General features: G+C 50.4%; 55 protein-coding genes and 1 tRNA gene (2 of these 56 only partly in view). 26 read left to right on the top strand and 30 right to left on the bottom strand.

Annotated elements, in window-relative coordinates; all coding sequences use genetic code 11:
• A protein-coding gene (ligB, locus tag GFB57_RS05095) for an NAD-dependent DNA ligase LigB (protein WP_003024046.1) crosses the window boundary here: on the bottom strand, positions 1–861 show its 5' portion. 819 nt of this gene lie to the left of the window's left edge; 861 of the gene's 1680 nt are visible here — the first part of the coding sequence; the start codon lies at positions 859–861; its stop codon lies off the left edge, out of view.
• A 261-nt stretch (positions 862–1122) separates the two neighbouring features.
• Here ligB and gmk point away from each other — a divergent pair, with 261 nt between their 5' ends.
• From gmk to recG, 5 genes are read left to right on the top strand one after another with little or no spacing between them, the layout of a single operon-like run.
• Positions 1123–1746, top strand: coding sequence for a guanylate kinase (gene gmk, locus GFB57_RS05090; RefSeq protein ID WP_003024042.1), 624 nt, complete (start codon positions 1123–1125; stop codon positions 1744–1746).
• Between the two features lie 54 nt (positions 1747–1800).
• The gene (gene rpoZ / locus GFB57_RS05085; protein WP_000135058.1) at positions 1801–2076 is read left to right on the top strand and encodes a DNA-directed RNA polymerase subunit omega; all 276 of its coding nucleotides are present in this window, start codon (positions 1801–1803) and stop codon (positions 2074–2076) included.
• 18 nt (positions 2077–2094) lie between these two features.
• A complete protein-coding gene (gene spoT, locus GFB57_RS05080) occupies positions 2095–4209 on the top strand; it encodes a bifunctional GTP diphosphokinase/guanosine-3',5'-bis pyrophosphate 3'-pyrophosphohydrolase (protein ID WP_003024038.1) in 2115 nt (704 codons plus the stop codon).
• Positions 4210–4213: 4 nt separating this feature from the next.
• Positions 4214–4903 (top strand): tRNA (guanosine(18)-2'-O)-methyltransferase TrmH, encoded by a 690-nt coding sequence (trmH, locus tag GFB57_RS05075; protein WP_003024036.1) that lies wholly within the window; start codon positions 4214–4216, stop codon positions 4901–4903.
• Positions 4904–4908: 5 nt separating this feature from the next.
• Complete coding sequence (gene recG, locus GFB57_RS05070) at positions 4909–6990, top strand: ATP-dependent DNA helicase RecG (protein WP_003024032.1); 2082 nt, start codon at positions 4909–4911, stop codon at positions 6988–6990.
• A 42-nt stretch (positions 6991–7032) separates the two neighbouring features.
• On the opposite strand, the gene gltS is transcribed toward recG, so the two are convergent.
• Complete coding sequence (gltS, locus tag GFB57_RS05065; protein WP_003024029.1) at positions 7033–8238, bottom strand: sodium/glutamate symporter; 1206 nt, start codon at positions 8236–8238, stop codon at positions 7033–7035.
• A gap of 225 nt (positions 8239–8463) precedes the next feature.
• On the opposite strand from gltS, the gene xanP reads away from it, so the two are divergent.
• Positions 8464–9855, top strand: coding sequence for a xanthine/proton symporter XanP (gene xanP / locus GFB57_RS05060; RefSeq protein ID WP_003024026.1), 1392 nt, complete (start codon positions 8464–8466; stop codon positions 9853–9855).
• A 121-nt stretch (positions 9856–9976) separates the two neighbouring features.
• Entirely contained in the window at positions 9977–11686 is a 1710-nt protein-coding gene (locus tag GFB57_RS05055; protein ID WP_003024023.1) for an AsmA family protein, read from the top strand.
• A gap of 42 nt (positions 11687–11728) precedes the next feature.
• Here the strand turns inward: GFB57_RS05055 and GFB57_RS05050 are convergent, their stop codons facing one another.
• The 9 genes from GFB57_RS05050 to GFB57_RS05010 form a co-directional block, all read right to left on the bottom strand.
• Positions 11729–12406 carry a D-lyxose/D-mannose family sugar isomerase gene (locus GFB57_RS05050; protein ID WP_003024020.1) on the bottom strand — a complete coding sequence of 226 codons (678 nt, stop codon included), beginning with the start codon at positions 12404–12406 and terminating at the stop codon, positions 11729–11731.
• Between the two features lie 49 nt (positions 12407–12455).
• On the bottom strand, positions 12456–13316 hold the full coding sequence (locus GFB57_RS05045; RefSeq protein WP_003024018.1) for a ketose-bisphosphate aldolase: 861 nt from the start codon (positions 13314–13316) through the stop codon (positions 12456–12458).
• A gap of 80 nt (positions 13317–13396) precedes the next feature.
• Complete coding sequence (locus GFB57_RS05040; RefSeq protein WP_290366940.1) at positions 13397–14248, bottom strand: class II fructose-bisphosphate aldolase; 852 nt, start codon at positions 14246–14248, stop codon at positions 13397–13399.
• Positions 14249–14259: 11 nt separating this feature from the next.
• Positions 14260–15351, bottom strand: coding sequence for a PTS fructose transporter subunit IIC (locus GFB57_RS05035; protein WP_003837581.1), 1092 nt, complete (start codon positions 15349–15351; stop codon positions 14260–14262).
• A gap of 26 nt (positions 15352–15377) precedes the next feature.
• Positions 15378–15698, bottom strand: a complete 321-nt coding sequence (locus GFB57_RS05030) for a PTS fructose transporter subunit IIB (RefSeq protein ID WP_003024011.1) — start codon at positions 15696–15698, stop codon at positions 15378–15380.
• A 19-nt stretch (positions 15699–15717) separates the two neighbouring features.
• Positions 15718–16188 (bottom strand): fructose PTS transporter subunit IIA, encoded by a 471-nt coding sequence (locus GFB57_RS05025; RefSeq protein ID WP_003024008.1) that lies wholly within the window; start codon positions 16186–16188, stop codon positions 15718–15720.
• Between the two features lie 26 nt (positions 16189–16214).
• Entirely contained in the window at positions 16215–17768 is a 1554-nt protein-coding gene (locus tag GFB57_RS05020) for a PRD domain-containing protein (protein WP_003024005.1), read from the bottom strand.
• A gap of 322 nt (positions 17769–18090) precedes the next feature.
• Complete coding sequence (gene yicI, locus GFB57_RS05015) at positions 18091–20409, bottom strand: alpha-xylosidase (protein WP_003024003.1); 2319 nt, start codon at positions 20407–20409, stop codon at positions 18091–18093.
• A gap of 10 nt (positions 20410–20419) precedes the next feature.
• The gene (locus GFB57_RS05010) at positions 20420–21802 is read right to left on the bottom strand and encodes a glycoside-pentoside-hexuronide family transporter (protein ID WP_003024001.1); all 1383 of its coding nucleotides are present in this window, start codon (positions 21800–21802) and stop codon (positions 20420–20422) included.
• A 291-nt stretch (positions 21803–22093) separates the two neighbouring features.
• Here GFB57_RS05010 and GFB57_RS05005 point away from each other — a divergent pair.
• Positions 22094–22188 (top strand) — tRNA-Sec (locus GFB57_RS05005).
• A gap of 162 nt (positions 22189–22350) precedes the next feature.
• Entirely contained in the window at positions 22351–23550 is a 1200-nt protein-coding gene (locus GFB57_RS05000; protein ID WP_055317506.1) for an integrase arm-type DNA-binding domain-containing protein, read from the top strand.
• Between the two features lie 36 nt (positions 23551–23586).
• Here GFB57_RS05000 and GFB57_RS04995 read toward each other — a convergent pair whose 3' ends face one another.
• From GFB57_RS04995 to nirA, 6 genes are all read right to left on the bottom strand, one after another.
• Positions 23587–24675 carry an XRE family transcriptional regulator gene (locus tag GFB57_RS04995; protein ID WP_055317507.1) on the bottom strand — a complete coding sequence of 363 codons (1089 nt, stop codon included), beginning with the start codon at positions 24673–24675 and terminating at the stop codon, positions 23587–23589.
• Positions 24659–25285 (bottom strand): hypothetical protein, encoded by a 627-nt coding sequence (locus tag GFB57_RS04990; protein WP_055317508.1) that lies wholly within the window; start codon positions 25283–25285, stop codon positions 24659–24661. The genes GFB57_RS04995 and GFB57_RS04990 overlap by 17 nt, the downstream gene beginning before the upstream one ends.
• Before the next feature lie 135 nt (positions 25286–25420).
• Complete coding sequence (locus GFB57_RS04985; protein WP_139108051.1) at positions 25421–25861, bottom strand: NirD/YgiW/YdeI family stress tolerance protein; 441 nt, start codon at positions 25859–25861, stop codon at positions 25421–25423.
• Positions 25862–26020: 159 nt separating this feature from the next.
• On the bottom strand, positions 26021–27163 hold the full coding sequence (locus tag GFB57_RS04980) for a nickel/cobalt efflux protein RcnA (RefSeq protein ID WP_061549926.1): 1143 nt from the start codon (positions 27161–27163) through the stop codon (positions 26021–26023).
• Between the two features lie 12 nt (positions 27164–27175).
• On the bottom strand, positions 27176–27445 hold the full coding sequence (locus GFB57_RS04975) for a metal-sensing transcriptional repressor (protein ID WP_055317731.1): 270 nt from the start codon (positions 27443–27445) through the stop codon (positions 27176–27178).
• A gap of 105 nt (positions 27446–27550) precedes the next feature.
• Positions 27551–28849: an MFS transporter gene (gene nirA, locus GFB57_RS04970; protein WP_055317732.1), complete on the bottom strand. Its 1299-nt coding sequence runs from the start codon at positions 28847–28849 to the stop codon at positions 27551–27553.
• Between the two features lie 274 nt (positions 28850–29123).
• On the opposite strand from nirA, the gene GFB57_RS04965 reads away from it, so the two are divergent.
• Positions 29124–30077: a chromate resistance protein ChrB domain-containing protein gene (locus tag GFB57_RS04965; RefSeq protein WP_055317733.1), complete on the top strand. Its 954-nt coding sequence runs from the start codon at positions 29124–29126 to the stop codon at positions 30075–30077.
• 39 nt (positions 30078–30116) lie between these two features.
• Complete coding sequence (chrA, locus tag GFB57_RS04960; RefSeq protein ID WP_080479044.1) at positions 30117–31550, top strand: chromate efflux transporter; 1434 nt, start codon at positions 30117–30119, stop codon at positions 31548–31550.
• A gap of 223 nt (positions 31551–31773) precedes the next feature.
• On the opposite strand, the gene GFB57_RS04955 is transcribed toward chrA, so the two are convergent.
• From GFB57_RS04955 to GFB57_RS04910, 10 genes are all read right to left on the bottom strand, one after another.
• Positions 31774–32532, bottom strand: coding sequence for a hypothetical protein (locus GFB57_RS04955; protein WP_055317735.1), 759 nt, complete (start codon positions 32530–32532; stop codon positions 31774–31776).
• A 53-nt stretch (positions 32533–32585) separates the two neighbouring features.
• Positions 32586–33506 carry a hypothetical protein gene (locus tag GFB57_RS04950; RefSeq protein ID WP_055317736.1) on the bottom strand — a complete coding sequence of 307 codons (921 nt, stop codon included), beginning with the start codon at positions 33504–33506 and terminating at the stop codon, positions 32586–32588.
• A 63-nt stretch (positions 33507–33569) separates the two neighbouring features.
• On the bottom strand, positions 33570–33932 hold the full coding sequence (locus GFB57_RS04945; RefSeq protein ID WP_231865355.1) for a hypothetical protein: 363 nt from the start codon (positions 33930–33932) through the stop codon (positions 33570–33572).
• Positions 33933–34082: 150 nt separating this feature from the next.
• Positions 34083–34769, bottom strand: coding sequence for a hypothetical protein (locus GFB57_RS04940; protein WP_055317436.1), 687 nt, complete (start codon positions 34767–34769; stop codon positions 34083–34085).
• Positions 34770–34782: 13 nt separating this feature from the next.
• Positions 34783–35520: a HupE/UreJ family protein gene (locus GFB57_RS04935; RefSeq protein ID WP_055317437.1), complete on the bottom strand. Its 738-nt coding sequence runs from the start codon at positions 35518–35520 to the stop codon at positions 34783–34785.
• Between the two features lie 43 nt (positions 35521–35563).
• Positions 35564–35929 (bottom strand): hypothetical protein, encoded by a 366-nt coding sequence (locus tag GFB57_RS04930; protein ID WP_055317446.1) that lies wholly within the window; start codon positions 35927–35929, stop codon positions 35564–35566.
• Between the two features lie 267 nt (positions 35930–36196).
• A complete protein-coding gene (locus tag GFB57_RS04925; protein WP_061549928.1) occupies positions 36197–37978 on the bottom strand; it encodes an ATP-dependent helicase in 1782 nt (593 codons plus the stop codon).
• On the bottom strand, positions 37971–39755 hold the full coding sequence (locus tag GFB57_RS04920; RefSeq protein WP_055317439.1) for an AAA family ATPase: 1785 nt from the start codon (positions 39753–39755) through the stop codon (positions 37971–37973). The genes GFB57_RS04925 and GFB57_RS04920 overlap by 8 nt, the downstream gene beginning before the upstream one ends.
• Positions 39756–40468: 713 nt before the next feature.
• Positions 40469–41113: an inovirus Gp2 family protein gene (locus GFB57_RS04915; protein ID WP_061549966.1), complete on the bottom strand. Its 645-nt coding sequence runs from the start codon at positions 41111–41113 to the stop codon at positions 40469–40471.
• 356 nt (positions 41114–41469) lie between these two features.
• A complete protein-coding gene (locus GFB57_RS04910) occupies positions 41470–41706 on the bottom strand; it encodes an AlpA family transcriptional regulator (protein ID WP_055317440.1) in 237 nt (78 codons plus the stop codon).
• A gap of 383 nt (positions 41707–42089) precedes the next feature.
• On the opposite strand from GFB57_RS04910, the gene GFB57_RS04905 reads away from it, so the two are divergent.
• From GFB57_RS04905 to GFB57_RS04865, 9 genes are all read left to right on the top strand, one after another.
• A complete protein-coding gene (locus GFB57_RS04905) occupies positions 42090–43394 on the top strand; it encodes a hypothetical protein (protein WP_290366939.1) in 1305 nt (434 codons plus the stop codon).
• A 315-nt stretch (positions 43395–43709) separates the two neighbouring features.
• Entirely contained in the window at positions 43710–44144 is a 435-nt protein-coding gene (locus tag GFB57_RS04900; RefSeq protein ID WP_061549930.1) for a hypothetical protein, read from the top strand.
• Positions 44145–44203: 59 nt separating this feature from the next.
• Positions 44204–45043: a hypothetical protein gene (locus GFB57_RS04895; protein ID WP_061549931.1), complete on the top strand. Its 840-nt coding sequence runs from the start codon at positions 44204–44206 to the stop codon at positions 45041–45043.
• Positions 45044–45101: 58 nt separating this feature from the next.
• Positions 45102–45293: a hypothetical protein gene (locus GFB57_RS04890; protein ID WP_061549932.1), complete on the top strand. Its 192-nt coding sequence runs from the start codon at positions 45102–45104 to the stop codon at positions 45291–45293.
• Between the two features lie 442 nt (positions 45294–45735).
• Positions 45736–46557 carry a DUF932 domain-containing protein gene (locus tag GFB57_RS04885; protein WP_023315136.1) on the top strand — a complete coding sequence of 274 codons (822 nt, stop codon included), beginning with the start codon at positions 45736–45738 and terminating at the stop codon, positions 46555–46557.
• A gap of 69 nt (positions 46558–46626) precedes the next feature.
• A complete protein-coding gene (radC, locus tag GFB57_RS04880; RefSeq protein WP_061549933.1) occupies positions 46627–47097 on the top strand; it encodes a DNA repair protein RadC in 471 nt (156 codons plus the stop codon).
• A 12-nt stretch (positions 47098–47109) separates the two neighbouring features.
• Positions 47110–47427 (top strand): type IV toxin-antitoxin system YeeU family antitoxin, encoded by a 318-nt coding sequence (locus tag GFB57_RS04875; RefSeq protein WP_061549934.1) that lies wholly within the window; start codon positions 47110–47112, stop codon positions 47425–47427.
• Positions 47428–47476: 49 nt separating this feature from the next.
• Entirely contained in the window at positions 47477–47797 is a 321-nt protein-coding gene (locus GFB57_RS04870; RefSeq protein WP_072324101.1) for a TA system toxin CbtA family protein, read from the top strand.
• Positions 47798–47914: 117 nt separating this feature from the next.
• Entirely contained in the window at positions 47915–49036 is a 1122-nt protein-coding gene (locus GFB57_RS04865; RefSeq protein ID WP_275368263.1) for an AAA family ATPase, read from the top strand.
• On the opposite strand, the gene GFB57_RS04860 is transcribed toward GFB57_RS04865, so the two are convergent.
• The gene (locus GFB57_RS04860; RefSeq protein ID WP_003023997.1) at positions 49037–49228 is read right to left on the bottom strand and encodes a toxin-antitoxin system HicB family antitoxin; all 192 of its coding nucleotides are present in this window, start codon (positions 49226–49228) and stop codon (positions 49037–49039) included. It abuts the gene before it with no gap.
• A 125-nt stretch (positions 49229–49353) separates the two neighbouring features.
• Between GFB57_RS04860 and GFB57_RS04855 the strand changes: the two genes are divergently transcribed.
• The 3 genes from GFB57_RS04855 to GFB57_RS04845 all read left to right on the top strand — a co-directional run bounded on the left by GFB57_RS04855 (position 49354) and on the right by GFB57_RS04845 (position 50718).
• Positions 49354–49644, top strand: coding sequence for a SymE family type I addiction module toxin (locus GFB57_RS04855; protein ID WP_003023996.1), 291 nt, complete (start codon positions 49354–49356; stop codon positions 49642–49644).
• Positions 49645–49761: 117 nt separating this feature from the next.
• Positions 49762–49938: a hypothetical protein gene (locus GFB57_RS04850; protein WP_003023994.1), complete on the top strand. Its 177-nt coding sequence runs from the start codon at positions 49762–49764 to the stop codon at positions 49936–49938.
• A gap of 405 nt (positions 49939–50343) precedes the next feature.
• Entirely contained in the window at positions 50344–50718 is a 375-nt protein-coding gene (locus GFB57_RS04845) for a Rap1a/Tai family immunity protein (RefSeq protein WP_003023992.1), read from the top strand.
• Between the two features lie 116 nt (positions 50719–50834).
• Here GFB57_RS04845 and misL read toward each other — a convergent pair whose 3' ends face one another.
• The gene (misL, locus tag GFB57_RS04840) at positions 50835–53639 is read right to left on the bottom strand and encodes an intestinal colonization autotransporter adhesin MisL (RefSeq protein WP_003023990.1); all 2805 of its coding nucleotides are present in this window, start codon (positions 53637–53639) and stop codon (positions 50835–50837) included.
• Positions 53640–53713: 74 nt separating this feature from the next.
• Positions 53714–54331, bottom strand: coding sequence for a helix-turn-helix transcriptional regulator (locus GFB57_RS04835; RefSeq protein ID WP_003023988.1), 618 nt, complete (start codon positions 54329–54331; stop codon positions 53714–53716).
• A gap of 576 nt (positions 54332–54907) precedes the next feature.
• Between GFB57_RS04835 and GFB57_RS04830 the strand changes: the two genes are divergently transcribed.
• From GFB57_RS04830 to GFB57_RS04820, 3 genes are all read left to right on the top strand, one after another.
• Entirely contained in the window at positions 54908–55678 is a 771-nt protein-coding gene (locus GFB57_RS04830) for a winged helix-turn-helix domain-containing protein (RefSeq protein ID WP_032932761.1), read from the top strand.
• The gene (locus tag GFB57_RS04825) at positions 55678–56142 is read left to right on the top strand and encodes a hypothetical protein (RefSeq protein WP_003023985.1); all 465 of its coding nucleotides are present in this window, start codon (positions 55678–55680) and stop codon (positions 56140–56142) included. Before GFB57_RS04830 ends, GFB57_RS04825 begins: the two co-directional genes overlap by 1 nt.
• A 342-nt stretch (positions 56143–56484) precedes the next feature.
• Positions 56485–57671, top strand: partial view of a C69 family dipeptidase gene (locus GFB57_RS04820; RefSeq protein ID WP_005121531.1) — the 5' portion only. Its footprint extends 310 nt past the window's final position; 1187 of the gene's 1497 nt are visible here — the first part of the coding sequence; the start codon lies at positions 56485–56487; its stop codon lies beyond the right edge, outside the window.

Genomic DNA, 57671 nt, shown 5'->3' with positions numbered 1-57671 from the left:
CTCTTTTCCTGTTCGCACGACCACGCCATCAGTGACAAAAGGTAATGCTGAAGTCCACCAATTTGCTCGCACTTGCTCTACGTCATCCGCACTCTTCACGGCCTTGGTAAAATGTTGCGTGAAACTGAACCCGGCAGCAGTGAGCTGCTCCAGTCTTTCAGACATGACCGCAGGACCATCGGGCCAGGCCCAGATAAAAATAGCCAGCGAGCCTAATAATTCCGGATTGCTCTGGCGCATCATCAATCCAGCAACCTTCGAGCGGGCGTTCATTCCCCCTCTCTGCTTCTGAATATGCCCCTCTTGCTGCAAAAAAATCTCACCCTGCAACGTACTGTTAGCGAGATTCCCCTTGGTGGAATGTGGTACGGAAGGGATCTGAAGAACCTTTTGCGTCCAGTCTTCGCCTTTCAGGCCATTACCACGGCTAATCGCCCGTACCAGATTGCCATTTCGATAGACTAACGTCACTGCCACGCCATCCACCTTCGGTTGCACCCAGAGATCGCTGCGCGCGTGCATCCATTGCTGTAGCGCTTGCTTATCGGCAAGTTTTCGAACTCCCGTGTGGGGAACGGGGTGCGATACTGTACCACCCATTGGTGGCGCAGACAGATCTGGTGGAACTTCATCACCAAAACAGCGCTGCCATTGAATTAGTTGCGCATTGAGCTGGTCATAAACGCCGTCATCTACGGCACTTTCACCCTGTTTCCAGTAACTGTCATTCCACTGTGTTATCTGCTGCTGTAGTCGTGAAATTTCCTCGTTTGCCCTGGCAGGCGACCAGACGGGGCATACCGCCCATGCGGGTAGATACCCCATTAGCAAAACCAGCCCTATGCCTTTCCATAATCCCATGTTACCTCCACTGAGCACTGCATTTCCTGGCAGGTATAGCGCGAAATAATAGGGAAACAGAGCGGCAAAAAAGCATCCTGCGAGCACCGTTCCTGACATTTGCACGTATTGCTGCAAATCATCGATAAAACAGGAAACTGATACGCAAAACGCAATAAACATGCGCAAAAAGTGTGACAAGGGCTACGTCACATAGCGGCTACGTGTATAATAAGCCCGTATGTAGGCTCTCTTTCGACAATCACATACATTAAGATACTCATGGCTCAAGGCACGCTTTATATTGTTTCAGCCCCCAGTGGCGCGGGTAAATCCAGCCTGATTCAGGCTTTATTAAAGACCCAACCGTTGTATGACACCCAGGTTTCTGTTTCGCACACCACGCGCGCACCGCGCCCGGGGGAAGTGCACGGTGAACACTATTTTTTTGTGAACCATGATGAATTCAGAACCATGATTGGCAGAGACGCGTTCCTGGAACACGCGGAGGTTTTCGGTAATTACTACGGCACCTCACGTGAAACCATTGAGCAAGTATTAGCATCCGGCGTAGACGTCTTTTTAGATATCGACTGGCAAGGTGCGCAGCAAATTCGTGAAAAAATGCCGCATGCGCGCAGTATTTTTATTTTGCCGCCATCTAAGATTGAGTTGGATCGCCGTCTGCGTGGCCGCGGTCAGGATAGCGAAGACGTGATCGCAAAACGTATGGCGCAAGCTGTTGCAGAAATGAGCCATTACGCCGAATATGATTATCTTATTGTGAACGATGATTTCGATACCGCCCTGGGCGATTTGAAAACCATCATTCGCGCCGAACGTCTGCGCATGAGCCGCCAAAAGCAGCGTCATGACGCTTTAATCAGCAAACTGTTGGCAGACTGAACCCACATTCAGTATCATGCCCAGTCATTTCTTCACCTGTGGAGCATTTTAAGTATGGCACGCGTAACTGTTCAGGACGCTGTAGAGAAAATTGGTAACCGTTTTGACCTGGTACTGGTCGCCGCGCGTCGCGCTCGTCAGATGCAGGTAGGCGGAAAGGATCCGCTCGTACCGGAAGAAAACGATAAAACTACCGTTATCGCGCTGCGCGAAATCGAAGAAGGTCTGATCAACAACCAGATCCTCGACGTGCGTGAGCGCCAGGAACAGCAAGAGCAGGAAGCCGCTGAATTACAAGCCGTTACCGCTATTGCTGAAGGTCGTCGTTAATCACAAAGCGGGTCGCCCTTGTATCTGTTTGAAAGCCTGAATCAACTGATTCAAAACTACCTGCCGGAAGACCAGATTAAGCGTCTTCGGCAGGCGTATCTCGTTGCACGTGACGCTCACGAGGGCCAGACACGTTCAAGCGGTGAACCCTATATCACGCACCCGGTAGCGGTAGCCTGTATTCTGGCCGAGATGAAACTCGACTACGAAACGCTGATGGCTGCACTGCTGCATGACGTGATTGAAGATACCCCAGCCACCTATCAGGACATGGAACAGCTTTTTGGTAAAAGCGTTGCAGAGCTGGTAGAAGGGGTATCGAAGCTTGATAAGCTTAAGTTTCGCGATAAGAAAGAGGCGCAAGCCGAAAACTTTCGCAAGATGATTATGGCGATGGTGCAGGATATCCGCGTCATTCTCATCAAACTTGCCGACCGTACCCACAATATGCGCACGCTGGGCTCATTACGCCCGGACAAGCGTCGCCGCATCGCCCGTGAAACCCTCGAAATCTATAGTCCGCTGGCACACCGTTTAGGTATTCATCACATTAAAACCGAGCTGGAAGAGCTGGGTTTTGAAGCGCTGTACCCGAACCGCTATCGCGTGATTAAAGAAGTGGTTAAAGCCGCTCGCGGCAACCGCAAAGAGATGATCCAAAAAATCCTCTCGGAAATCGAAGGACGTTTGCAGGAGGCAGGTATTCCGTGTCGCGTAAGCGGGCGTGAGAAGCACCTGTACTCTATTTACTGCAAAATGGTGCTCAAAGAGCAGCGTTTTCACTCCATCATGGATATCTACGCATTTCGCGTCATCGTTCATGATTCCGATACCTGCTATCGCGTACTCGGCCAGATGCACAGCCTGTACAAACCACGTCCTGGCCGCGTGAAAGACTATATTGCCATCCCAAAAGCGAACGGATATCAGTCTTTGCACACCTCAATGATCGGCCCTCATGGCGTCCCGGTTGAAGTACAGATTCGCACTGAAGACATGGACCAGATGGCAGAGATGGGTGTCGCAGCGCACTGGGCTTACAAAGAGCACGGCGGCGAAAGCAGCACCACTGCGCAAATCCGCGCTCAGCGCTGGATGCAAAGCCTGCTGGAACTGCAGCAGAGCGCCGGTAGCTCGTTTGAATTTATTGAAAGCGTTAAATCTGATCTCTTCCCGGATGAGATTTATGTTTTCACACCGGAAGGGCGCATTGTCGAACTGCCCGCCGGTGCAACGCCTGTCGACTTCGCCTACGCCGTGCATACCGATATCGGTCACGCTTGCGTCGGCGCGCGCGTCGACAGACAGCCTTACCCGCTTTCACAACCGCTCTTTAGCGGTCAGACAGTTGAGATTATTACCGCCCCGGGTGCGCGCCCGAATGCCGCGTGGCTCAACTTCGTCGTCAGTTCGAAAGCGCGCGCCAAGATTCGCCAACTGCTGAAAAACCTCAAGCGCGATGATTCCGTCAGTCTGGGCCGTCGACTGCTCAACCATGCCCTGGGCGGTAGCCGTAAACTGGCTGAGATCCCGCCAGAGAGCATCCAGCGTGAGCTTGAGCGCATGAAGCTCGCCACTCTTGACGATCTGCTCGCAGAAATCGGTCTGGGTAATGCCATGAGCGTGGTGGTAGCGAAAAACCTCCAGCAGGGCGAAGCAACAGCGAACGTACCGGCACAATCTGGCCATGGTCATCTGCCGATCAAAGGTGCAGACGGCGTGCTGATCACCTTCGCGAAATGCTGCCGTCCAATTCCAGGCGATCCCATCATTGCCCACGTCAGTCCGGGTAAAGGTCTGGTGATTCACCATGAGTCCTGCCGTAATATTCGTGGCTACCAGAAAGAGCCAGAGAAATTTATGGCGGTGGAATGGGATAAAGAAACAGAGCAGGAATTCATCACTGAGATTAAGGTGGATATGTTTAACCACCAGGGTGCTTTGGCGAACCTGACGGCGGCAATCAACACGACCACCTCCAATATTCAAAGCCTGAATACGGAAGAGAAAGATGGTCGCGTCTATAGCGCCTTTATTCGCTTGACCGCTCGCGATCGCGTGCACCTGGCGAATATCATGCGCAAAATTCGCGTCATGCCGGACGTAATAAAAGTCACCCGTAACCGAAACTAGTCTTATGAATGAACAGCGCTATGCACGTATCCGCGAGATGCTCGCACGTCGTCAGCCCGATCTGACCGTCTGCATGGAAGAGGTCCACAAACCTCATAACGTTTCCGCTATCATTCGTACTGCAGATGCGGTCGGCGTGCATGAAGTCCACGCCGTCTGGCCGGGTAGTCGTATGCGCACCATGGCCTCTTCTGCCGCAGGCAGCAACAGTTGGGTGCAGGTGAAAACTCACCTTACTATTGGCGATGCGGTCTCACATTTAAAAAACCGCGGCATGCAGGTTCTGGCAACTCATCTGTCAGATAAAGCCGTGGATTTTCGCGATATTGATTACACGCGCCCCACCTGCATCCTGATGGGCCAGGAGAAAACCGGCATCACTCAGGAAGCGTTGGATCTGGCTGATCAGGACATCATCATTCCCATGACTGGCATGGTGCAGTCGTTGAACGTTTCGGTCGCCTCCGCGCTGATTCTGTACGAAGCACAACGCCAGCGGCAAAACGCTGGGATGTACCGACGAGAAAACAGCATGCTGCCACAAGACGAGCAGCAGCGCTTACTGTTTGAAGGCGGTTATCCGGTGCTGGCGAATGTCGCTAAGCGCAAAGGTCTTCCCTACCCTCACGTAAACACGCAGGGCAAAATTGAAGCCGATGCAACGTGGTGGGCCACTATGCAGTCTGCGAGATAAACGCGATGAAAGGCCGTTTACTGGATGCCATCCCACTCAACTCTCTGACCGGCGTTGGCGCAGCGCAAAGCAGTAAACTGGCGAAAATTGGCCTGCACACCGTACAGGACCTCCTGCTACACCTCCCCCTGCGTTACGAAGACCGTACCCATCTGTACCCAATTGGCGAACTGCTGCCGGGCGTCTATGCCACCGTTGAAGGCGAAGTGCTGAACTGCAATATCACCTTCGGTGGCCGCCGGATGATGACCTGTCAGATCAGCGATGGCTCCGGCATTCTCACCATGCGCTTTTTCAACTTCAGCGCAGCAATGAAAAACAGCCTCGCCACCGGTCGCCGGGTGCTGGCCTACGGTGAAGCCAAACGCGGGAAATACGGCGCAGAGATGATCCACCCGGAATACCGTGTGCAGGGCGATCTCAGCACGCCGGAATTACAGGAAACGCTTACCCCTGTTTATCCGACTACCGAAGGCGTGAAGCAGGCCACGCTGCGCAAGCTGACCGATCAGGCACTGGATCTGCTCGATACTTGCGCCATTGCCGAACTGCTGCCGCCAGAGCTGTTACAGGGCATGATGAGCCTGCCCGAAGCACTGCGCACGTTGCACCGCCCCCCACCGTCGCTGCAACTCAGCGATCTGGAAACAGGACAACATCCGGCGCAACGACGCCTGATTCTCGAAGAACTGCTGGCGCATAATCTCAGCATGCTGGCATTACGCGCCGGGGCGCAGCGTTTTCATGCCCAGCCGCTGAGCGCAAACAATGCGCTGAAAGATAAGCTGTTGGCGGCGCTACCATTTAAACCGACTAGCGCACAGGCTCGCGTTACCGCTGAGATCGAACGTGATATGGCACTGGATGTCCCAATGATGCGCCTGGTACAGGGTGATGTCGGCTCCGGTAAAACGCTGGTTGCGGCGTTAGCCGCCCTGCGCGCTATCGCACATGGGAAGCAGGTTGCGCTGATGGCCCCCACCGAATTATTGGCTGAACAACATGCGAATAACTTCCGCAGCTGGTTCGCGCCGCTGGGCGTTGAAGTGGGCTGGCTGGCGGGCAAGCAGAAAGGCAAAGCGCGTCTGGCGCAACAGGAAGCCATCGCCAGCGGTCAGGTGCAGATGATTGTCGGTACTCATGCAATTTTCCAGGAACAGGTTCAGTTCAACGGTCTGGCACTGGTTATCATCGACGAACAGCACCGCTTCGGGGTGCATCAGCGTCTGGCGCTGTGGGAAAAAGGTCAGCAGCAGGGTTTCCACCCGCACCAGCTCATCATGACTGCCACGCCAATCCCGCGCACGCTGGCGATGACCGCCTATGCCGATCTCGACACCTCAGTAATTGATGAACTCCCACCGGGACGTACCCCGGTCACCACGGTCGCCATTCCGGATACCCGCCGCAGCGACATCATTGATCGCGTGCGCAACGCCTGTACCCACGAAGCGCGCCAGGCATACTGGGTCTGTACGCTGATTGAAGAGTCTGATCTGTTAGAAGCTCAGGCGGCAGAAGCGACGTGGGAAGAGCTTAAACTGGCGCTACCAGAACTCAATATTGGCCTGGTACACGGGCGCATGAAGCCCGCCGAGAAGCAGTCAGTAATGGCGGCCTTTAAGCAGGGTGAACTGCATCTGTTGGTTGCCACCACGGTGATTGAAGTGGGCGTGGACGTGCCAAACGCCAGCCTGATGATTATTGAAAACCCGGAGCGCCTGGGCCTGGCCCAGCTGCATCAGCTACGTGGCCGCGTAGGTCGTGGCGCGGTGGCCTCCCACTGCGTCCTGCTGTACAAATCACCGCTGTCTAAAACCGCGCAGAAACGCTTGCAGGTTCTGCGAGACAGCAACGACGGGTTCGTGATTGCGCAAAAAGATTTAGAGATTCGCGGCCCCGGCGAGCTGTTAGGTACTCGCCAGACCGGAACGGCAGAATTCAAGGTCGCAGATCTACTGCGTGATCAGGCGATTATCCCGGAAGTTCAGCGCATTGCTCGCCATATTCACGAACGCTATCCGCAACAGGCCGTGGCGCTAATAGAGCGCTGGATGCCGGAAACCGAACGCTACTCCAACGCATAGTCGATTCATAGCGGCGGCGGATGTTACCCCGCCGCACAGCCGTTATTGCGCAAAAATCGGTAACAGCAGATACAGCTTAATCACCAGCGCGTTGACGATATCGATAAAGAATGCCCCCACCATCGGCACCACCAGAAACGCCATATGGGATGGCCCAAAGCGTTCGGTAATCGCCTGCATGTTGGCAATCGCCGTCGGCGTCGCGCCGAGGCCAAAACCGCAGTGTCCGGCAGCCAGCACAGCGGCATCGTAGTTCTTACCCATCATGCGCCAGGTAACGAATATCGCATACAGAGCCATGAAAATGGTCTGCACAACCAGGATTGCCAGCATCGGCAAGGCCAGAGAAGCCAGTTCCCATAGCTTCAGGCTCATCAGCGCCATCGCCAGGAACAGTGACAGACTAACGTTACCCAGCACAGAAACCGCACGTTCGAACACCCGGTAAAAGCCCAGTAGCGCCAGACCATTGCTGAGGATCACCCCAACAAACAGCACGCAAACGAAGGTCGGCAGTTCCAGCACCGTCCCAACCAGCATTTGCGCAACGATTTTACCCACCGTCAGACAGATAGCGATCAGCGCGATGGTTTCAATCAGCACCAGTGAGGTGATCATGCGTCCGACGTCCGGCTTTTCAAATGCGGTCGGCACAGCCTGATCGTCCGGCATACCGTCTGGCGTGGTGGAGTGTTTGACCAGATAGCGTGCCACCGGGCCGCCAATCAGCCCACCCAATACCAGACCAAACGTTGCGCAAGCCATCGCCACTTCAGTCGCATTGGTGAAGCCATAACGTTCAATAAACAGCTTGCTCCATGCGGCCCCGGTTCCGTGTCCACCAGAGAGGGTGATCGAGCCAGCGATCAGACCCATCAGCGGGTCCAGACCCAGCAGGGTCGCCATACCAATACCGATGGCGTTTTGCATCAGCAACAGGCCAACAACCACAATCAGAAAAATACCCACCACGCGGCCGCCAGCACGCAAACTTGCGATATTGGCGTTCAGACCGATAGTGGCGAAGAAGGCCAGCATCAACGGATCGCGCAGGGTCATATCGAAGTTAACTTCCCAACCCATGCTTTTTTTCAGCACCAGCAGCGCAATCGCCACCAGCAGGCCGCCCGCTACGGGTTCGGGAATGGTGTATTTTTTCAGGAAGGAAACAGACTGGACGAGCTTACGTCCCAGCAGCAACACAAGGGTTGCCGCAACCAGCGTTGATAACGTATCGAGATAAAACATTTACAGCTCCATTAGTGCGTTTAGCACAATCACGCACGATGCATTCCAGACCGATTTTTAGCTCTTATTGAGTTTTCGGGGTGGATTTTAAGCAGAAAATGATGAAAAGTTATATAAAAATGTTTGTTTATCCGTTTTAAATATTAAGAATACCTGCTAGCAAACGTTTGCTTTTCCGCCCTGGTCAGATAAAATCACCGCTTTTCCACCATGGGATTGCCTCTGATGTCCGTTAACGCCGTAGAGTCAACAAATGCGCAACCGGTTGCGCAGACTCACAACAGTGAACTGATTTACCGTCTTGAAGATCGCCCCCCGTTAGCCCAGACCTTATTTGCCGCCTGTCAGCATCTGCTGGCCATGTTCGTCGCGGTAATTACTCCCGCTCTGTTAATTTGCCAGGCGCTTGGTTTACCGGCTCAGGATACTCAACACATTATCAGTATGTCGCTGTTCGCCTCCGGCGTAGCTTCTATCATTCAGATCAAAGCTTGGGGGCCGGTAGGCTCAGGGCTGCTATCCATTCAGGGCACCAGCTTTAATTTTGTTGCGCCACTGATTATGGGCGGTACGGCGCTAAAAACCGGTGGCGCAGATGTCCCAACCATGATGGCGGCGCTGTTCGGTACGTTGATGCTGGCAAGCTGCACCGAGATGGTTATCTCACGCGTACTGCATTTGGCGCGGCGGATCATTACCCCATTGGTCTCAGGCGTGGTGGTGATGATTATCGGCCTGTCGCTGATTCAGGTGGGTCTGACATCGATTGGTGGTGGCTATGCCGCAATGAGCGACAACACCTTTGGTGCACCGAAGAATTTACTGTTGGCAGGCGTGGTACTGGCACTAATCATCCTGCTTAACCGTCAACGCAACCCTTACCTGCGTGTTGCGTCATTGGTGATTGCGATGGCGGCAGGCTATCTGCTGGCCTGGTTTATGGACATGCTGCCGCAAAATACCGCACCGGTAAGCCAGGACCTGCTAATGGTGCCAACGCCGCTGTATTATGGCCTGGGTATCGACTGGAGTTTACTGCTGCCGCTGATGCTGGTCTTTATGATCACCTCGCTGGAAACCATCGGCGATATTACGGCCACCTCTGATGTCTCCGAGCAGCCGGTTTCTGGTCCGCTGTATATGAAACGCCTGAAAGGCGGCGTGCTGGCGAACGGTCTGAACTCGTTTGTTTCCGCTGTGTTCAACACCTTCCCGAATTCCTGTTTTGGACAGAACAACGGGGTTATTCAGTTAACTGGCGTTGCCAGCCGCTACGTCGGTTTTGTGGTGGCGTTGATGTTGATCGCGCTGGGCCTGTTCCCGGCGGTCAGCGGTTTTGTACAGCATATTCCTGAGCCAGTACTGGGCGGGGCAACGCTGGTAATGTTCGGTACTATCGCCGCATCCGGCGTGCGTATTGTGTCCCGCGAGCCACTGAACCGCCGCGCGATTCTGATTATCGCGCTGTCGCTGGCCGTCGGCCTGGGCGTCTCCCAGCAGCCGTTGATCCTGCAGTTCGCCCCGGACTGGGTGAAAAACCTACTCTCTTCCGGCATTGCCGCAGGCGGCATTACCGCTATCGTTCTGAACCTGGTGTTCCCACCAGAAAAGCAATAAGCAAAATGCGGCGTTGATTCTGAATCAACGCCGCTGTAACGCTCTTTCACCATTCCCGCCTTGAGCATTGCGTCTAAATCGTGCATAACTTGACTATGTGCACTTCGCGGGATGGAAGACCATGAAATTTATTGGAAAGCTGCTTCTTTACGTGCTGATCGCCCTTGCAGTGGCGATCCTCGGCCTTTATTTTCTACTGCAAACCCGCTGGGGCGCAGAGCACGTCAGCGCCTGGGTTTCACAGAACAGCAGCTACCATCTGGCCTTTGATGCCATCGATCACCGGTTTTCTTCCCCTTCCCATATTCTGCTGGAAAACGTCACCTTTGGCCGGGATGGTCAGCCCGCCACGCTGGTCGCCAAAACGGTCGATATTGGACTCAGTAGCCGACAAATCACCGACCCGCTGCACGTAGACACCATTTTGTTGCAAAACGGCACGCTGAATCTTTCCCAGCAAACCGCGCCGTTGCCGTTTCAGGCCGATCGCCTGCAATTGCAGGATATGGCGCTTAACAGCCCCGGTAGCGAGTGGAACCTCAGCGCCCAGCGCGTTAACGGCGGTGTCATCCCCTGGAGCCCTGAGGCAGGTAAAATTCTCGGCAGCAAAGCGCAAATTCAGCTCAGCGCCAGTTCGTTGACGCTCAACGATGTCCCGACCACCAACGTCTTGATTGAAGGCAGCATTGACCATGACCGGGTGACGCTTAGCAATATTGGCGCAGACGTGGCGCGTGGAGCATTAACCGGCGTAGCGCAACGCAATGCCGACGGGAGCTGGGTAGTGGAGAATCTGCGCCTGAACGATATCCGGCTGCAAAGCGACAAATCGCTGGCCGACTTTTTTGCCCCGTTAAGCACCATTCCTTCCCTGCAAATTGGTCGTCTGGAAGTAACGGATGCCCGTCTGCAAGGCCCTGACTGGGCGGTGACGGATCTCGATCTGAGCTTGCGCAACATGACCTTCAGCAAGGACGACTGGCAAACTCAGGAAGGAAAATTGTCGATGAACGCCAGCGAGTTTATCTACGGCTCTCTGCACTTCTTCGATCCGATTCTGAACGCCGAGTTCTCACCACAGGGTATTGCGCTGCGCCAGTTCACCACCCGCTGGGAAGGCGGTATGGTCAGAACATCCGGAAACTGGCTACGCAGCAACAAAGCGCTGGTCCTCGATGATGCCGCGATTGCCGGTCTGGAATACACGCTGCCGGAAAACTGGAAGCAGCAGTGGATGAAACCTCTGCCAACATGGCTAAACAGCCTGACGCTGAAGAAATTCAGCGCCAGCCGCAATCTGGTAATTGATATCGACCCGAGTTTCCCGTGGCAGCTCACCGCGCTTGACGGTTACGGCGCTAACCTCGGGCTGGTACAGAACAATCAGTGGGGGATCTGGAGCGGGAGCGCCACCCTCAACGCCGCTGCTGCTACCTTTAACCGCACGGATGTACGTCGTCCTTCGCTGGCGCTGACGGCGAACAACAGCACCATCAATATCAGTGAACTGAGCGCCTATGCGGAAAAAGGGCTGCTGGAGGCCACTGCCAGTATTTCGCAGTTGCCTCAGCGCCAGGCTCAGATCAGCCTGAACGGACGCGGCGTGCCAATGACGATCCTGCAGCAGTGGGGCTGGCCCGCACTGCCGCTTTCCGGCGATGGTAATATTCAGCTTACCGCCAGCGGCAATATTCAGGCCGATGCGCCGCTCAAGCCAACGGTCAGCGGGCAACTGCATGCGGTGAACGTGGAGAAACAGCAGGTCACGCAGACTATGCAGGCGGGTGTGGTTTCAGGGAGTGAAGTCACAGCACCACCACCTGCGCAATAATTTATTGCCCGGTGGCGCTTCGCTTACCGGGCTTACTCACGCTCATAAACGAATATATTCACTGCACAACAGCCACTTCACCGGCTCATCCTCTTCAATCGCCGGGAAGCGACCGCCAGGTTCCAGAAAGTGGTTGTCATGCTGGTCGTCATTGACCATCGAGATTTCCCAGCCCAGCACGAACGCCTTCTCCGCCCAAAAGCGATGATACAAGCGCGGCGGCAGGCACACCCCCTGTCCCGGTTTCAATACCAGCGTCTCGCCAGCGTCAACGGTACGCCGCTGACCATCGACGCTAACTTCAACAATACGCCGTGCGTCATACCCGTCATCAGGCGCGGCCCATGCCAGCTGCATACATAAGTCACCGCCGCCGCGATTCACGATATCTTCCATTTTATGGCGATGAAAATGCCATGGCGTTTGCTGATCCTGCTGAATTTGCAGCATCTTTTCAGCATACGGTTTGGGATAACCCGCTGACCCTAGCTGGCCATTGCGCAACGTCAGTAACGTCAGTCCCGTTTGCGCAAAATCTCCACGCCCAAAGTCGGTAATATCCCAGCCCAGCTGGAGATCGCGCACTTCACGCCACAGAGATTGATCCTGTTGCCGCCAGGCATCGATCGTAAAATACGCAAAATCAGGCAGACAGACCCGAAAAGTCTCGGCGATGGCATGCGCTTTATCGACGGCATAATTAATATGTGAACGCTTCATTCCACTTTTCCTTGTTGCGAAAGAGGCGGGTCGCCCCGCCAGCATGCCGTTAGTAAAGTGATGCTTTGCCGGTTGAACCGAACAATTTCATTTTGTGGCGGATCACGTCCCGCGCGGCGCTAATGGCTTCTGGGTAGATTACGTTCGGGTCCCACCAGGTTTCTTTTGCCAGGATTTCGCGGACTTTCTGGAAGTAGGCATATTTCATATCGCTGGAAATGTTGATTTTGCCAACACCCAGCGTGACGGATTCGGCAATTTCCGCATCCGGGTTCGCGGAACCACCGTGCAGCACCAGCGGAATATCCACACGCCCGGCGATGTCGCGCAGGATATTCATTTGCAGCTCTGGCTGCATCCCTTTCGGGTAGATCCCGTGCGCGGTTCCAATCGCCACCGCCAGCGTGTCTGCACCGGTTCGGGCGATAAAATCCTCTGCCTGAGCAGGATCGGTATAAGTAACCTTCGACACGCCGCCTTCCACTGACGTCCCGGTCTGACCAATCGTACCCAACTCCCCTTCCACAGAAACACCTACCGCATGCGCCAGCTTGACCACTTCGCGGGTCAGCGCCACGTTCTCTTCATACGGCAGCAGCGAGCCATCAATCATCACCGAGGTAAACCCACACTGAATCGCCCGCAGCACATGCTCAACCGAAGCGCCGTGGTCCAGATGCAGAGTAAAGGGAACCGGGCTACGCAGAGTGATATCGCGGACATAGCTAAAAAACGCATCGCCGACAAAATCATGTTCACTGGGGTGAATAGAGATAATCGCCGGGGTATTGGTCGCTTCCGCTTCCTCCACTACTGCACGTACAAAGCAGCTGTCCGCCACGTTGAATGCGCCGATAGCAAAACCGTGCTGACGAGTAGGTTGCAGTAATTCTTTCATCGAAACTAACATGTTAATTCTCCAGTTTCAGGGTGTAGAAAGCCCTGCCAGTGCGTCATCGCAGAGGCATAGAAGGCGTTACAGAAAATGAATCAGGCTTTGCCGATAGCGCCGCTGGCCTGCAGGTACGGAATAATGGCTTCCTCGCAGGCCTGCTCCATCAGGGCCAGGGCATCAACGAGCTCACCGGATGTGTCACGACACAGGGTATGCAGTAGCGCAGCCTTTCCGGCTTCGAAAACCGCCGCACCAACGTTTATCTTGGCGACGCCAAACGTCGGGCAACGCTGTAGCTGATCAAACGGCGTCCCGCTGCCGCCATGCAGCGCCAGAGGTACAGTTGATAACCGGGCTATTTCCTCCAGCCGCAGGAAATCAATAGCAGGTGTGATACCCGGCGCGTACATGCCGTGTGCCGTACCCACCGACACCAACAGCAAATCGATCCCGGTCTGTTGGATAAAGGGTTCCACGTCGGCGGCCTGAGTCATCAAATCAGCGTTAGCGGCATGGTCATAGCGCGGAGCATCGGCCAGATGGCCCAGCTCGCCTTCCACGCACAGAGAAACGCTGGCTGCGAGCTCGACCACTGCCCGGGTCTGGCGAATGTTCTCCTCCAGCGCAAAGGCGGAGGCATCGATCATTAACCCGCTGAATCCGGCGCGAAAAGCCTGACGAATGCGTACAGGATCCTTTCCATGATCCAGCGCCAGCGCGACCGGTACTGAGGCTTCCTCTGCCAGCGTTTTGACAACCGCAGCCGCTATCGGGGCCGGAAAATGCTCCAGATGCCCCTGATACAGATTCAGAATGATGGGCGCACGGTGTTTCTCTGCCACCCGAACCGCCGCGCGGGCGCTTTCCAGGTTCATGCAGTTAATGGCCAGCAGCGCGTACTGCTCGCGCCAGGCTTTCGTCACCATGCTTTTCATATCGGCAAACATACGGCCTCCGGTTATTCCAGGGTGAAGGTGATCTCTTCGTCTTTCAGTTTTTGATCGCTGAGTTCATCAAACTCTTCGTCACGCTCGGTCACCGGTTTCTTCCACAGCGACAACATGACACCGCAAATCACTGTGCCGATCCCCAGCGCCAGGCAAAACAGCAGCGGATGCGTAAAGAGCGGAACCACAAACATGCCGCCGTGCGGTACCGGGCTTTCGACACCCCACACCATAATCAGGCCGCCCGCAATCGCCGAGGCCACCACGCAGGAGCCCACCACACGCAACAGGTCGCGCGCCGCAATCGGAATGACCCCTTCGGTAATCATGCAGATCCCCATCGGGAATGCGGCCTTCAGCGCCTCACGTTCCGCACGGGTGTACTTGTGACGCGTCAGCAGGAAAGAGAGCGTAATGCCGAACGGAGGGATCATCGAGCCAACAAACTTCACCGCTTCCGGACCGTACACACCGCTGACCAGCATGCCGTCAGCAAACAGCGACATGGTTTTATTCACCGGTCCGCCGAAGTCGAATGTCGCCATCGCACCGAGGATAGCGCCCATCAGAAAGCGGGATCCGCCCTGCATGGACTCCAGCAGATGAATCAACGCGTCCTGCAGCCAGGCTATCGGCTTGCCAATCAGCGTCATCATCAACAGGCCGCCAATGACGGTACTCAGTACCGGCAACACCATGATGGGCATCAGCCCCTGCATCGACTGTGGCAAACGGATATAGCGCTTAAGTAGCAGTACGGTATAACCGACCAGGAACCCGCCCAGCATCCCGCCGATAAAACCGGTATGAATTTCGCCGCAAACAAAGCCGACAATCAGGCCCGGCGCAAATCCGGGACGATCGGCAATGGAGTACGCAATCGCCGCACTGATCAGCGGTACGATTAACCCCATCCCCCAGCCGCCAATCTGGTTGAGCATCCAGGGTATGGTTCCTGTTTTTTCACCCACGTTAGTGCCGCCAAGTATTTGCCCGAGAGCAATACAGATCCCGGCGGCGACAATTAACGGGATCATCCACGAAATCCCCGTTAATAAATGTCTTTTTATTTCCTGAGATAGCGGAATTTTATTTTCACTCATGTGAAATCCCTCCAGAATGAGGATCGCTACTGGTTATTATTAACTAATGATTTTTCGACCTTTTCAAGAAACTGAATGGGCGATTTTATGACGATTTCGGTTTTCACTCGTACGATGCGTTTATTTGAAAATCGTTCCTCCCCTTTTATTTTGACATCAACAGCAAGAATTACGACATCAGCTGCAGAAATATCCTCTGTCAGCAGTTCGTTCTCCGTGCCGATAGTTCCCTGGGTTTCAACTCTTATATTATGACCAAGCGTTTTAGCACCTTTAATTAGCTTCTCACGGGCAATATAGGTGTGCGCAATACCCGCCGTACAGGCGGCAACACAAACAATATTCATAACATGCTCCACTTTTTATTTAGCAGACATTGGATTCAGCATATTGGCTAAAAAGCTCAATAATTTTCTGTGGACTGCTTTCGACTAACAGTTGTTCAATAATGTCGTCATCCGCCAACGCGCCGGCAACCTGCGAAAGTAGACGAATATGTGTAGTATTTTGATCCTCAAGGCGTACGGCAAACAGAATGATGCAGCGCACGTTGCTGCCATCCAGGGTTTCCCAGGGAATATCCTGGCGGGTACGCCCAATTGCCAGCGTGGTATTGACCACTGCCGAGGATTTCCCGTGCGGGATCGCAATATGATTTTCGAAGCCGGTCGAGCCTTCTGATTCACGCTGCCAGACATCCTGAATAAACGTTTCCCGACAGCTAATTGCCCCATCTTTCTGCAGAATATCCGTCAGTTCCTCAATAGCCTCCGTTTTGTTTGTGGCCTTCATGTCCAAAATAACGCGATTTGTATTGAGTATTTTCGTGATGTCCATCAATCATACCTCATGGAGTTCAGACATTAATTTTCGACGACCAGCGACGTCGCCCGATGTAATTTTTCCGTAATAACCGTTTCTGTTACCCGCTTAATATCTGCATCATTGAAAAAGGCGGTGACATACACGACCGGCATAGCAACGGCAGGTAAATTTATCGTCGATACCACCAGTTCAATATCGTCAGTCAGTACGGAGGGCAGGCTGCCTGCCGATACCACGCCGACGATAGTCCAGTCCGGAAAGGCGCGCAGAATACGGCTTTTGAGTAAGTGAGAGGTGCCAATACCGGTTGAGCAGACCAGCAGCACACGCTTACGCGCTATCTGCCGCTCCATTGCGGCTTGAAAATGCACGGTTAAATATCCCACCTCATCTTCCGACACGGGCCGCTCGCCCCAACCGCTAAACACCCGATTCACCGCGCACTGGGTCAGACGCCACACGTCCTGCAACTCGCCTTTAATATCCTCCAGCAGCGGATTACGAATGCGGATCTGGTAGTTCAGGCGGTTAATCAGCGGCTTAATGTGGATCAGCAATCCGTCATACAGCGCCGTGTCCTGGCTAAGATCGCTGTCGACCATCTCGGCAAAGGAGGCAATCAACCGATGGGTAATCAAACGCGCTTCGTCGCTAGAGTGCATATGGCCAATCACGCTCACGTCGTTATGCTCTTCAATTACCACGCCGGAAGAGATAATGTATTGATAAATAAACCAGACTTCGTCTTCCGGTAGCGGGTGGGCAATGCGTTTTTCAATATGTTGAATCATCCGGCTGGCAATGGAAAAAATATTCTCGTCACATGAGGTGATATTTTCATCTTTTCTCGGCAGCGCATTGCCCCGCGTGATGCGGTACATCATGATCAAAATATGGGTAAAGATATTGACGTAATAAGGCTCGCCCAAAGACCAGCACAGGTCGTTCTCCATTTCCTGCAATAACGTCTGGACAAATAAAACATCTTCTTCGCCAAAGTAATGCACTAAGGCTTTATAACTGCCCGGGTCAAGGCGTGAATAAACCACGTTACCGGGTTCATTATGGTTAATCACGCCGTTAATCAGCGACGCCATCGCCTGGCGTACACCGCTCTCGCTGCCTTCGATATGCGTGCCGCTCTGACTGCGAATCAACGACAGGCCCAGTGGGGTAATCCAGGATTCAATTACTTTTAGATCGTTAACAATCGATGCGCTACTAATGAAATAACGTTCGGATAATTTACTGATCGACGTTTCATGCGGCGTTTCGCTTAATAATTGCGAGGCTATCTTGACTCGCCGTGAATTATTCATCATGCCGTCAGTATCATCACCCTCCGATCCTAATAACTGGTCCATATATAAAAGGTCGGTAATATTATCGGAACTTAATATCACCCCAGCACCAGCACGTTTATCGATGGTTATTTTCCATTCTGATAACCATGGTTCCAGTAAGCGCAGATCGCGCTGCACAGTTTTCTCTGAAACAGATAAATACTCGGCAATTTTCAGCAGCGTGACATATTCCTTCTTAGACAGAAGAAACTTTAATAATCTGTTTTGTCGCGAGGTAATCATTTGCATTATTTACCCTTATTACATACCAGATTAAATATCTAAAGAAGCGCTTATGCTCCACGTGTAATCCGTGATGATAAATATAAGAGGACTACGATGCGCCAACAATACTAAATCGTGTCCAGTAATCCGGACAGAAATAAGACAAAAAGAGGAAATAGTGAGATATTTACGGCGCAGATCACATTTTTCGCGGGAATCAGAGTGATACCGCTCGCAAATATGCAGAGATAAAAATTTAATTCAGGATGTTTGGGATTTTCAGATCTGGAATGCTGCTCGCAGCGTGGGCCGGATAAAACGCATCCGGCACCACATCGACACATGCTTACAAGGTAATCGTCAGCTCACTGCCCTGTGGAGTAATAACTACACCCAGCTCGCTGCCCATATGCGACCCGCATTTAATGCCGCCAATTTTCTGAATATTACGCAGGCACAGCGTCCAGTTACGTGCCTCACCATTCCCTTTCACAGTGATGGTATTACCTACACGCGTCGCCTTCAGCGTGAAGATAACCGAGCCGTCCATCGCAGGTACTTCACACACCGCTTCCCGGCCATCTTGCAGATGGAACAGCTGGAACGCGGTTCCTTCGTGCCAGGCGTAGTCCGGCTTCTGGTCATTGCTGCCCAGCGCCAGCAGGGTGTTCTCACGCACGTAGACTGGCAGGCTCAGGAAGTCATGCTGCTGCTTATGCCAGCGGCTGCCAGACACCTCGTCGTTACGCCACAGATGCGTCCAGCGTCCTTCCGGCAGGTAGAACTGCACATCACCCGCCTCGCTAAACACCGGCGCAACCATCACGCTATCGCCCAGCATGTACTGGCGGTCGAGGTAATCACACGCCGGATCGTCCGGGAACTCCAGCATCATCGCGCGCATCATCGGTGTGCCTTGCTCATGGGCACGGGCCGCTTCGCGATACAGATACGGCATCATGCGGCATTTCTGCTCGGTGAAGTAGCGCACCACATCGCAGGATTCATTATCGTACGCCCACGGCACACGGTAGGATTTGCTCCCGTGCAGACGACTATGGCTGGAGAGCAGCCCGAACGCACACCAGCGCTTGTAGACGTGCGCCGGGGCGGTATTCTCAAAGCCGCCAATATCGTGACTCCAGAAGCCAAAGCCGGACAGACCAATGGACAACCCGCCGCGCAGGCTTTCCGCCATCGATTCATAGTTGGCATAGCAATCGCCGCCCCAATGCACCGGAAACTTCTGCGCGCCCACTGAAGCTGAACGGGCAAACAGGACAGCGTCTTCTTCACCGACGGTTTCTTTCAGCACGTTCCACACCAGTTTGTTGTAGATGTACGCATAATGGTTGTGCATTTTCTGTGGATCGGAACCGTCAAACCACTGCACATCCGTGGGAATGCGTTCGCCAAAGTCGGTTTTGAAGCAATCAACGCCGATATCCACCAGACCTTTCAGCTTGTTGGCATACCACTCACAGGCTTGCGGATTAGTGAAGTCATAAATCGCCAGGCCCGGCTGCCATTTATCCCATTGCCACAGGGAACCATCCGGTCGCTTGAGCAGATAGCCCTTCTCTTTCAGCTCGTTGAAAATCGGTGATTTTTGCCCGATGTACGGGTTGATCCACACGCACACCTTCAGCCCTTTCTCTTTCAGGCGGCGGATCATGCCTTCCGGGTCCGGGAAGGTCAGCGGGTCCCACTCAAAGTCGCACCACTGGAAGGCTTTCATCCAGAAGCAGTCGAAGTGAAAAACGTGCAGCGGCAGATTGCGCTCGGCCATGCCGTCGATAAAGCTGTTAACCGTCGCTTCATCGTAATTGGTGGTGAATGACGTGGTCAGCCACAGGCCGAACGACCAGGCGGGCGGCAGCGCGGGACGGCCAGTGAATTGGGTATAACGGTTCAACACGTCCTTCGGCGTTGGGCCGTCAATAACGAAGTATTCCAGATACTCGCTTTCCACGCTGAACTGCACTTTCGACACTTTCTCAGAGCCGATTTCAAACGACACGCACTGCGGATGATTCACCAGCACGCCGTAGCCGCGGTTGGTGAGATAAAACGGGATGTTCTTGTAAGATTGCTCGGTACTGGTGCCGCCGTCACGGTTCCAGGTTTCTACCGTTTGCCCGTTACGCACCAGCGCGGTAAAGCGTTCGCCCAGGCCGTATACCGTTTCCCCGACGCCGAGATCCAGGCGCTCAAACATATAGTTACGCCCGCTGTGAGTATCCTGCGCGTAGCCGTTGTTTTTCAGCTGACTGCCGGTAATACGCTCGCCATTACGCAGGAAATCCAGCGACCAGAATTCCCCTTTGGTTACGCGCACGCTCAGATTGCCGCTCTTCAGTTCGGCAAATTCGGCGGTGTTGTGCATCTCGACCTTCACATCCTGCAGCACATTTAGCGGGTAATGCGGACCGTTATCCAGCGCCCCCTGGAAATGCTCCATACGCACGCCCACCACGTCTTCCTGCGGCGAGAAGAGGCGCAGGGTAAACAATGGGGTATCCAGTTGCCAGGTACGTTCACGCACGTCTCGCGGCGCAACGTAGACAATCATCTCATTGCCCTGCTGTTCAACCTCGAACACCTGAAGCGGGTTAATCACGTTCAGACCGGGCTGAATCAGCCAGTTTCCATCGCTTATTTTCATCATCGGTTCCTTAGTTCTGTAATTCTTTCGTCGTAAAATCTTGCTGATTGCGACGCGCGCCCTGCGCCAGTTGGCTCATGATTTCAGTCAGATACGGCGTTTTCAGGGTATAGAAGCGTTTGGCAATCACGGCGCTCAGCAGGTAGCAAATAGCCGGGACAATGGTGAACAGCCCGATGATGATGCTAATGGTGGCGCCGTTCTGGGTTTTCGCTGCGGCGTCGTAGCCCCCACCTGCCAGCATCCAGCCAATCAGCGCCCCACCGAGCGCCAGACCCAGCTTGAGCACAAACAACGTGCCCGCAAAGCTGATCCCCGTCAGACGTTTACCGTTGCACCACTCGCCGTAATCAACGGTGTCGGACATCATCACCCACTGAATTGGCGTCACGAGCTGGTGCAGTACGCCAATCACGAAGATAAAGCCGAACATGGTGATGCTGGCGTGCATCGGTACAAAGAACATCGCCAGGCTCGCTACCGCCAGCGCGGCGTTGGTCCACCAAAAGATGCTGACTTTGCATTTCCAGTCGGTCAGCGGTTTTGCCAGCGCAGAGCCGATCAGGTTGCCGACGCAATAGGTGGTAAGGAAGGCGACAAACACCTCCGGTGTACCCAAAATCCAGGTGACGTAATACATCATCGCCCCGCCGCGAACGCAGACGGCCAGGATATTGAGGATGGTCAGCAAGCCGACAATGCGCCATTGGTCGTTTTGCCAGATGTCGCGCAGGTCTTCACGCATCGAGGTGGTGCTCGGCGGCGCTTCCACGCGTTCTTTGGTGGTGAAAAAGCAAAACGCCAGCATCAGGAACGCCACCACCGAGAGCACGGCAATCCCGCCCTGAAAGCCGAACGCTTTATCCTCGCCGCCAATCAGATCCACCAGCGGCATCATCAGCACGGTGGAGAGCATGCCGCCCGCCGTCGCCAGCACAAAGCGCCATGATTGCAGAGAGATACGCTGCGTGGGGTCATTGGTGATAACACCGCCCAGTGCGCAGTAGGGAATATTCACCACGGTGTAGAGCAGGGTCAGCAGCGTGTAGGTGATTGCGGCATAAATCATTTTGCCGTTCAGACTGAGATCTGGCGTACTGTAGGCCAGCACACACACCAGACCAAACGGTAGCGCGCCAAACAGCACCCACGGGCGGAATTTCCCCCAGCGCGAGCGGGTGCGGTCGGCCAGCAGCCCCATACAAGGGTCTGAGATGGCATCCAGCGCACGCGCCAGTAAGAACATGGTGCCGACAAATCCGGCCGGAATACCAAAAATATCGGTATAAAAGAACATCATATATAACATAACGTTATCGAAGATAATGTGGCTGGCAGCATCGCCCATTCCGTAGCCAATCTTCTCTTTAACAGACAGAATCTCACTTTTCATTACGCATCCTTGTTAGCACTTTCACACGCACTGATACCGGTTACAGTTCTTGTAAACCATCCCTGTGAGCGCGGGTATTCCGATATCTCGTTATCAAATTACGATTCTTGTTTTCTGTGATCGGGGTAGCGTCGAAAAAATGTGATGAAATGTAACTAACGGATTTATTGAGGATTTATATGAAACTGGTCATGGTATAGATAAACGGAAGTTAAAAAAGTGAGTGAGGGGGTGTGGAAACGTTTGGAAGTAGCTATAATGCGCCCCGCCTCCATGTAGCAATCGAGGCGCGGAAGATCGTCATCTCCGGTGAGGTGGCTGGACTTCAAATCCAGTTGGGGACGCCAGCGTTCCCGGGCAGGTTCGACTCCTGTGATCTTCCGCCAATTTGCCTCTCCTGAACTCCACTGTCTCAAGTAAATCCCCTATAATACCCGCAATTAATGCTGATTATGTTCTCCCGAGGTCAACTGTCTCTATCAGAATCAAGTGCATTCTGGGGGCATAATGGGGGGCATGATTTATAGCCCCATTTTGAGATGCCCCCAATGAAGCTAACAGTCCGACAAATCGACACAGCCAAGCCCAAAGAGAAGCCGTACAAGCTATCTGATGGGGGAGGCCTCTATCTTGAAGTAACCACCAACGGCTCTCGCTACTGGCGTTTAAAGTATCGCTATGCGGGCAAAGAAAAGCGCCTTGCCTTCGGCGTTTATCCTGAGGTTTCTCTCGCTCAAGCACGTGAAAAGCGTGAAGCGGCGAAGAAGCTACTATCTGCTGGAAGTGATCCAGGGGAGGTAAAGAAAGCTGAGAAAATCGCTCAGAAACTTAACTATGAAAATACCTTCGAAGCTATTGCCCGTGAATGGCACCAGCTGAGAGCGGATCGTTGGTCATTACGTTATCGCGATGAAATTATTGATACCTTTGAAAAGGATATTTTCCCCTACATCGGTAAGCGTCCCATAGCTGAAATTAAGCCCATGGAATTGCTTGAAACCCTTCGTCGTATGGAAAAGCGTGGTGCATTAGAAAAGATGCGCAAAGTCAGACAGCGCTGCGGTGAAGTATTCCGCCATGCAATCGTGACCGGGCGCGCTGAATACAATCCAGCACCCGATCTCGCTACAGCCCTTGCAACACCAAAGAAAACACATTTTCCTTTCCTGACTGCCGAAGAACTCCCTCACTTTCTTAAGGATCTTGCCGGGTACACTGGCAGCGTTATTACTAAGACTGCGACTCAAATCATTATGCTAACTGGGGTGCGAACTCAGGAATTACGTTTTGCCCGTTGGGAGGATATCAATTTTGAAAAGCGGCTCTGGGAAATCCCTGCTGAAGTGATGAAGATGAAACGGCCTCACATCGTTCCGATGTCGGATCAGGTTGTTGAACTCTTTGAGTCCCTGAAGCCTTTGACGGGGCTATATCCGCTTGTATTCGTCGGACGCAATGATCGTACGAAGCCGATCTCAAAGGAAAGCGTTAATCAGGTGATTGAGTTGTTGGGATACAAAGGAAGGCTGACAGGGCATGGTTTCCGCCACACGATGAGTACCATCTTGCATGAAGAAGGCTTTAACTCAGCGTGGATTGAAACACAGCTTGCGCATGTGGATAAGAACGCGATACGTGGGACATATAACCATGCGCAGTATTTGGAGGGGCGGAGAGAGATGATGCAGTGGTATGGTGATTACATTTTCAACACCCGTAACAAGGCTGATGTTGATTTAGCTAGCTGAATCAACAGCCTGAGAATAAATCCTCAGGCTTTTTTTTTAATTTACGAGACGTAAATGTAAGCCTTCAATGTTGAACCCATAAAGCTGTTTAACCTCAGAAGGATGAAGGCCAAAGACAGCAGATAACTCATTGTTATCGTAACCTAATTCGTCTTTTGCATGATCAATAATGGCTGTCAGTAGAGTAGGTTTTTCATCATTGATTGCTAATTTTACAGGTTCATCAATTTTGTATCTTTTTAATGACATTTGACGCCATATCCATTCGCTTTGGCCAGCAGTAATAGCGTTAAGGTGCTTGGCACGGAAGAAAAGGGCTGCCATAGATACACGCCAGAATGGTTTTAAAGCTGCAGCTTTCTCAATGTTGATATCTTTGAGATGCCCTAAAATTTCACCAGCGGGCATTAGTAGCTCTGCTGCAAAAGTATTAGCTTCATCTTCCATATTTGGGCTTGGTGCATTATGCATAACCAAGTGCCCAAGCTCATGAGCCAGAGTGAACCGGTAGCGATCCATCGGTTGATTTTTGTTAATGAATATCAAACGTGGAAGACCGGCAAGGCTGTAGCTCAAACCAGACAACCCCGTATCCTCCATGTCACAGTCCACTATGATAATTCCAGCTCTTTCAAGTACTTCAACCAGATTTCTTATAGGTCCTCGAGGTATATGCCAAGCCGTTCTGACATTACGTGCGACCTGTTCTATATTTCCTTCATATTCCTCAGGGTCATAGTAAGGAACAGAATATTCTGGTTCAAAATCAACAAATTGAAGAAGCTTTCTTATATGAGCAATTCTTACATTCACTTCTGAAACAAGTTTATCCAGCACTTTCATACCAACAGATGCTTTCTTGCGATACATCGGGCTGGCACTTATGGGCCCACCATAGACCCTCTCAGACATTGTGAAAAAAGCAATCGGACAAGATAATGCCTCAGCAATAATGCTGATTTGTTCCTCAGTAACTGGCTTCAAATTTTGTTCAATTTTTGAAAGCATACCTTGAGATATAGATGTGCGCTGAGCCAATTCTTTTTGGCTCAAGCCCAACATTTTTCGACGCAACTCAATCAACTCAGGGCGTATGGCTGCTGTTGGCTTAGTCTCCACGACCATTTTCTACCTTCGGCTCTTGCTTTCTTGCCCGCTTAGAACGAACGACCGTTTTAGCAACAGGTACTGTTGTTTCGGGCTGATTAACATCAACATCCAGCTCGGATTCGAAATCCGTAATGCTGTATACATTCTCGGCTGTAAGGTCTAAAGCCCAAGCCACATACTTTCCATTTCTTTGTGTAAGGACGATTTTATCAACTCCAACACCGTCGTCACTAAGAATATAGATTAACTCAAGCCGTATCAGCCCGCCAAAAAGCTCAACATCAGGGTTGTGAAAGTCCAGTGCTCGCTGAGTAGGGTAGTTAGATGAACGCATGCTTTTGTTACCCTTCTTAACACGCACAAAGTATCGATCACCAATTAGAAATCCTTCCTGATGTGGAACTTTGACGTACTTGATGCCATCAAGCTTTGAATCTTCAATCTCAGTTTTTAGATAAAAAAGTACATCATTTCTCAAAACAGATGCTCGTGCGCGCTTATCTACTAAGCGACGAGCTACATCGTTAGCTAACCAGGATTCCCATGCGTTGTTTATAACTGATGTGAAAGTGCGAAAGTATGGGTTGCACGCGATGTGAGCTTCTTCTTTTTCAATAAGCGCCATAAAAATTCCATGAATTATTTGTTGTGAAATGCTCTTTTAAGAATACATCTCAACCACAAAAACAACAACAAAATATTCATAAAAAAATTCCATAATATCTATGTCACTGAATTTAATTAAAATTATTATCTATCATCATGGTTTGCTAATTCTCTCTACTGAGATTGTTGCTGTACTGCTCAGATGGACAACTTGCCCACTCACTCGCACAAGATCTTGAGCATCGAAGTGCTGCCCGTTCCAGACTTTCTGCGGAATGCGAACTTTGATGGTGCCGGTTGGATCGCGGAAGGTGTACCACTCATCCTGCTGCTGGCTGATGACGTTGCCTTCCAGCGTTACCCACGCCCCTTCGTGCATTGACGAAACGGCCTGAATACGGCTTTGACCATTCTCCTGCTGAACTTTATGACCGGCGTACATGCGCTCAGTGGCAACGGGCTCTTTCTCTGCGGAGAAGCCCCCTTGCGCTGCCAGAGCAGGAATGGCGATGAATGAAGTGAGCAACATGCCGGTAATGTTGACGAACTGATGACGAATCTGACTGAAGTATTGTTTTTGCATAGCAGGTTCCATTTATGATTTTACATCCTCCCAGGGGGGATACTTCGATGATAAATGAGCGCCTGTGAAAGCTCAATTGCTATCCCCGGTAGGGGGATGAAAATGTGACGGGCTTCAGAGATAAAAAACCCACCGGTGGGTGGGTTCAGAGATGAGTCTTGTAAGGCGAAATCAGCGGGTCACGCCGATCCAGCCGTGATAACCCATGTAGATGCCAACCAGGGCAATCAGTACGCTTGAGAAGTACGGGGCCCGACGTGCCAGCGTATCCAGGCCGTTCCAGCGTTTTGTTGCCTGACGAACGCTGAACGCCGCAGCTGCGCCTACTGAAACCAGCGTAATTGCTAAACCGATGCTGAAACACAGTACCAGCGCGGCACCGAGCGTAAATTCTTTTACCTGAATGCAGAGCAGCAGGACGGTAATAGCTGCCGGGCAAGGAATGAGTCCGCCGGTCAGGCCGAACAGAATAATTTGCCCGGTTGTCACGCTGCGATTAGCAAAACGTTTTTTGATGTCGTTCGCATGCGCTTTCTCGTGAGCGTCCTGATACTCACGGGAATTAACATCCAGTCCCTCCAGCGCGGAGTGATCGTGGTCATGATCGTGGCCGTGTTCATGCTCGCGGAACTCCACATCATAATCGTGTACATGGCCGCGATGGCCCAAAGAGAGACGAACATCGAAGCTGTGCGGCTCCGGGATCGCCAGGGCCGATTCCATAAATCCGTCTTTTTCGACGAAATCAAAGACCTGTGAAAAGGTCCCTGTTCCCCGGTTGGTGACCAGAGAGATATCGCGGGCTTCCCATTTCCTGCCGCTGAGCGAGCGTAAGCGCCAGTGAGGCGGCTGGCCTTCCTCGAAAATAGAGAGTTCAACGCTGCCATGGCCCGTATCGATAATGCGGGTTTCGTCATGATCGTGATGACCGTGGCCGTGTTCCTCTTCCTGCTCCATCTTCCACAGCTTTTCGCCACGCCAGGTGCGCCAGAACATCCATGCTGCCGTGGCAAGAATGATGATGGCGGAAATCAGCTGGAACCAGGGTTCGGCAGACTCAGCGGTGAATTTCTTGCTGACATACATCCCACCCATGGCAATTAACCAGACAACAGATGTATGAGAAATTGTCGCCGCAAGGCCCAATAGCACAGCTTGTTTTACCGTACCCCGGATAGCCACAATAAAGGCAGCCATCATTGTTTTGGAATGCCCAGGCTCCAGTCCGTGAAGCGCACCCAGCAGAATAGCGCTAGGGATAAACAGCCAGGCATTCGCCACACCTTGCTGTAAAAGAGCAGAAAAATCAGTCATGTTTCGCTTGCCTTAAAGATACTTGGTTATCTCTTTAAATTCGCTAAGCGTACTTTCAGACCCGTGGTGGTCGGCATGAAGGGCATCCTCCAGGCAGTGATCCAGATGGTCATGAATTAAGGTACGCTTCGCATTCGTTATCGCCTTTTCCACAGCGTGCAGCTGCTGGGCGATATCCAGACACGCTTTTTCATCTTCGAGCATCTGGATGGTGCTTTTCAGGTGCCCTGCGGCACGCTTAAGTCTTTTAATAATGTCAGGGTGTGATGCGTGAACGGTCATGATTTATCCTCTCCAGGTGGAGGGGATAAGATAATGTGTATCAACGCCATGGTCACACTTTTTATCGGCTTATCCTCTCCTGCCTGATTGTCTGTTTTGCGGGAATTACTTCTCTTTCTTTGGCCATGACGGGTGTTCATCATCAATGACGAAATCATGCTCATGGGTCGATTCGTTGTGTGTTTCTGGATCGGTGTGGCTGTGAATCTGGGCATAAACTTCATGCTCAGGACGCCAAATCAGTACGGCGGTAACCAGCGACAGCGCGGCCACAATGGTCAGAGCGATGAATGAAGCCTGTGTTCCCCATGTTGCACCTACCCACCCTGCCAGCGGATACGTCACCAGCCAGCATGAATGCGACAGCGCGAACTGGGCAGCAAACAGTGCCGGTCTGTCTTCAGCCGTGGACGAGCGGCGCAGCAGGCGACCACTCGGTGTCTGAGAAAGCGAATAGCCCACGCCCAGCAGCGCCCAGAGCACAACCAGCGTGATGTAATCCTTGAGGAAAATGCCCAGCCCCAGGCCAACGACTAAAAGCACGGTACCGACAAGCATCGGCATGCGGTCACTCATTTTGTCGAGGAGTCTGGGGAGAATCAGCGCTGATACCATGGATCCGACACCGAAGAAGGCCAGCGCAATGGCGGTGGAGCGCTGCGAAAGACCAAAGTCCGCCTGAACCAGAACCACGGTGTTGACGATAACCATCGCACTCGCTGCGGCCACGGCCATGTTGAGAGCCAGCAGGCCACGCAGTCTTGGTGTTTTCAGGAAGATGCGCATGCCTCGCGTGGTTTTGTCATAGATGCTGCGGTTGACCGTCAGCGCTTTCATCTTCGGCAACGTCACAGAAACAACTAGAGCCGCTGAGGCGAGGAAGCCGACCGCCGTACCGGCAAACAAATTGTGGAAACTCATGACCGTCAGCAGCGCCGCCGCCAGCATCGGGCTGATTACGCTTTCCAGATCATAGGCCAGGCGTGACAGAGACAGCGCCCGGGTATATTCGCGTTCGTCAGGAAGAATATCCGGGATTGTCGCCTGGAAGGTTGGCGTGAAGGCCGCCGAGGCAGACTGAAGAATGAAGATCAGGATGTAGATTTCCCAGATCTGAGTGACAAACGGCAGCGCCATAGCCACGAGGGCGCGAACCAGATCCAGCGTTACCAGCATGGTGCGACGCGGGAATTTATCGGCAAAGGCCGCCGCTACCGGCGCAACCAGAATGTAGGCGCTCATCTTGATAGCCAGCGCGGTACCCAGAACCGCCCCGGCCCTGTCTCCGGCGAGATCGTAGGCTAACAGCCCCAGCGCAACGGTCGCCAGACCAGTGCCGATAAGGGCGATAACCTGTGCCATAAACAGGTGGCGGTAGGTACGATTAGAAAGAATATTGAGCATCAGGCAATCTCTTGGCTTAAATTCATATCCCCCTGGGGGGGATATTGAAAGCATAGAGGGAGCTGAAAAAAATGACAAGCTTTATCCTGGTGGGGGGGATTAAAAGAGACCTTCGTCAGCCATTAACCTTAGATTAAAAGCTCATAAAGACTTCATCTGCGAGCCCGCTCTATAATTATTCACTGTAAATATGTAGCGTATTCTTCATTATGTTATATATTCAACATAAATCCTCAAGCGTGAGGAAACATTAAACAGAGAGTAGTAAGTGAAAATGAAATACCTCCTTCTCATCCTGTCACTTCCGACAGAAAACTCCGCCGCCCGGATGCGGATCTGGCGCGCACTTAAAGCATCCGGAGCGGCAGTATTACGGGATGGTGTCTATCTGATGCCTAAAACAGAATCATGCAGGATGACTCTGGATGCTCAGGCAAAGGATGTCTGTGATGCTGGAGGGATGGCTTTGGTTCTTGATACTGAAGAGCCTGAAGGTTCCTGTTTCGCCAATCTTTTCGATCGTGGTGAAGATTTTGCGGTACTGCTTGTAGAGATCTCACGTGCACAGGGAGCCCTGACCGGGGGGAATGTCCAGGAAACTCTCAGACTGGTTCGCAAACTGCGAAAATCGTTTACCGGTCTTGCTGACATCGACTTCTTTCCGGGAGAGGCGCAGCGCCAGGCGGACAATTCACTCCAGGAACTGGAGCTGGCCTGCTCCCGGATATTATCACCTGATGAGCCACATATGGTGATCGGTACCATCCCGGAGTTACGCATAAGTGATTATCAACAGCGAGTTTGGGCAACGCGACGGCGTCCCTGGGTGGACAGACTGGCCTGTGCGTGGTTAATCCGGCGCTTTATTGATCCCCGGGCAACATTTATCTGGTTGGACAATCCGGCGGAATGTCCGGCCGGAGCTATCGGGTTTGACTTCGATGGGGCCACATTCAGTCATGTGGATAACAGGGTAACTTTTGAAGTGCTGCTGGCTGGTTTTTCTCTGGAACAGGAGGGGCTTTCACGTACCGGGATACTCGTGCATTACCTTGATGTCGGCGGTGCCCAGCCCCCGGAGGCTGCCGGGGTGGAAAGTATTCTGGCGGGATTACGTGAAACCTTCACCGACGATGAGCAACTGCTGAAGGCGGCCTGTCCCATTTTTGACAGCCTTCTGCTGACCTACAGCAAAAGCGCCTCCAGCGACGATAGGCCGGGTCATTAAGCCTCCGGTGTGGATCCATCAACACAGGTCATCATAGCCATGAACATCAATAACAGCAGTTCTTCAGACCCGGTATTTCCCTCTCAGCAAACACCGGCATATGAACGGCACGGAGTGTCTTTTCGCGAAGCGTTGCTGGTATGGCTGCGAGTTGCCGCTCTGAGTTTTGGCGGACCGGCAGGCCAGATCGCCGTGATGCACAGGATCCTGGTGGAAGAAAAAAACTGGATCAGTGAAACCCGTTTCCTGCACGCCCTCAACTACTGCACCCTTGTTCCTGGCCCGGAAGCACACAAGCTGGCCGTTTATATCGGCTGGTTACTGCATCGCACCCGGGGAGGGCTTGCTGCCGGGATATTATTTATTCTGCCTGGTCTGCTGGCTCTGGGGACACTGAGCTGGATTTATGCCAGCTATGGTCAGATTGGCATTGTTCAGGCACTTTTTTTCGGCCTCAAGGCTGCGGTACTTGCTGTAGTGCTGGAGGCCGTTATGCGAGTCGGTCGACGGGCACTGAAAAGCCAGGCTATGGTCGGTGTCGCTGTATTGTCATTCATCGCGATATTTGTGTTTGCTATTCCTTTTCCGTTCATTATTGCGGCAGCTGCGCTGATCGGATTTATCGGGAGTAAAACCGGGTTCAGTGCTTTTCAGCCCCGTTCAGGCCCTGGCGAGTCCGATGCAGTGGATGATTCAGGGGCAGCGATTGATGTCGCTTTTGCTCAGGAAATTCCCGAACACGTACGACCTTCACACAGGAGAGCCATTAAAGTGACGCTCCTTGGCTTACTGATATGGCTGGCGCCTCTGATGGGATTTGTCGTGACGATGGGCGTTGATAACGTTTATACCCATATTGCTATATTTTTCAGTAAGATGTCCGTACTCACGTTCGGCGGGGCTTACGCGATACTGTCTTATGTGGCGCAACAGGCTGTTGAACATTTTCACTGGCTTACCCCGGGGGAAATGTTAATCGGACTGGGGATGGCTGAGACCACTCCGGGCCCGCTGATTAGCGTTGTGCAGTTTGTAGGGTTTATGGCGGCATTCCGCGATCCAGGAGTAATCAGCCCGGTAGTGGCCGGGACGCTGGGCGGCATTTTAGCCAAATGGGTGACCTTTACTCCTTCGTTTCTGTTTATTTTTATCGGTGCACCCTATATTGAGGCATTGCGTAATAACAAGGCACTCAACGCCGTGCTGTCCACCATCACTGCTGCTGTCGTGGGGGTGATACTCAACCTTTCCGTCTGGTTTGCCCTGCATACGTTGTTCACGCAGGTCAGCGTCGTTCGCACCTTTGGCATGGTCCTGCAGGTACCGGTACTGTCCAGCCTGGATCCCTGGTCACTTGCGCTGTCGTGTGTTGCCATGCTGGCGCTGTTCCGTCTGAAGCTGGGAATGATGACGACACTGGCCGGGTGTTGCGCCGCCGGGATCGTGCTGCATTTACTCGGGACAGGGCCCTGAGTGCTATTTAGTCTGTTAACGATAAGGCAAGAGAAAAAACCTGTCAGGTCTTGCCTGTTAACGAAAACCATTCATGCCGGATACGCTGACTCTCGGCGCTCACTGGGCGTGTACATGACGTAAAAAAGCTTCAGGTATCCCAGCGTTATACCTGAAGCAGCATAAAGAGTGTCGAAGGTGTTATCGCCGCCTCCCTGCGCAGCCCCTCCTGACGAGAAAGGTGTTAACTCAGAAGTCCCAGGCAGGTTTTCAGGCTCAACCGGGTCGCCTCAACGTCGCTGTGGATGATGGTGCACCAGTCGTCACGGTTAGCCCGAATGTCTTCGAGCCAGCTGTTCAGGGCCTGATTGAACGCCATGGTCTTCTCGCGCTGCGGCCAGCTCATCTGGTTAGCGCTGTAAATGTCCTGCCCGGACTGCGGCATCTGTACAGTTTGCTGTGTCGACATCCGGGAAGTCACTGACCAGGTATCAGAGTTACCGTTCCAGGAAGACATCACAGGGAAGCCCGCACCGCGCAAAGCGATATCCCAGGTGGCATCAAACAGGAATGTTTTCCCGTTTAACTCAAAAATCACGGTGTCATGAAACCCCTGTGTTTGCGGCAAAATGGCCAGTATTTCCGAAGGAATGGGTAAATCAGCCCAGTCAAACTGCACCAGTTTTCGCCTTGCCGTAATACCACCGGCAACCAGCAGTCGTTCGGCCGCAGCGGCTTTATGACGACAATCGCCAAAACCCTGCTCAAACAGGCTCATGCTTTGGTCATTCCATGAACCGAGCTGATAGGGTATTCGCCTGACCAGTTCAAAAATGGCTCTCCGCAATTCCGTTGAGCCACTCTGAAGTCCGAGAGATTGCAAGATCCAGCCCGGTGTTATCGTCTCCTGAGCAGAGCGACGAGTGATTATTTTTTGCCATGTTTCACTGACTCTTTCCGCCAGAGAGGCTGCCAGGGTTTCCCCCGGCAGTAATGTTGTCATCAGCAATGCTCCTGTGGTGGTGAGGAAATGTCTACGCGTCAACATATCGGGCGTTACACCTCCACGCTGCGACGAAGCGCCGACATAACCAGTGATTCACAGACCACTTCTTCATCCTGAACCCGATTAACGCCAGGGAAGACCATCCGGCTCATCGGGGACGAACGGAGTCGGTGATAGCGGGCAATCGCGCCATTCATTCCCCCCATTTGTTTGCGTCTGACCAGCCGCAGCCCGTGTTCCCGGGCGACTTCATCCATCGCACTCGCCAGGACAGGGTCGTGATTGAAGATTAAGACACCATCCCCTTTCAGCAGTCGGGCTGCACTGCGAAGGAAAGCCGTGTAATCCTGCTCAAAGTAAGCCGCCGCCTGGGAATAGATAATATCGACCTCACCGGCCTGAACGCCCCGGTTCTCCAGGGCACACAGCCCGGCAGCCGTCACGTAAGGGTGTTCTGTCACCCCTTTTGGCAGCGATTCATGCCACGGCGTGAGATTGGTGAAGTGCAGGAATGCACTCTCCCCGAGCTGCTCCCTGAAGCCCTCAGCAAGCCCGGAAATTGTCGCCTGATGGCTGGCTGCTTCTTCTGCGCGAAAACCCGCCCAGGCAGCACCAATTTCCAGGAAGGTGACGGTGCCATTTTTGTGGTGAATGTTCTTCGCGTAGTGAACGATATCGAACCCAATTTCTCGCGCCAGGCGAAACGAGCCGCCGCTGGAGGTCCAGGGACCATCAAAGCCAAAGGCAAGGATCGCTTTGAGCATCGAGCCCGTTTCCTGATGCATCATTTTCAGGAACGGAATGACTTTACGCCGCGAAGGAACCGGAACGTTCGGACGCAATTTTTTGGCCTGAAGGTCGCGATTAACGCCCATGCACAGCGTCTGCCAGTGCAGGGGATCGATACGATAATTGAGTGCAGTGAAATTCCGCGCAATCTCGCGACGCGCCTGGATAGAGTCTTTATACATAGCCTCTCCGCTAAATCTGAAGTTGATTAAATCCGGGCAGCAAACAGCTGCCGGTAACAGCGATCAGATTTGGCGGGTGCTGGGAGGACGATAAATGATGTCCGTGGTCTTAACAGGGCTACGGAGATCGGCAAGCGGTAACCATCTGTCTGCTACAGGAGAGAGGGAGATCTCCACAGAGGGCGGCTGCCCAGGGGTTTCATGGAAATGGTCTGTCTGATGATGGCCAGCATGGCCAGACTGAGGGATGTCCGAATCGTGAGAGTGATCCTGCATTGTCAGGGTGACTTCTGCGTCGTGCAGATTCATCTCGTAGCCTGTCAGGCCGTTTGTACCGTGCGATGCAAACGTCCCCATCGACGACATCATCATGCCAAAGGCCATGATGACAATCATCAGAACATGACGGGGTGAACGCTTAAACATCAGGTACATCGCTGAATGCTTCTCTCAATGGACAATCACAACGGTTTAAAAAGATTAGCATCCCCCCGGGGAGGATGTAAGAGGCTGGAGTGTAAAGTCTTGTATTGCCGGGATGAATGAAATGGGCCCGCATCATGCGGGCCCGATTAATCAGATGACGCGCTTGATACTCATGTACTCCCCGTTGGTATCCAGCTGGATCGTGATCGTCTGCGAACCACGGTTTCGCCAGAACCAGCCGTGCTTCCCGTCAAAAGCGGCCTGCAACACACCATCCCCTGAGGTTATCTGCCGGTCCTTGCCATAGCCGTGGTAAAACCCTTTCGGCGCGTTAACCGGATCGCCGTGCGCATCGACGTTCACTGGGCCAGAGCTCATCCACTGGTAAGCCACCCGGGCATCCTTACGCATTTCCATCTTCACTTCTGCCGCTTCATTCGGCTTCAGTGTAATCAGCAGCTGATTGCGCTGAGTTCCTGCGGCTGGCGCTTCCGGCGCACGAGTTGTGGCCGGGACGCTCAGTTCCGGGTAGTTGTTTTGCGTGATTGTCGGCGGGTTGTCCGGCACAGGGCGTTCATTTACGGGTGCTGTTTGCTGTGCCAGTGGACTCGTACCCGCTTTATCAGCAGCCGCTTCCTCTGCCAGTTGCGTTTTGATTTCACCCATCTGTTTAAGGCCCAACAGACGGCCAACGCCCGTCGGATCAATACCGTACTCTGATGGCATCACGATGGTAATCAGCAGCGTAAGCGCCACAATGGCGGCAAGGATAGTCGACTGCATCAGCTTCATCGCAGAGGGCAGTTCTGCGCGGGTCGGTAAATCGGTGTTATACATTCTCTTTTCTCCCTCAGGCTAAAACGTAGCCACAAATCTGGTAACTCATTAACAGGAAACCGGCGCTCATCATCACAACGTTGGCGGTGTAGGCATGGCGGAAAAAGCTCGCCGTCTGCCGCCAGTAGCTCATGATGATGAGGATGGCGCTCAGCGCCAGCAGCTGGCCTATCTCAACCCCGACATTGAAGGCAATCAGGTTAACGAAAAGGCCATCGGAAGAAATTTCGAACTCCTTAATTTTGGTCGCCAGACCAAAGCCGTGGAAGAAGCCAAAAATGAGCGTCGCAAGCTTCGTGTTTGGCTGAAAACCAAACCAGCGCTGGAAAGCCCCAAGGTTATCAAGCGCTTTATAGACCACCGACAAACCGATAATGGCATCAATAAGATAAGCGCTGACGCTGATATCAAAGAACGTACCAATGAGCAGCGTCGTGGAGTGCCCGACAGCAAACAGGCTGACGTACAGCCCGATATCGCGCATTTTGTAGAGAAAGAAAATCACCCCAAACAGAAACAGCAGGTGATCGTAGCCGGTCACCATGTGCTTCGCGCCAAGGTAGATAAACGGGATGATGTTAATCCCGGTGATTTCCTGGATGTACCCTTTGTCGCCTTCCGCCACGCCGTGGGCAGACGCCCCCTGGCTGTAGAAAAGCAATAACAACAAGAAAAACAGACAAGCCGAACGTGCCTGAACTGAAAGCAGGCCACCGCTCAACCGGCCCTGCATATCAAGGCTGGTATTCATAAAAACCCTTACAAATTGAATAATAACGAATTAATGGAAGTTATTACGCAGTCAGGGATCTCGGAGGGCGTTCGGGTGTGGCCTGGGGCATCCGCAGGGTTTGTTCTGAACTCAGCGCGAACGTCACCCGCATGCCTGCGTTCCAGGCCTGCAAAGCAGTCAGCGTGAATAGTTTGTTCAGATCGTGGGAATGATCGGCGTTGAGGTGATGCACATTACCGTGCGAGTGGAACAACAGCGGATCGTGCTCATTTAGTGGTTCATCGCTATCGTGCTGATGGTCACTGATGGAGGTTGTATCCTGAACGTTGTACACAGCCTGTGGTTTTGCCATAAGCGAACTGCTCAGCACGGCAACAGCCATGATGATAAGCACGATTCTGGAAATGACTTCACGGCTGATAAACACAGTCAACGGCATCCTGATGATACAAGGTAATAACCTGCGTAATGTATCCGCTATGCCGGTTTGATTTCAATAGCTGTTTTGGGTTTGGATTTATCTGGAATGTTTCAATAATTCTGGCGTCCGCTTCTGACATGCAGTGGCAGATTGAGTGGTCTGCAGGTCTGCTGTGAGGGAGAAGCAGAAATTCATAATGTTTTACAGCCAGATGGCGGTTTCTCTAACTTCGCCTTTATCAATAAAGTGGGAGCAGGTCAGATGCATAAGGTTCTATGTCTGCTGGCTGCGATGATACAGTTCGGCAATCCAAGGTGAATGTTTACCCTTTTCATAAACCATGTGCAGCTCTTTTCGGGGACGAGTAACGCCTACATAAAAGAGGCGACGGGCCTCGCGAAGGGCATTATCTGAAGTTAGATCTCGCTTACTCGGGAAGTCATATTTATTTACCCCAAACATTATGGCTACATCAAATTCTCGGCCTTTTGCACTATGAAGAGTGCTAAGGGTGATGCGTCCAGTTCCTTCTACTTTCCCAGCGAATATATCCAGAGCCACATCCAGTCCCCTGAGGGGATCGGTTCGTTTCAGTAACTCAGAGATGACATCCCATTCCTGCTGAGTGTTCTGTGAGACAGCCATCCAGCCGGTGATGAGCTCATCATTTAAACGTCTCAGCCACTCGTGAGCACTTTCCGCTTTATCAATTCCGTTTCGTAAAAAAGTGATGAGCTGTACGGTCAGTAATTGTTCTTCAGCACGGCTTGCGCGGCGGCCATAAACAAGAAAGAGCGCCTGACCCAGTAAGAGGTTAAATAGTGGAGAGGCTTCTTTCCATCCCCCAGTTACCCACTGACTGCAGGCTTCGATGAAACGGGCAAGACGAGAATTGCGCTTAATGAGAGCATTACTGTCAGCACGTATTATGGCAATATTTCTGGCCTTGAACTCATCCGCAACTTTATCGCCAAGCCAGGCTGCCCGGTAAAGAACCCCGATGCGTTCAGGATGAAACCCTCTTTCAAACAACGAAGGAATTAGATCATGAGCGATAAAATGCGCCTGTGCGTCATAATCGCCATTAATTCCATGGAATCCTAACTCTCCCTCTGGATTACCATCGGGGCCAACATAATCGCGGTCTTCTCCCAGCGCCCCTAGTGATGCCCTGATAATTTTCGCGCCAGATCGATAGTTGAAGCGAAGACGGAACGGTCTTACATCTGCCCGTGAAACAAGACTATCCAGTAGCCCTGGATTTGCACCATTAAATCCGTAAATGGACTGATCTGCATCACCGACCGCAAATAATCGTATTCCACCGTTAAAGCACAGCAGCAGAACCAGCTCATGAAGAGCGTGCCCAAGATCCTGATATTCATCTACAAACAAAACAGGATAGCGCGACCGGATAGCATTACGTACCCATTCATGCTCGCTAATAATACGAAAAGCGATGAGTGGCATATCATCAAAGTCAATCAGTCCTAAGCGCCGAAGTTCTGCCTCATAACCTTCAATAAAATCTGCCAGCTCCGGATTGTTATTCCGCCAAGCCGGTAGGAGTCGGTTCACATCCCGGCGTCGTTTCTCTTCTGCAAATTTCCACCGTGCATGAGGATCTCCGACAGATCCGAATCTAGCCTGGTAAGCCACTTCAACAGCCGCGCGACTTTCATCTCTGGTCGCCACACGAAAATCATCCGGCAGCAAACCCGGTATACATCGTGAGTAGGGGATTAAAACCTGATTTAATGCAAAGCTATGCACGGTGCCAATAAAGTTCCGCTCATCGCCAATGACTTTAAAGCATGCCAGACGTCCTTCAAGTTCAGAAGCGCATTCATTGTTGTAAGTAATACAGGCCACGCCTCGGGGGTCAGCGACCTCTTCAATCAGGGCACGTGCCATGGCAGTCGTAAGTGTTTTGGTTTTCCCGCTGCCTGGCCCAGCAATAACTACGCAGTGGCCGGGGTATGTGGCCGCAGCGTACTGCTCTCTGTTCGGCAATAGCTCATTCAGAGCCTCTGAAAGTGCGCGGCGGTCAGACATTCGACACCACATATTGAATAGCTGAAGCAATATACTCCGGCGGCGCAAGCCCAGGTGCTTTTTGCTTCAGCTTGGCAGCCAACCGTCCTTTACCTATGTCAGATATCATCGCGAGAAGTTGCGTCGGGTCTGGAGCTATACCGGCACGCCATGAAGCAATCCTTGATGAACGTAACACACCAAATCCCTGTTCATCGAGGATATCAAGCAGCGCTTCTTTGAGGCCTGTCGTATTGGCTACAGCGACTTCAAATGTCTGATCGTTTAAAAAAATGCCAATCCTTTCAAATACAGGCTTACAGACTTCATAAGAACTGTTATTGAACCAATTAATATTTTCTGGGGTTAGTTTTCCCAGTTTTTCCGATACATCACTATATGCTTGCCAGATACCAATTGAACGGGTTTTACCCATCGGTTGTTTCGTACCATCCAGTGGGTCCCAGTCGGTTACGACGGAAAAAGGTAGTCCGAGGCTGGCTGCCAGCTTCACGTATGGTTCAAAATTAACTCCCGCTACGTTACATACCGTGATCCCTAGCTGGTCGAGATTGATCCCCATGGCCTGTGCGAAACCTGGAAGTAAAACCTCCTCAGCATCGCCTTCAACAAATATTACCCCGTTAGCAAAAAGCAGCTCCGATCTGGTTGCTGTTAAATATCGTTCAATGTCGTCGAGTTCTTCACTGGTTACTGGCAGATCGGCTAGGGAAAAAGCTCGGGATCGCCCTTCAGGATCCCTGCAAATGCGAACAACAGAACGAAGAGGAGCAATGGTTGCCAGCGTGGGAGAATGGCTCGTTACAATCAAAGACTGATCTTTGTCGGCATTATTGAAGAGTTTGTCAAAAACAGCGCGCTGAAGCTGTGGGTGAAGGTGTGCTTCGGGTTCTTCAATACAAAGCAGGGAGAAATTACGTTCATTCTTTTCACGTCGCCATGCAAACTCTGCTAGCTTGAGTGATATCAGAGCCACGTTCGCAGAACCTAGGCTCGCTTCAATAATGCCTCTCTTTCCATCATCAATGAACATAGAGATAGAACGCATCAATCTGAGCGGGTCAGCAGGCGCAAAACGGAGGCGGGCATCTAAATCGTGAGCAGTTCCAGCCAAGTCAAGAATGCCACCACGAAGAGAATCTTCGAGATCCTTAATTGATGGGAACTTCTCCATGGTTTCCGTTGCTGCCTGAAGCTCAGTTGCTACGCGATCCAAATCGGCTCGGCTCAGTGAAGAGAATGCATCTTCCAATAAGGGGCGTAGCGGAGAGTTTCGCCAAGAAGCAAGTTGTGCTTCTGCATCGCGTAACGCGTCCAGCATATCAATGGAGATCCGCCGCCTGACGCGTCCAGGTATGGCTCGCGATTCCTGACCTCCGCCAAAAACAATAAACTCACAGTCCTCACCCGAACGTGGAGCCCCATCGACTTCTTCCTTTTTACGAAAAATGTAGCTCAACCTTGCTACGGTAGGATCCTCTGCGATGCGAAAATCGGTCAACAGAGCTGAGAGGGAAGGGTCACTGTCGAAATCGGCGAATTCAAGGTGCACCTCAATTTGAGGGTTTGATTCAAGGTCGCAGCCATCCCAGAAATCTGACAGCTTAAGCTGCCTGGCTGAATCAGGCAGAGTGGGATCAATAACCAGTCGAATTGCGAAAAGCAGATTACTTTTACCGACACGATTTTCCCCCAATAACACAACATTACCTGCCAGGGGAATATCAGCCGCCTCAAAATTTCTAAAGTTGCGGATTCCGAGTTTTGATAAATACATAAAACTCCCTCTAAATGCATTACATAGGCTTTGGAAAGACGTTCTTCTGGCAAAAAGCTCATAAAATTTAACAGCGAAGGTTCTGAGCGATTTTACTTTATTCTTTTCTTATCATCGGCCGTTAATTGCAAGAGTTCAACACTTGGATTTAAGACTTACTGTAGTGAGGGCAGCTCACTACGTCTGCTTCTGGTACAAAGCAGTCGGTACAGCCTTTTACGCATCTGTCGCATAAAGCCAGTCAGCACATTGAGGGCATATCTTCTCTCCATGCCAGCAGATATGGCACCAGCAGCATCTCCATTGCCGCATAGACGTGTTAGCCGGTGGAAGGCGCTTTTGTGGAGGAGGTATTGTTTGTGGTGAGGTGGTTTGCTCTTGCACTGCATGGAGCTTGTTAAATCGACATGCTTTAAGCCGAGCGACATTGTTGATATGCCCTGGCAGGTGCACAAACGTTTTAGTAGTTGTCAGAGGGTCAAACTGAACACCGATCTGCAGTTTGCAGTAAATGCACTGCAATGAATCAAAATCAACCTGTTGAACAGAGTCTGGTGTAACCCATTCACCCTCTGCGGTGACGGCGTGAGTGGCTAAAACGAAGTAATTCATAATGAACCCCGGAGCAAATGAAAAAGCCAGCATGGTTAGCTGGCTTTGTGTGTGACTGAGAGATGTGGCTGGCGGTAACACCCTGACCAGCCCCTGTTCGATCAAGACTGGCTACAGCCAAATGACCGTTCCTCATTGCTGTATACTTTCGTACGTTCCTTTGCCAGGTAGCTAAGGCGGTACATTAAACTGTTATATGACTCAGAGTAGGCTGGAGGATTATTGATATTCAGGTGATAACAGGGTTTATCAGGGAAGTGAATCAGCGTTAAGTATTCAGTAGCTAACGGTAGCTTTAAAGCGCTCAACCATGCAGCCTGAATCATAGAGGCCACGTTATAATCATTCCCCGTATAATCACCAAGACCGAGAAAGGCATCCTTATTGAGGAATAACACCACATGCCAGTGTGGTTTATCACTTTTATCTTTATCGATTTCTTTAACCCAGGCGTAGCGTAAATGGCATGGATAGACTCTCATGCCATTTTTACTTTTACTCTTCAGGAATGTCTGTATACGGGAATCAAGTGCTTCAATAAAACGGGACATTAGTCCTTTATTCATATCGATAATGCAAGAAATGCTATCGCCGGTATCTTTATAATCGGGTACATGAAGGTCAACACGAATGGCTGTTGTTCTTGGATGTTCACGCACAGCGTTATGAATGACATTCGACAATCGATGTAAGTAATGAGTGTTGAATGGTGCATGGCCCATATTGAGTGTGTAGATATTATTCATTGTTTCTTTTCTCAAAATGAAGAGCATCATTTCTGATGCCATAATGTTTTAAAGGATGTGAGTGATATCACTTCAGATTGTTAGAGTGTAGATGCCATGTTTAACTGATAAGCTTATATGAGATATATCACTGATGTGATATTAATGAAGTTTATGCAGGTAGTTATGATTGCTTATTTAGTGCAGTACTTGGTGTTGATGAGCATATTACGCATGTATAGTAGATTGTACTAACAAGTATATATTACCATACCAACACAACTGGTGTATTAAACGACCAATGCATTCTTGGATGTATTCGCATTCTATATTTAGAATTCACTCCGAAGTTAGCATGTTTTTCATAAGGAAAGGACTTACTCATTTCCCTCATTAAAGATTACAACAGAGTCAGTACGCGATAATTTAATCTTCTCCTCGATCCACTCTTTTACTTCACTTTCAATCCAGCGGGAGCTGCGACCAAACTTCACCGGCTTTGGAAACTTACCTTCATGCGCCAGCTTATAAAACCATTTATCAGATAACCCTGTCAGCTCAGTAATGAACTGCATGCTAACGAATTTATCTTCGTGAATATTAATAGTGCTCATGACATGTCTCCGTAATGTATCAGGAGGACACCGGTCGGCATCCTTTCATGTCATTGATCGCGTATGTACGATTTTACATTTCCAGTGTTCTGGGCAGCATTTGAAAGCTGCAACCTTTTCCTGCAGATGCTCAGAAGTCACCCTGTCGTTACACTATGATAAACTGGAAGCATGAAGTCGTGCTGAAATCACACCCATAAATATGGTAAAAACCCTTCTTCTACGAGACTTTCAGGACAATCATGTACTACATTTTTTACTACATAAAAAACTATGTTGATAGCTATGAAGATAACTAGTTTTTTATCTCCTTTTTTGACTATTTTTAAACCTAACCTTATGATGGTTGATATTTAATCGAAACGTATAACAGGAAGTAACTTGTGGAAAATTCACTGCACAGTGCAATAATAAATAACAGGAGAGACCTGAGATTATTCCTGTGGTACCTGTCTGATCTGGATCTGGCCATATTGACCAATAAACTGGCAACAACAAAAAACATTTACAATGCAGATGACATATTTGGCAGTAATATTGAAATCGCCGCAGATGCAATTAATCAGGCTGTACGACTGATTAAAGATAATGAAGTTAAGAGGATCTACACACTAGATTTTAATGATTTTAAATCACTCCAGATGCCCGCATCTGAATTTTCTTGGGTAAAAAAAACACCTGATGCTTGCTACTTCACATGGCTGTTTATCAAAAGCCAGATACACGATTCATTCAAAGTGCTTGAGTTGGACGTTTTTATAGTCGGTAGAATAAGGAATCAACGCTATCCCAACATTCATGATTCCCTTTACAATAAACTGGAACTGGATGCTTATCCTGTCGATAATAAAGAGCGTCTGTCTGCTATAGAGGATTTTTTTGACCGTGCGCCTGCGACCCTCAAAGCCAGGCTCGATCTGATGCGCCAGATTCGTAACAAGTGGGAAGAGATTTATCCTTCGAGTATAAATTTCCCTCTTTCACCAAAAAACAAGAAAAAATGCGACTGGGCCTGGGAATACATTCAGAAAGACAGAAGTCGAATGAATACCCGGAGAAAAGATCGTGAGGGGCATTATACCGGGGAAATCAATCCGGTATCTTTTACCAACCGCAGTATGCTGTCCATGCTGAGGCCGTCAGGCTCCTTTGAAAAATACATGGCTGTTAAGTTTTATTTTTTGTTCATGTATATGTTTTTAAAAGATGAATTGTTTATTCAACGTTTTAAAAAGGCATGGCAGGTACATCAGTACAGAGCAACTTCTGATACCAGAGAAAGAAAAGCATCTTTGCGTGCCCGGGTAAAGAATAAAACATCAGCACCGAATCCCGTTTCTGTACCATTGACAGTCACAACACTTACCGAACTTGCTACTATCAGTAATATGTCCTCCATACCGGAAATACAGTCTTATAACCAATATGCTCCGGTCAATGAAATAACGAAAAAGGAAGAAAAGAACTGTCAGGCTCATAATACAAAGGCGCAGCACGACACCCCCGCTGATAATTCCAGCGACGGCCAGGTCACGCATATTTCCATTGGGGAAGTCCTGAAACGTATGGGGAAATTACCTCGCATTGATGAACACTCGGGAGCGATGCCAGATAAAAATCCGAGCTCAACCTCAAAAAGAATCTGGACGAGGTTGCAAAAAGCGATGATGGAAGGTGACAAGGACTAACACTGAGCATCCCCCGCGTTCTGACCCATCCCATTTCTTTTCAGACCTGTATTACCACGGTGAGATCATTCCGGACAGTTTCTGGAATGTCTCACCGCATTGATCTACAACGCCGATCGATACTTCAAATAATGATAGTTAATTCCTATTGATAATAAGTTATTGATCGCTATTTTCATAGATAATAACGATCAATTCCTGGCAACTGATCTGTAATAACGATTATCCCGCCCCGGACAAAATGCATACCATCGAATGGCCCTTTATACAACAAAAGGCCATTTTTCTTTTGTAAAACAATAGTAAGGAATCTCTATGTTGAAGATTACGTCTGTACTTCTTTTTGGTGCAACATTGTTTAGCTGTGTTGTGCACGCCATGGGTCAGGAGCAGCAATGGGGCAACTGGTTTGGCACTGTCAATGCGATGGAGTTTGAACTTAACGCTGACAATAGCTCCGGAGAACGTATGACGCTCACCTGCCGGGATAGCCATTTGATAGTGAGCTACAGCGGGTCTGATAAGGAGCCAATGGATATACCAGATAATGGGCAAGAAGTCATGGGAATCAATATCAACGCTGTTCATTACCCGCCAGATGAGGCGGCTTTTATAGCGCTCAAAAACACAGACAGCCATGGGCAAATTGAAATCACCCGGATGAATAAACCCGTATCTCACCCGTTCAATACCGCAGGGCTCAGGGACGCTCTGGAGGATCTCAACTGGGAAGACTGCATCAGCCATTAACCATCCCATCCGGTAGCTAATGCTCCCACCTTTTTAATCATCAGTAAGGATATCTTTATATGCCGACATTTATTTCACGCCTAATTTTACTCTGTACGCTTTTGCTCCCGGTCTTCAGCTTTGCCATCACCATTCCCGGTAATATTCATCCAGAACGATATACGTTATTTCTGACAGATAACGGCGGTGAAATGCTTCGCGAAATGAACGATGCAGCAGTCAGCGTAAAACTCAACAACAGAGTTGGTTTTAGCGCTGAGGCACAAAACAAGGCGGCTGCAGCGAATATCTCTCCTTTATTGTACGCAGCATCACCGCTTGAACAGAACTTTATCCGCTACGACAGTAAACCGGTTAAGGCTCTGACTTGTCTCGTAACGACACGCACTATGCCGGGTCAGAATAAAAATTATTCATGGGAGGAAACCTACTGCCTGGATGAAACCGGTGCTGCCTACATCGGCACAAAAGGCTGGCCGTCACGTGCTATCGTCGAAAAGAGCTGCGAGGTGGGTGCCTCCGGTTGTCCTGTATATCTTGGTCTGAACAATGATCCACCGACCATGCGGAATGATGCTGCGCAATATATTCCTTACAGCAGCGATCGGGCAAGCGGGCAGAAAGTACGTAACTCTGAGCCAAAATCAACGACCGCTGAAACCGTCGCAGAGCAGGACGGTTATGTGGTGAGTTTTATTAAAGCCAGCAACTGTACAGACAACAAACTGATTGTCAAAAACACAAGCTCCGGGAAAACCGCCGCAATTGCAGGATTAAGTGGTTGCTCTTTTGATCCGAAGAAGAATGCAGTAATTATCTTCCCTCAAAATGAATATGTCGGCGTTTACAGTGGCCCCACAAACGCTTCTGAGGAAATAGCCTCAGTCGATCTTCCCTAATTACTTTTCCAGTCCGGTATAAGCTTCCTGCGGTACCGGACACCTTTTGGATCAACCTATGAAAACTAAAAAATCCCCGGACGATATAACGCCAGATGCAGAATCATTTGGGCTGACCTGGCCCGTTGTTTTCAGCGTCGCAGGGCTCACTCTGCTGAGAAGTAAGTCGGCTGTATGCCAGGCAATGGGAGCCAGCCTGATGACCTATAGCCTGATAAGACTCATAAAAAAACTCGCCACGCTTGCCTGAAAAGTCCCAATCAGGAAACACGGTTTGCGTGCCAGCACCTGTACCAGACGTACTATCACCATCCGAAGCTCACCTGGAAGCTAACTTTCGACAAAAGCTGAAGCGTTCCTTTATCAATGGGTTGGCTGCAATAGCAGAGGACAGAATCAATGATGATGCCTTTGTTTTATCGGTGTGCAGCAAAGCGTATGAACGCTTACCTCTGAACATAAGGCGAGTCGTTCAGTACGAATGGTGTCTTCGATACTTCAAGTACAGTAAACCCTTTATTCTGCGGCGATTACAACATCACCAGGCCGAAAAGCAAATACCATCGGCATTACCTGACAGAGAACTCTCGCCACAGCAGAGCCAGCCACCAGCCTCTCCCTGAACATTTTATCTTCCATCCAATGCCACTCTACTAGAGTGGTTTTTATGTCCGTTTGAAAAGGAATCAACTATGACCCGTTTAGCCAGCCGCTTTGGTGCAGTCAACCTTGTTCGTCGTGACCGCCCGTTAACTCGCGACGAACTGGCTCATTATGTGCCCAGTGTCTTCAGCGAAGAAAAACATGAATCCCGTAGCGATCGTTATACCTACATCCCGACAATTACCCTTCTCGATAACCTGCAACGCGAAGGTTTCCAGCCATTCTTCGCGTGCCAGACCAGAGTCCGCGACCAGAGCAAACGAGAGCATACGAAGCACATGCTGCGCCTGCGTCGTGAAGGCCAGATTACTGGCAAACAGGTTCCCGAAATTATTCTGCTGAATAGCCACGATGGCTCCAGCTCATATCAGATGCTACCGGGGTTATTCAGAGCAGTTTGCCAAAATGGGCTGATTTGCGGTGAGAGTTTTGGCGAAGTGCGCGTGCCGCATAAAGGCAACGTAGTAGAGAAAGTCATCGAAGGGGCCTACGAAGTACTGGGAATATTTGACCGTGTAGAAGAGAAACGCGATGCCATGCAGTCACTTTTGTTACCGCCGCCCGCTCAGCAGGCGATGGCGAAAGCTGCGCTGGCATATCGCTTCGGTGAGGAGCACCAACCGGTGACAGAGACGCAGATACTTTCCCCACGCCGCTGGCAGGACGAAAGCAACGACCTTTGGACCACTTACCAGCGTATTCAGGAAAACCTGATCAAAGGCGGGCTCTCGGGGAGAACAACCAAAGGAAAGCGCGCCCATACCCGAGCAGTGAAAGGTATTGACGGTGATGTGAAGCTCAACCGGGCCCTCTGGGTGATGGCTGAGAATATGCTGCAGCTTGCTTCATGATCTCTTCCACTATTTTCCCTTAAAGCCTTTCCGAAGATTCAGAAGGGCTTTTCTTTCTAAGGAGCAACCATGTCTACGATCAATTTATCCCCGGTATTTCCTGCAAACGAGCAGCGAGTCATCCAGCGAGCATTACGTCTGCTGGAGAAATACCAGCGTCAACCGAGTGAGTCATTTACCTCTACCAGCCTTACAAAAACCTGGCTGCAACTGCAGATGGCTCACCTGGAGCGGGAAGTCTTCATCGTAATGTATCTCGACAATCAGCATTGCCTGCTGGAGCGAGAAACACTGTTTACCGGCACGCTCAGCCATACCGAGGTGCATCCCCGTGAAGTGGTGAAATCGGCCCTGAAGCATAACGCTGCTGCGGTCATTCTGGCGCACAACCATCCGTCCGGCACGACAGAAATCAGTCAACAGGACAAACATATTACTCAAAGGATTATGAAAGCGCTGGCACTAGTGGAAGTGCGCGTGCTGGATCATCTTGTGGTGGGAAACGGGGTGGTGTCTTTTGCTGAACTTGGTTTGCTTTAAAGGGAGGTTTTCATGTCATTAACACCAGCCCATGAATGGGGGCTAAAAAGCGATATTGTTCCACGTTTTGGTGCCAGATTAATTCAGGAAGGCAACCGGCTGCATTACCTGGCAGACAGGGCCGGGTTGAAGGGGAGCTTTACCCCTGAGCAGCTGCGGGATTTAGAGCGATCTTTCTCTGCGCTCACAGAACAACTTGAAAATCTGCTGCGTACTGGCGAGCTAAACCCGCGCCAGCAACACCAAGTAGTAGTTCACCTTGCCGGGTTTACATGCATAGCAGATACCTGTGGTAGCTGTGGCTACGTTTACATCACTATTTATCCTTAGCCTAGTGACAGGTAACGCTCTTCTCAGCTCTTTCTTATCAGGACCCAACATGCAAATTTCAACTGCTCCGAACATCGTGCCGGTTTCGTCACGACCATCGTCTGTCAAAGTATGGCAACAATTATTAACATACCTTTTAGAGCATCATTACGGCCTGACGATCAACGACACACCGTTCAGTGATGATACGGAGATTCTGGAACACATAGAGGCGGGAGTGAATCTTACCGATGCCGTTAACTTTCTTGTGGAGAGATTCGAGCTTGTGCGCATTGACCAGAAGGGTTTCTCCTGGCAGGATCAAGAACATTGGCTAACACCTTTGGATGTTCATCGGGCACAGTTTAACCTTGGCTTGAGGCGTTCATAACACAGCCAGTTGGCCAGCTAGGAAAAACATGTGGGGGCACAATTGGGGGCATTAATCAAAATCGCATCTAAAAATAATCAATAAATTCAACATGATTAACAACCAAATGCGACTCCTGTGATCTCCGCCAAAATTCCTTATCAAAATTATTTAGCACTGAATATATTAAATAATAGTAATTTCATATCTTTAACTACATACAGAGGTTTATGGATGAAATTAATATCTTTATTCAATCATAAAGGTGGCGTAAGTAAAACCACAACAACATTCAATATGGGTTGGATGTTAGCTGAACAAGGGTTCAAAACATTAATTGTTGATGCGGACCCACAGTGTAATTTAACTGCCCTTGTCCTCGGTTATTCTACGACTGATGATTTTGACACAGTATATGCTAATAACCCTAACTCAGATATTTATACATGTATTAAACCAGTAGTTGATGGTTCCCTTGGCAAAGTTGTTCCTGCTGATCCAATTCTTACAAGCAACCCTAACCTTAGTTTGCTGTGCGGAAACATTGCATTATCTGAAATAGAAACACAAATTGGTGTTGCTCTAACTACAAGTGCAGCAATTCCTGCCATCAGAAATATTCCAGGGAGCATAGGAGCTTTTCTTAAAGAAACAGCAATAAGACATAAATTCGATTATGTATTAATCGATATGAGCCCTAGTGTTGGAGCACTCAATCAGTGTTTATTAATGTCGAGTGATTACTTCATAGTTCCAACTTCACCTGACTTCTTTTGCGCCCAAGCAATAAAATCTCTTGCAAAAGTACTCCCAAGATGGAATCTAGATATTCAATCATTTAGAGATAATAGCATAATTTATCCGTTCCCAGCATGTCCGCCAAAATTTTTAGGATTCATATCTCAAAAATATAGACCACGAAATAACATGCCGGTAAAATCATTTCAAAAATGGATTGATATCATCAAAGGTGAGGTTAAAGATACATTACTTCCAGCTCTTCAACCTGTAAATATGTCCATTACTGCCGAAGAATTTATGGCCGGAGCAAAATCTGCCGAACCATTTAATTTATCTAACATTGCAGATTTTAATTCTTTAATTGCACAATCACAAAAACATAGTACTCCTGTATTTGCTTTAACTGACGATCAAATTGAGCAAAGTGGTGTTATCCTCGAAACAATGAAGGCAAACAGAAAGGACTTCAGAGATAACTTCTCCGCCCTTGCAAATTCAGTTGTACAACTAGCTATTTAATTATCCTTTAGGCTCAATACCTCTTTTCCTCAAAGCCTCCCTCGCCAGTTCCTTCAACCAACTGGCGAGACTTACCCCCTCTTCTGCAGCTACAGCATCAAGTTGTTCCTTCAATGCCGGATCAATACGCATTTTGAACTGCGGTGACTGACCGCCGCCTTTTGGTTTTTTTTCGCGCGATATGATTGACATGGGGCTACCTATCCAATTACTCTCATCATATAGGAGGCCACCAAAAGCCTTCTACACTAGCAACGCTCCATTGTGCGGAAACACAGCCGGAGCGTCTAACCTCACCAACTATCAAGGAGTTGATTATGGCTGATTCGCATTCTACCCCAGACACCGACCAATCTGGAACCGAGCGTTCGGTAATTGTGGGATATCGCCCGAATGTTTTCGACAAATCCACACCAAAAATTATTCTTTCCGGCAAGTGGCTACGCGCAGCGGGGTTTGATACCGGGCAACAGATTAGCGTAAAAGTGATGAACGGTTGTATCATCCTGATGGTCTATGGCGAGCAGGAGCAACGGCTGCAGGATGAGCTGCAAGAGGCAAATCAGAAGTTAAAAAGAATTGAGAGCACGCTGGCGACTCTCCAGTGAAGTGCGGCTGAACCTGCAAGCAGTACTTACAGGTTCACTTAGTGCCGGATGGCGCTTGCGCTTATCCGGCCTACTTTCCTGGAAAATGAAGCCAAAGTATAACGGGAACCCAACCAAATGAATCGCCACGAAAAACCAGACACAATCGTTTCGATTGACGACGATGAAAAAGTCGAAGAAATAAAAATTCAGTTACTGAAAGCTAGGATTCAATGTGCACAATGTGATATTCATTCTGATAATATTGTTAACGGCGATAATTTCTTTGATGAATTAATGGAGCCTAATAAATGAAAAAATCATTATAAACTTACGGGCAATAATTAATAATTATGACATTTGAAGCATCAACTCATTATCCATGAATCAGAACCGCATCAGAAATCATTCAATCTCTATACTAAAAACCATAATGAAAATACTATCCTGATGGCCTATGCCAAACGATAAACATGACAGCACAATAAACACCATATTATAATCCCGCTAAAAATACACAGGCATCCTTTTTCTTTAATCAGGAAGGGACAGCTTCGTTTCTAATAAATTAGATTATTGGGTTACATATGAAAAACGTATTCATGGCAATGGTTATCGCTCTCGTCACTATCACCGCATCATCCACTGTTTTCGCATGCCCGAAAGGAGAACACCCGCACGGCGGTACTGGCTCACACCATAAGGGCGGCTGGTGCTCGTATGATCAGTAAAATTGCCATTCCTGTCTTGTTATTGCTCTGTTTTTCAACGCCTGTACTGGCAAAATCGACATTGAATATCGACGGCAACTCGCTTTATCACGGCTATCAGTTGTATGAGAAAGGTTTTGATTATTTGAACGTTCGGGATGAACAGACAGCAGTGATGTATATGTCTTTTGTTGCCGGTGTAGCGGGGATACTATCAAAAGAAAATATCATCTGTAATGAGAGCATAACCATTGGACAGGAAGCTGATATTGTTGGTAATTACCTCCAGACCCATCCTAAAGAACGAACAAAATACAGTCCTTCTGAATTGGCCATGATTGCTTTGGGCAAAGAACTTGCTTGTAACAAAAATAGTAATAGCTAGCGCTGCACACAGCTTGTATTGTCGGATGGCGCTAACGCTTATCCGACCTACAATTCCCCCAAAAAATAAAGCCGCTGACCCATTATTCAGCGGCTTTTCTGTTACTTACAATCCCGTCAGAAATTGTATTTCACGCCCAGCATACCGCGGGTATCGCTGTAGCCTTTGTCGCCTATCTGTTGGGCCACATTGCTCCACACATTGAGACGAGGGGTGATTTGACCTTCTACGCCGACTTTCAGCTCGCCGATGTTCTTCGTGCCGCGCATATCGTTGCTCACATCATCCATCTTCACGCGGGTCGTCTTCGTGTTGTGGATCCAGTTGGCTTCGACAAACGGCTGGAACTCGCGTGATTTACCGTCGTCGATGGCGTTGTGACCGTTGATAAAGGCCTTCACGCCCAGGCGGGTCATCAGGTTGCCATCGGTGTTGTCTTTCACGCGGGTACCGTTCGCTTCGCGGTGGCTGTCGGCCTGCACGTCCATCCACACCACCTGCGCTTTCGGTTGCAGCCAGTAGCTGTTGCGCTCGTTTTCACCCAGTTTGAAGCTGTAACCGGCTTCTACCGAAGCGGTTATCCCGCTGGATTTGTATTTCTCTGTCGCCTGCTCCTGGCCCATCACCTTGTTATCAAACCAGTTGTACAGCATCCAGGTGTCTACGTAAGTGCCGGTCTTGTCGGCGTCATTGGCATACCAGGTGCCGTACAGCCCCACGCTGTAACCGGTGACCTGACCACGTGAATGGTAGCCGGTCAGGCTGGACTGCGTGCTGTTCTGGCTGTTGGCGTAACCTGCCATTGCGCCGATGTGCCAACGGTCGAGACCGTCGCTACTCCACTGCGCCAGATCGCCGCCGAACTGCAACACATAGCTGTTGCTTTGGGTTTTCAACTGCCCACTACCGTCTTTGAAGCGGGTATGCGCCCCGACGTTACGCATCCACATACTGGTGACTTTTTTCTCGCCCGTCAGCATGTCGATGTACTGCGTCTCTCCCAGACGATCGTGCAGTCGGGTCATAAACAGCGTGTTAGCGGCATAGTTGTTCGCCAGATAACTGCCTGCTTCCGGACGGTATTGCTGCTCAGTAACAGGAGGCGCAACAGGTTCTTCCGGCTCAGGGATGATCGGGTCTACAGGATCGACCGGGTCTGGATCAATGGGGTCAACCGGGTCCGGATCAACAGGGTCTGGGTCATGCGGATCGACCGGGTCCGGTTCTTCCGGATCCGGCGGAGCAGGAATAAAGCTGGTCAGATACCAGTTGCTGCCCTTTTGCACCACGTTATAGTCGTACGCACCGGCAACAATACGACCAGCTTTCTCAAAAGTACCGTCAGAATTACCGGCTACTTCGATGATCTCAATACCTTCAACGGTCTGCGCCCCGGTTCCGCCAATGTTGTTCACCGCCACAAACGCATTACCCGCGGTGTTGCCGAGCACTTTCAGCTTGTCGGTTTCGGAGGTGTCGTCATTCAGGACGGTATTGAAAACCAGTTTGCCGCCGTTGCCGGTGAAATCTTCATTAATGGTAAGCGTCTGCCACGGTTCGCCGTCAGTATGCCCAAAATTCACCACTGACCCGCCGTTCAGCGTCAGGTCGGTGAGCGTTGAGCTGTTGGTCATGTTCCAGGTCGCATCGCTCATTTGCAGCGAGATAACCCCCGTTCCGGCCGTGACGCTGGTGATGTATGACGCCCCACTCCACAGCGAGTTGTCGGTCATGTTGAGCGTAATGGTACTGTTTTGCTGTGGCAGGCTGCTGGTTGCAGCAGTCGCGCCAGCGGCATGAAGATCGCCATCGATGAGGAAGCGCCCGCCAGCAGAGCCATCTACGGAGCCGCCCGTTTCGGTACTGATGGCATAACTTTCATTGCTGTGCTTGCCCGCCATGGTAATGGCGGCACCGCCAGCCAGGTTTATTGCCCCGCGTGAAGTCGCATACAGACCGCGTGGCGCTTTGCTGTAAGACGCCGCTTTCGCCGAATTGTTTACGTTGATCGTCGCGTTTTCGCCGAGATTCACGGTTGCATTGGTGGAATAAACCGCATGGGCGCTGACGCCGTTGACCGTAATCGTAGCATTGTTGCCCAGTTCCGTTTTGGAAGATGAGGCGGCATAGATCCCTGTCGAGGAAGCGCCCGATGTCTCGATAGTGGCGTCATCACCAAGGCGGATCGAGGACCCGCTCTGCCCGGTGCGGAGACCTTCTGAACTGTCACCTATCGTCACAATGTGTGCCCGGTCGCCGACGACAATCGTATTTTTGGCCTGCGTAGCGTCTTTCATTGCGTTTGCAGTGATACCACGCCCCTGATAACCGGTGGTTTGAATATACAGATCGTCGCCGACATATATGTTGGCTGAACCTTTCCAACCCTGGCTATAGGAGTTGTAACCGGCGTTAATACCGTCACCATCCTGACCGTCCACATAAATGCTGGTGCGATCTCCGGTGATGATAAAAACCGGGTTATCCGGTGAATTGGCCCCGTGTGTGCGGATACCATCAACATCCTTACCATTATTAGCGGCATTCTTCGACTGTGTGCGAATCGTCAGGTCGTCACCGAAAATAACGCCCGGGCTACCCGTCGCGCTGTTCTGAATAACGGTAATGGTGTGTTCGAAGGCTTCTGCCCCTGGCCCATTGAGCGTTAATCCATGACCATAAACGGGAATGGTGCCGGCACTCCACTGATAAACATAATTCGGCGTAGCGCTGGTTTTAGCGAAACTAGCATTCGCCTGTGCAGGAAATAAAGCCTGCAACTCCGGAGGCAGACTACTAACCAGACCGCTGGAAGGAAGACTATCAACATCAATCCAGGCTGCATGGGCCGAAAATACCATAGAAGTTAATGCGGCTGAAACCGCGATGGCAATACGAGAGTAAGATTTGGGATTTGGCATATTAGCCTCCTGCTATTAGGCGTAGAGCGTCCACCACATCGCAAGGATGTGAAATAATAAAAATCAGAAATGCGTTATAAAATATTCGATAGTATTTTATGAATACTATGGCCCAACTTATCTTCAAGCCGGAGCTTATAGACATATATTTTCTTAATATCAATATTATCTATTTGGGTAATTTGCTGAATACTTTTTCCTGAGACAAATCGCTTCAGTAATATCATTTCTGTATAGTTGAGTGTGCGCCCACGTTTACTGTTAGCGAGATGACCGGTAAATAATCGTCTCATTTTCTGATGCTGTACGTCATCATCATCATCAGAATATATAATCCCTTGTATTTTATTGCTTTTCGACAGCCAGTAGTTGGCTAACGGCGCCAGGTTCCGGTCCGCTATCAAAACAATATGCATGCCGCTATAAGCCAGACGATCAACCCATTGCGGGTCGGCAAACAGGCGCAGGTTCGGGAAAGAGAAGTCCACAAAAATAAACCCGCGCGACAAATGATTTTGATTATTAAGCAGAAGTTTTTCAATAATTCCTTTTTGCAGAAAGCCATTTCCCTCAGGCCAGATAGCAAAAGCGGCACGGTGACAGTAACTGGCGCGAACCGCAGCATCCGGAAATAATTGACAGGATAATTCACAGCTTATGCAACGAACACTCTGTGATGGTGATCTCTTCATCAAAAATGACTCCTGTTATTTTTCCATAAATATTTCATTGGTAAATAAATGTGTCAATCCGACACGTACGACATTCCTTGTCAGCTAATAACAGTGGCGCTAATAAAATGTAATAAACTCCTGATGTGCTAATAAGTATGGGCTGTGATTAATACGATTGCGCTAAGCTTTTTTGTGCCTTATCTCAGAATAACAGTCTGGGCATTAGGAATTTTATGCATAAATTAAAACCATAGGATAAATCCCAAAAAAGCACTATTTGCTAAAAAACAACCGATGTAAACGATACTCATTAATTACACAATACTGATAACTCAATCACCGTTGAAGTGCTGTGGATAAATATAATCATAATTCAGATAAACCTGTAATGAATTCTCATTATTTAACATTAGTTAATTTTACCTAAGAACTTACTCAGCTAACACATTGTATGTAAAGAACATTTAACTCTTAAATGAAATTCTTATCTGCGATCACGTACAAAGAGTGAGGCATATTATCGATTTGGATGTAAAATTTAAGGTAAGTGTTGGCACATGCGGTGATACGTTTTGGTTACTGAGGGCTGGGCAATTGTACCTTATCAATCAGTTGGTCGAATTTAATCCTGATAACAAAAGCCTGGTCAATCGACAGACAGGGAGAGCAATACAACTTCAGCTCCCAGCCTCGCTCTGTTTTCTCTATTTAATTACTCACGCAAGTGACATTGTTTCTCAGAACACGTTGATTAAAGTGGGCTGGGGTGAGAGAAATAATGTGACCACCACCAACACATTTTACCAGGCTATTCTGACGCTACGTAATGCTCTGGCGGATGTGGGTCTGCCGAGAGATACGGTGAAAACAATTTCCCGGCGCGGGCTTACATTAAATGAAAATACGCAGATTGAGGCGATAACACATCCTCAAAGTGAAGTTTACCAGCCACCGGTTATTGAGGATTACGCGCCCCCAAAGATAATTGCTCCCGCGCCTCAACAAACGACGCGGGGACCCTGGTGGTACATTATATTTAGCACGGGCATCGTTATTGCCACCCTGATTATCTGGCTGGTGTGGTATCAGACGCGTCCTGTTATGCCGTTTAGTAAATTCGTGTCTGTTTCTATGCAAGTTCCCTCTCGGCAAAACTGTAAAATTTATTACTCACCGAATGAGCACGACCAGGAGAATTATTTCAATCTGATGCAACTGCATCCCTATCTCTGTGAAAACAACAAGCACGTCTTCCTTTCCGGCTACCGCAAAGCGGAGAGGATCGTGGCATTTGTCTGTGATAAAGATGCGCGGATAGATGCTAACGCGTTTTGTGCTACCCACTATTACTGGATGCGCGGGTAATGAAAAAAATACATCACCTTATTTTTCTGGTAATCGGTCTGGCGACGTTGCTCGGTTCAGGCGGGTGGCTATGGTATTCACGCTTTGCCGAAAAGCCGCTGAGTTGCATCGGCAACATGGAATGGAATATTGGCAGCAATCGCTTTGCCGGTACGTTATCGTTTCGGATGTACGATAATGCAGGTTTGGCCACCATTACCGGAAAACTTTACGGACGTAATACCTCAGACATCAGCAGGAACATTTATTTCAACTACACCAGACAGCACGAAGCCCGGGTGCTACAGGCGATGCAGGTGGTCAAAACCTTCGCAGACAGCGCCGATGAAACGGATATTAACAACACCTTACCCGGTTTTTACCGCCAAAGCGGACAAACCCTGAGTCTGGTCATGGAAGAGTATAAGGGCGCATGGATCTTTGCCAGCTCCAATGTACCCTCGCTGTATTGCCGCAAGAGGTAACGTCATATCCGGAAACAAAAATCGCGCCCCCTCAATGGAATTCATATTTGCCATCATCGACTTACGCGACATGGGTCACTGAATCCTCTAATAACCCATTGCTATTCTTCATCCCGAATCAGGAAACATCCTGAATATCACGATATCCATTGCGTAATAATTAAGCGAAATGGGCGTTTTATTTTGCCCAGAAGACTTCAATCTACGGATGGATATTCGGAGAAGGCGTGGGCAGGGGCGTTTATCTCTCTCGCGAGCAATGTCTGAGGGTTCAGACGTTATCGCATTTCAGGAAACGGTATGTTTCCGGTGTATTTTTGGCGTACATATGAGGGATACGTAATGTTTACTTTTAAAAAGTGCCTGATTGCACTTTCTATAAATTTGGCCGTTGTTTCATCAGGTTTTGCTTGTACGACCCTGCTGGTCGGTAACGAAGCATCAGCGGACGGCTCGATGCTGGTTGCCCGTAGCGCTGACAGCGATGCCCTGAAAGCGCAACATTTTGTCATTCACCCGGCAAAACAGAATCAGACCGGGGTATACAGCACCAAAGCACATAACGGTGCGAATGACTTTACCTGGCCGCTCCCCAAAAACTCTCTGCGTTATACCACTGTTCCAAACTGGAAAACCCAACTGCACGGCGCGACCGGATTTAACGAACTGGGCGTTGGCGTGAGCGGCACAGAATCTATTTTTGCCTCACCAAAAGCGCTGGCCGCCGATCCGTACGTTGAGGATAAAGGGATCACCGAAGACGATATTCCGGATATTCTGCTGTCGCAGAGTAAAACCGCGCGTGAAGCCGTGGCGCTGCTGGGCCATATCGTTGAGACCGTCGGCGCAGGCGAAGGCTTTGGCGTTGCCGTCGTCGACGATAACGAGATCTGGTATCTGGAAACCGGCAGCGGCCATCAGTGGATGGCGCAGCGTCTGCCAAATAACCAGTATTTTGCCACCGGTAACCAGGGCCGCTTACAGGATTACGATCCGAAAAACCCGGACATGATGGCGTCAAAAAACCTGATTCAATTTGCGACCGAAAAGGGTCTGTACGAACCGGCCAAAGATGGCAAATTCAACTTCTCCAAAGCCTATACCCGTGATGACGAGCGTGACCGCACGTATAACGACCCTCGCGTATGGACCATCCAAAAAGAGTTCAATCCTTCCGTAAACCAGGATATGGCCAAAGGACGTGAATTCCCGGTCTTCATGACGCCAGAGAAGAAAATGACGCTGGACGATGTGAAGGCCGTACTGCGTAACCATTATGAAGGCACCAGCCATGACCCCTACACCAACGGCCTGAACGGCAAAGAGCCATGGCGTCCTGTCAGCGTCTTCCGCACCTATGAAGCGCATGTTATGCAGGTCCGTCCGTGGTTGCCAAAAGAGATCGGTGAAACGACCTACATTGGTTTGGGCATGGCCGATCTCACCGCCTTTGTTCCGTACTACAGCGGCCTGAAAGCGTATCCGGCTAACTATACGATGGGTACCGATAAAGCGGACGATCAGTCTAT

Origin of the sequence: Citrobacter sp. S39, assembly GCF_009495675.1 — a bacterium.
Lineage (GTDB): Bacteria > Pseudomonadota > Gammaproteobacteria > Enterobacterales > Enterobacteriaceae > Citrobacter > Citrobacter freundii.
The sequence above is the reverse complement of the archived record's forward strand: the minus strand, read 5'-3'. Positions and strand labels throughout refer to the sequence as shown.

Bases quoted from the DNA above. Each gene is read 5' to 3' on its own strand.
- GFB57_RS05010 (WP_003024001.1), bottom strand. From the start codon at position 21,802: ATGAAAAGTGAGATTCTGTCTGTTAAAGAGAAGATTGGCTACGGAATG.
- GFB57_RS04985 (WP_139108051.1), bottom strand. From the start codon at position 25,861: ATGGAACCTGCTATGCAAAAACAATACTTCAGTCAGATTCGTCATCAG.
- GFB57_RS04955 (WP_055317735.1), bottom strand. From the start codon at position 32,532: ATGACAACATTACTGCCGGGGGAAACCCTGGCAGCCTCTCTGGCGGAA.
- GFB57_RS05000 (WP_055317506.1), top strand. From the start codon at position 22,351: ATGAAGCTAACAGTCCGACAAATCGACACAGCCAAGCCCAAAGAGAAG.
- GFB57_RS04980 (WP_061549926.1), bottom strand. From the start codon at position 27,163: ATGACTGATTTTTCTGCTCTTTTACAGCAAGGTGTGGCGAATGCCTGG.
- GFB57_RS04915 (WP_061549966.1), bottom strand. From the start codon at position 41,113: ATGAATAATATCTACACACTCAATATGGGCCATGCACCATTCAACACT.
- GFB57_RS05025 (WP_003024008.1), bottom strand. From the start codon at position 16,188: ATGGACATCACGAAAATACTCAATACAAATCGCGTTATTTTGGACATG.
- GFB57_RS04920 (WP_055317439.1), bottom strand. From the start codon at position 39,755: ATGTATTTATCAAAACTCGGAATCCGCAACTTTAGAAATTTTGAGGCG.
- GFB57_RS04875 (WP_061549934.1), top strand. From the start codon at position 47,110: ATGTCATTAACACCAGCCCATGAATGGGGGCTAAAAAGCGATATTGTT.
- GFB57_RS04885 (WP_023315136.1), top strand. From the start codon at position 45,736: ATGACCCGTTTAGCCAGCCGCTTTGGTGCAGTCAACCTTGTTCGTCGT.
- GFB57_RS04965 (WP_055317733.1), top strand. From the start codon at position 29,124: ATGAAATACCTCCTTCTCATCCTGTCACTTCCGACAGAAAACTCCGCC.
- xanP (WP_003024026.1), top strand. From the start codon at position 8,464: ATGTCCGTTAACGCCGTAGAGTCAACAAATGCGCAACCGGTTGCGCAG.
- GFB57_RS05045 (WP_003024018.1), bottom strand. From the start codon at position 13,316: ATGTTAGTTTCGATGAAAGAATTACTGCAACCTACTCGTCAGCACGGT.
- GFB57_RS05035 (WP_003837581.1), bottom strand. From the start codon at position 15,351: ATGAGTGAAAATAAAATTCCGCTATCTCAGGAAATAAAAAGACATTTA.
- radC (WP_061549933.1), top strand. From the start codon at position 46,627: ATGTCTACGATCAATTTATCCCCGGTATTTCCTGCAAACGAGCAGCGA.
- GFB57_RS04995 (WP_055317507.1), bottom strand. From the start codon at position 24,675: ATGGTCGTGGAGACTAAGCCAACAGCAGCCATACGCCCTGAGTTGATT.
- GFB57_RS04835 (WP_003023988.1), bottom strand. From the start codon at position 54,331: ATGAAGAGATCACCATCACAGAGTGTTCGTTGCATAAGCTGTGAATTA.
- gmk (WP_003024042.1), top strand. From the start codon at position 1,123: ATGGCTCAAGGCACGCTTTATATTGTTTCAGCCCCCAGTGGCGCGGGT.
- GFB57_RS04990 (WP_055317508.1), bottom strand. From the start codon at position 25,285: ATGGCGCTTATTGAAAAAGAAGAAGCTCACATCGCGTGCAACCCATAC.
- GFB57_RS04850 (WP_003023994.1), top strand. From the start codon at position 49,762: ATGAATCGCCACGAAAAACCAGACACAATCGTTTCGATTGACGACGAT.
- GFB57_RS04890 (WP_061549932.1), top strand. From the start codon at position 45,102: ATGAAAACTAAAAAATCCCCGGACGATATAACGCCAGATGCAGAATCA.
- chrA (WP_080479044.1), top strand. From the start codon at position 30,117: ATGAACATCAATAACAGCAGTTCTTCAGACCCGGTATTTCCCTCTCAG.
- trmH (WP_003024036.1), top strand. From the start codon at position 4,214: ATGAATGAACAGCGCTATGCACGTATCCGCGAGATGCTCGCACGTCGT.
- GFB57_RS04860 (WP_003023997.1), bottom strand. From the start codon at position 49,228: ATGTCAATCATATCGCGCGAAAAAAAACCAAAAGGCGGCGGTCAGTCA.
- GFB57_RS04910 (WP_055317440.1), bottom strand. From the start codon at position 41,706: ATGAGCACTATTAATATTCACGAAGATAAATTCGTTAGCATGCAGTTC.
- nirA (WP_055317732.1), bottom strand. From the start codon at position 28,849: ATGCTCAATATTCTTTCTAATCGTACCTACCGCCACCTGTTTATGGCA.
- GFB57_RS05040 (WP_290366940.1), bottom strand. From the start codon at position 14,248: ATGTTTGCCGATATGAAAAGCATGGTGACGAAAGCCTGGCGCGAGCAG.
- GFB57_RS05030 (WP_003024011.1), bottom strand. From the start codon at position 15,698: ATGAATATTGTTTGTGTTGCCGCCTGTACGGCGGGTATTGCGCACACC.
- GFB57_RS05055 (WP_003024023.1), top strand. From the start codon at position 9,977: ATGAAATTTATTGGAAAGCTGCTTCTTTACGTGCTGATCGCCCTTGCA.
- yicI (WP_003024003.1), bottom strand. From the start codon at position 20,409: ATGAAAATAAGCGATGGAAACTGGCTGATTCAGCCCGGTCTGAACGTG.
- misL (WP_003023990.1), bottom strand. From the start codon at position 53,639: ATGCCAAATCCCAAATCTTACTCTCGTATTGCCATCGCGGTTTCAGCC.
- GFB57_RS04870 (WP_072324101.1), top strand. From the start codon at position 47,477: ATGCAAATTTCAACTGCTCCGAACATCGTGCCGGTTTCGTCACGACCA.
- GFB57_RS04940 (WP_055317436.1), bottom strand. From the start codon at position 34,769: ATGTATAACACCGATTTACCGACCCGCGCAGAACTGCCCTCTGCGATG.
- GFB57_RS04935 (WP_055317437.1), bottom strand. From the start codon at position 35,520: ATGAATACCAGCCTTGATATGCAGGGCCGGTTGAGCGGTGGCCTGCTT.
- GFB57_RS04975 (WP_055317731.1), bottom strand. From the start codon at position 27,445: ATGACCGTTCACGCATCACACCCTGACATTATTAAAAGACTTAAGCGT.
- GFB57_RS04825 (WP_003023985.1), top strand. From the start codon at position 55,678: ATGAAAAAAATACATCACCTTATTTTTCTGGTAATCGGTCTGGCGACG.
- GFB57_RS04845 (WP_003023992.1), top strand. From the start codon at position 50,344: ATGATCAGTAAAATTGCCATTCCTGTCTTGTTATTGCTCTGTTTTTCA.
- gltS (WP_003024029.1), bottom strand. From the start codon at position 8,238: ATGTTTTATCTCGATACGTTATCAACGCTGGTTGCGGCAACCCTTGTG.
- GFB57_RS04950 (WP_055317736.1), bottom strand. From the start codon at position 33,506: ATGTATAAAGACTCTATCCAGGCGCGTCGCGAGATTGCGCGGAATTTC.
- GFB57_RS05020 (WP_003024005.1), bottom strand. From the start codon at position 17,768: ATGCAAATGATTACCTCGCGACAAAACAGATTATTAAAGTTTCTTCTG.
- GFB57_RS04855 (WP_003023996.1), top strand. From the start codon at position 49,354: ATGGCTGATTCGCATTCTACCCCAGACACCGACCAATCTGGAACCGAG.
- GFB57_RS05050 (WP_003024020.1), bottom strand. From the start codon at position 12,406: ATGAAGCGTTCACATATTAATTATGCCGTCGATAAAGCGCATGCCATC.
- GFB57_RS04900 (WP_061549930.1), top strand. From the start codon at position 43,710: ATGTTGAAGATTACGTCTGTACTTCTTTTTGGTGCAACATTGTTTAGC.
- recG (WP_003024032.1), top strand. From the start codon at position 4,909: ATGAAAGGCCGTTTACTGGATGCCATCCCACTCAACTCTCTGACCGGC.
- rpoZ (WP_000135058.1), top strand. From the start codon at position 1,801: ATGGCACGCGTAACTGTTCAGGACGCTGTAGAGAAAATTGGTAACCGT.
- GFB57_RS04925 (WP_061549928.1), bottom strand. From the start codon at position 37,978: ATGTCTGACCGCCGCGCACTTTCAGAGGCTCTGAATGAGCTATTGCCG.
- GFB57_RS04895 (WP_061549931.1), top strand. From the start codon at position 44,204: ATGCCGACATTTATTTCACGCCTAATTTTACTCTGTACGCTTTTGCTC.
- GFB57_RS04945 (WP_231865355.1), bottom strand. From the start codon at position 33,932: ATGTTTAAGCGTTCACCCCGTCATGTTCTGATGATTGTCATCATGGCC.